The 54,254-nt window shown below is 70.0% G+C and carries 54 protein-coding genes, 2 tRNA genes, 2 pseudogenes and 1 riboswitch (1 of these 59 running past the window's edge); of the genes and pseudogenes, 23 read left to right on the forward strand and 35 right to left on the reverse strand.

Features of this window, described 5'->3' with window-relative positions; genetic code table 11:
• Positions 1-1,211 precede the first annotated feature (1,211 nt).
• From ACFV9H_RS27285 to ACFV9H_RS27310, 6 genes are all read left to right on the forward strand, one after another.
• Positions 1,212-1,538, forward strand: coding sequence for a hypothetical protein (locus ACFV9H_RS27285; protein WP_385403048.1), 327 nt, complete (start codon positions 1,212-1,214; stop codon positions 1,536-1,538).
• Positions 1,539-1,618: 80 nt separating this feature from the next.
• Positions 1,619-2,647 carry a replication-relaxation family protein gene (locus ACFV9H_RS27290; RefSeq protein WP_385403051.1) on the forward strand — a complete coding sequence of 343 codons (1,029 nt, stop codon included), beginning with the start codon at positions 1,619-1,621 and terminating at the stop codon, positions 2,645-2,647.
• Complete coding sequence (locus ACFV9H_RS27295; protein WP_385403054.1) at positions 2,644-4,053, forward strand: type IV secretory system conjugative DNA transfer family protein; 1,410 nt, start codon at positions 2,644-2,646, stop codon at positions 4,051-4,053. Before ACFV9H_RS27290 ends, ACFV9H_RS27295 begins: the two co-directional genes overlap by 4 nt.
• Before the next feature lie 60 nt (positions 4,054-4,113).
• Positions 4,114-4,323, forward strand: coding sequence for a DUF433 domain-containing protein (locus ACFV9H_RS27300; RefSeq protein WP_385403056.1), 210 nt, complete (start codon positions 4,114-4,116; stop codon positions 4,321-4,323).
• On the forward strand, positions 4,316-4,681 hold the full coding sequence (locus tag ACFV9H_RS27305) for a DUF5615 family PIN-like protein (RefSeq protein WP_385403059.1): 366 nt from the start codon (positions 4,316-4,318) through the stop codon (positions 4,679-4,681). Before ACFV9H_RS27300 ends, ACFV9H_RS27305 begins: the two co-directional genes overlap by 8 nt.
• 473 nt (positions 4,682-5,154) lie before the next feature.
• Positions 5,155-5,550: a hypothetical protein gene (locus ACFV9H_RS27310; protein WP_385403061.1), complete on the forward strand. Its 396-nt coding sequence runs from the start codon at positions 5,155-5,157 to the stop codon at positions 5,548-5,550.
• 610 nt (positions 5,551-6,160) lie between these two features.
• Here the strand turns inward: ACFV9H_RS27310 and ACFV9H_RS27315 are convergent.
• Complete coding sequence (locus tag ACFV9H_RS27315) at positions 6,161-6,400, reverse strand: hypothetical protein (RefSeq protein ID WP_385403063.1); 240 nt, start codon at positions 6,398-6,400, stop codon at positions 6,161-6,163.
• Entirely contained in the window at positions 6,397-6,603 is a 207-nt protein-coding gene (locus tag ACFV9H_RS27320) for a hypothetical protein (protein ID WP_385403066.1), read from the reverse strand. Before ACFV9H_RS27320 ends, ACFV9H_RS27315 begins: the two co-directional genes overlap by 4 nt.
• A gap of 179 nt (positions 6,604-6,782) precedes the next feature.
• Between ACFV9H_RS27320 and ACFV9H_RS27325 the strand changes: the two genes are divergently transcribed.
• The 6 genes from ACFV9H_RS27325 (at position 6,783) to ACFV9H_RS27350 (ending at position 12,520) form a co-directional block, all read left to right on the forward strand.
• Positions 6,783-6,983, forward strand: coding sequence for a hypothetical protein (locus tag ACFV9H_RS27325; RefSeq protein ID WP_385403068.1), 201 nt, complete (start codon positions 6,783-6,785; stop codon positions 6,981-6,983).
• 3 nt (positions 6,984-6,986) lie between these two features.
• Positions 6,987-7,523, forward strand: coding sequence for a DUF6879 family protein (locus ACFV9H_RS27330; RefSeq protein WP_385403071.1), 537 nt, complete (start codon positions 6,987-6,989; stop codon positions 7,521-7,523).
• Entirely contained in the window at positions 7,520-8,359 is an 840-nt protein-coding gene (locus tag ACFV9H_RS27335) for a helix-turn-helix domain-containing protein (RefSeq protein WP_385403074.1), read from the forward strand. Before ACFV9H_RS27330 ends, ACFV9H_RS27335 begins: the two co-directional genes overlap by 4 nt.
• A 72-nt stretch (positions 8,360-8,431) precedes the next feature.
• Positions 8,432-9,259, forward strand: a complete 828-nt coding sequence (locus tag ACFV9H_RS27340) for an ExeA family protein (RefSeq protein ID WP_385403077.1) — start codon at positions 8,432-8,434, stop codon at positions 9,257-9,259.
• A 1,801-nt stretch (positions 9,260-11,060) separates the two neighbouring features.
• A complete protein-coding gene (locus ACFV9H_RS27345) occupies positions 11,061-11,258 on the forward strand; it encodes a helix-turn-helix domain-containing protein (protein WP_385403079.1) in 198 nt (65 codons plus the stop codon).
• Between the two features lie 53 nt (positions 11,259-11,311).
• Positions 11,312-12,520 carry a tyrosine-type recombinase/integrase gene (locus ACFV9H_RS27350; RefSeq protein WP_385403081.1) on the forward strand — a complete coding sequence of 403 codons (1,209 nt, stop codon included), beginning with the start codon at positions 11,312-11,314 and terminating at the stop codon, positions 12,518-12,520.
• A gap of 112 nt (positions 12,521-12,632) precedes the next feature.
• On the opposite strand, the gene ACFV9H_RS27355 is transcribed toward ACFV9H_RS27350, so the two are convergent.
• A tRNA-Pro gene (locus ACFV9H_RS27355) sits at positions 12,633-12,706 on the reverse strand.
• A gap of 115 nt (positions 12,707-12,821) precedes the next feature.
• Between ACFV9H_RS27355 and ACFV9H_RS27360 the strand changes: the two genes are divergently transcribed.
• Complete coding sequence (locus tag ACFV9H_RS27360) at positions 12,822-13,304, forward strand: DUF309 domain-containing protein (protein WP_385403084.1); 483 nt, start codon at positions 12,822-12,824, stop codon at positions 13,302-13,304.
• Positions 13,305-13,402: 98 nt separating this feature from the next.
• On the opposite strand, the gene ACFV9H_RS27365 is transcribed toward ACFV9H_RS27360, so the two are convergent.
• Genes ACFV9H_RS27365 through ACFV9H_RS27380 form a run of 4 tightly spaced genes read right to left on the reverse strand, consistent with a single transcriptional unit; the run spans position 13,403 to position 16,665 of the window.
• The gene (locus ACFV9H_RS27365; protein ID WP_385403087.1) at positions 13,403-13,792 is read right to left on the reverse strand and encodes a VOC family protein; all 390 of its coding nucleotides are present in this window, start codon (positions 13,790-13,792) and stop codon (positions 13,403-13,405) included.
• A gap of 4 nt (positions 13,793-13,796) precedes the next feature.
• Complete coding sequence (locus tag ACFV9H_RS27370) at positions 13,797-14,423, reverse strand: lactate utilization protein C (RefSeq protein WP_385403090.1); 627 nt, start codon at positions 14,421-14,423, stop codon at positions 13,797-13,799.
• Entirely contained in the window at positions 14,420-15,913 is a 1,494-nt protein-coding gene (locus ACFV9H_RS27375) for a lactate utilization protein B (RefSeq protein WP_385403093.1), read from the reverse strand. The genes ACFV9H_RS27370 and ACFV9H_RS27375 overlap by 4 nt, the downstream gene beginning before the upstream one ends.
• Complete coding sequence (locus tag ACFV9H_RS27380) at positions 15,910-16,665, reverse strand: (Fe-S)-binding protein (RefSeq protein ID WP_385403095.1); 756 nt, start codon at positions 16,663-16,665, stop codon at positions 15,910-15,912. Before ACFV9H_RS27380 ends, ACFV9H_RS27375 begins: the two co-directional genes overlap by 4 nt.
• A gap of 18 nt (positions 16,666-16,683) precedes the next feature.
• On the opposite strand from ACFV9H_RS27380, the gene cobF reads away from it, so the two are divergent.
• A complete protein-coding gene (gene cobF / locus ACFV9H_RS27385) occupies positions 16,684-17,436 on the forward strand; it encodes a precorrin-6A synthase (deacetylating) (protein ID WP_385403098.1) in 753 nt (250 codons plus the stop codon).
• Positions 17,437-17,442: 6 nt separating this feature from the next.
• On the opposite strand, the gene ACFV9H_RS27390 is transcribed toward cobF, so the two are convergent.
• Together ACFV9H_RS27390 and ACFV9H_RS27395 are read right to left on the reverse strand one after the other, a co-directional pair.
• The gene (locus ACFV9H_RS27390) at positions 17,443-18,627 is read right to left on the reverse strand and encodes an aminotransferase class V-fold PLP-dependent enzyme (RefSeq protein ID WP_385403101.1); all 1,185 of its coding nucleotides are present in this window, start codon (positions 18,625-18,627) and stop codon (positions 17,443-17,445) included.
• Entirely contained in the window at positions 18,624-19,574 is a 951-nt protein-coding gene (locus ACFV9H_RS27395) for a LysR family transcriptional regulator (protein WP_385403102.1), read from the reverse strand. The genes ACFV9H_RS27390 and ACFV9H_RS27395 overlap by 4 nt, the downstream gene beginning before the upstream one ends.
• Before the next feature lie 120 nt (positions 19,575-19,694).
• Between ACFV9H_RS27395 and ACFV9H_RS27400 the strand changes: the two genes are divergently transcribed.
• The gene (locus ACFV9H_RS27400; RefSeq protein WP_385403171.1) at positions 19,695-20,033 is read left to right on the forward strand and encodes a YybH family protein; all 339 of its coding nucleotides are present in this window, start codon (positions 19,695-19,697) and stop codon (positions 20,031-20,033) included.
• Between the two features lie 39 nt (positions 20,034-20,072).
• Here the strand turns inward: ACFV9H_RS27400 and ACFV9H_RS27405 are convergent, their stop codons facing one another.
• Both ACFV9H_RS27405 and ACFV9H_RS27410 read right to left on the reverse strand, forming a co-directional pair.
• Complete coding sequence (locus ACFV9H_RS27405) at positions 20,073-21,848, reverse strand: glycoside hydrolase family 71 protein (RefSeq protein WP_385403104.1); 1,776 nt, start codon at positions 21,846-21,848, stop codon at positions 20,073-20,075.
• 32 nt (positions 21,849-21,880) lie between these two features.
• Positions 21,881-22,702 carry a helix-turn-helix transcriptional regulator gene (locus ACFV9H_RS27410; protein WP_385403173.1) on the reverse strand — a complete coding sequence of 274 codons (822 nt, stop codon included), beginning with the start codon at positions 22,700-22,702 and terminating at the stop codon, positions 21,881-21,883.
• A 762-nt stretch (positions 22,703-23,464) separates the two neighbouring features.
• On the opposite strand from ACFV9H_RS27410, the pseudogene ACFV9H_RS27415 reads away from it, so the two are divergent.
• Positions 23,465-23,986, forward strand: a pseudogene (locus ACFV9H_RS27415) (MFS transporter); the annotation flags it as partial.
• Positions 23,987-24,234: 248 nt separating this feature from the next.
• Entirely contained in the window at positions 24,235-24,651 is a 417-nt protein-coding gene (locus ACFV9H_RS27420; RefSeq protein WP_385403107.1) for a hypothetical protein, read from the forward strand.
• 161 nt (positions 24,652-24,812) lie between these two features.
• Here ACFV9H_RS27420 and ACFV9H_RS27425 read toward each other — a convergent pair whose 3' ends face one another.
• From ACFV9H_RS27425 to ACFV9H_RS27455, 7 genes are all read right to left on the reverse strand, one after another.
• On the reverse strand, positions 24,813-27,032 hold the full coding sequence (locus ACFV9H_RS27425; RefSeq protein WP_385403109.1) for an NADP-dependent isocitrate dehydrogenase: 2,220 nt from the start codon (positions 27,030-27,032) through the stop codon (positions 24,813-24,815).
• Between the two features lie 249 nt (positions 27,033-27,281).
• The gene (locus ACFV9H_RS27430) at positions 27,282-27,695 is read right to left on the reverse strand and encodes a DUF805 domain-containing protein (RefSeq protein ID WP_385403112.1); all 414 of its coding nucleotides are present in this window, start codon (positions 27,693-27,695) and stop codon (positions 27,282-27,284) included.
• Positions 27,696-27,748: 53 nt separating this feature from the next.
• On the reverse strand, positions 27,749-28,603 hold the full coding sequence (locus ACFV9H_RS27435) for a chitosanase (protein ID WP_385403114.1): 855 nt from the start codon (positions 28,601-28,603) through the stop codon (positions 27,749-27,751).
• A 73-nt stretch (positions 28,604-28,676) separates the two neighbouring features.
• Positions 28,677-29,297 carry a GNAT family N-acetyltransferase gene (locus ACFV9H_RS27440; protein ID WP_385403116.1) on the reverse strand — a complete coding sequence of 207 codons (621 nt, stop codon included), beginning with the start codon at positions 29,295-29,297 and terminating at the stop codon, positions 28,677-28,679.
• Positions 29,298-29,386: 89 nt separating this feature from the next.
• Entirely contained in the window at positions 29,387-30,469 is a 1,083-nt protein-coding gene (gene corA / locus ACFV9H_RS27445; RefSeq protein WP_385403119.1) for a magnesium/cobalt transporter CorA, read from the reverse strand.
• Between the two features lie 99 nt (positions 30,470-30,568).
• Positions 30,569-30,961 carry a molybdopterin-binding protein gene (locus tag ACFV9H_RS27450; RefSeq protein WP_385403121.1) on the reverse strand — a complete coding sequence of 131 codons (393 nt, stop codon included), beginning with the start codon at positions 30,959-30,961 and terminating at the stop codon, positions 30,569-30,571.
• 10 nt (positions 30,962-30,971) lie between these two features.
• Positions 30,972-31,889, reverse strand: coding sequence for a LysR family transcriptional regulator ArgP (locus ACFV9H_RS27455; protein ID WP_385403175.1), 918 nt, complete (start codon positions 31,887-31,889; stop codon positions 30,972-30,974).
• A gap of 69 nt (positions 31,890-31,958) precedes the next feature.
• Between ACFV9H_RS27455 and ACFV9H_RS27460 the strand changes: the two genes are divergently transcribed.
• A complete protein-coding gene (locus tag ACFV9H_RS27460; protein WP_385403123.1) occupies positions 31,959-32,585 on the forward strand; it encodes a LysE/ArgO family amino acid transporter in 627 nt (208 codons plus the stop codon).
• 84 nt (positions 32,586-32,669) lie between these two features.
• Positions 32,670-33,716 (forward strand): NUDIX domain-containing protein, encoded by a 1,047-nt coding sequence (locus ACFV9H_RS27465; protein WP_385403125.1) that lies wholly within the window; start codon positions 32,670-32,672, stop codon positions 33,714-33,716.
• Here ACFV9H_RS27465 and ACFV9H_RS27470 read toward each other — a convergent pair.
• The 4 genes from ACFV9H_RS27470 to ACFV9H_RS27485 all read right to left on the reverse strand — a co-directional run bounded on the left by ACFV9H_RS27470 (position 33,713) and on the right by ACFV9H_RS27485 (position 39,849).
• Entirely contained in the window at positions 33,713-34,912 is a 1,200-nt protein-coding gene (locus ACFV9H_RS27470; protein WP_385403127.1) for a low temperature requirement protein A, read from the reverse strand. The two genes, ACFV9H_RS27465 and ACFV9H_RS27470, sit on opposite strands and share 4 nt — an antisense overlap.
• 102 nt (positions 34,913-35,014) lie before the next feature.
• A complete protein-coding gene (locus ACFV9H_RS27475) occupies positions 35,015-35,923 on the reverse strand; it encodes an MBL fold metallo-hydrolase (protein WP_385403129.1) in 909 nt (302 codons plus the stop codon).
• Complete coding sequence (locus tag ACFV9H_RS27480) at positions 35,907-36,788, reverse strand: NAD-dependent epimerase/dehydratase family protein (protein ID WP_385403131.1); 882 nt, start codon at positions 36,786-36,788, stop codon at positions 35,907-35,909. Before ACFV9H_RS27480 ends, ACFV9H_RS27475 begins: the two co-directional genes overlap by 17 nt.
• Positions 36,789-37,044: 256 nt before the next feature.
• Positions 37,045-39,849: an AAA family ATPase gene (locus ACFV9H_RS27485; RefSeq protein WP_385403134.1), complete on the reverse strand. Its 2,805-nt coding sequence runs from the start codon at positions 39,847-39,849 to the stop codon at positions 37,045-37,047.
• 16 nt (positions 39,850-39,865) lie between these two features.
• Between ACFV9H_RS27485 and ACFV9H_RS27490 the strand changes: the two genes are divergently transcribed.
• Positions 39,866-40,045, forward strand: coding sequence for a hypothetical protein (locus tag ACFV9H_RS27490; RefSeq protein ID WP_385403137.1), 180 nt, complete (start codon positions 39,866-39,868; stop codon positions 40,043-40,045).
• A 161-nt stretch (positions 40,046-40,206) separates the two neighbouring features.
• On the opposite strand, the gene ACFV9H_RS27495 is transcribed toward ACFV9H_RS27490, so the two are convergent.
• The 7 genes and pseudogenes from ACFV9H_RS27495 to ACFV9H_RS27525 form a co-directional block, all read right to left on the reverse strand.
• Positions 40,207-40,280: transfer RNA gene (locus tag ACFV9H_RS27495), tRNA-Pro, on the reverse strand.
• Between the two features lie 94 nt (positions 40,281-40,374).
• Positions 40,375-40,740 (reverse strand): MmcQ/YjbR family DNA-binding protein, encoded by a 366-nt coding sequence (locus tag ACFV9H_RS27500; RefSeq protein ID WP_385403140.1) that lies wholly within the window; start codon positions 40,738-40,740, stop codon positions 40,375-40,377.
• Positions 40,741-40,823: 83 nt separating this feature from the next.
• A complete protein-coding gene (locus tag ACFV9H_RS27505) occupies positions 40,824-41,369 on the reverse strand; it encodes a GAF domain-containing protein (RefSeq protein ID WP_385403142.1) in 546 nt (181 codons plus the stop codon).
• A complete protein-coding gene (locus tag ACFV9H_RS27510) occupies positions 41,366-41,962 on the reverse strand; it encodes an ATP/GTP-binding protein (RefSeq protein ID WP_385403144.1) in 597 nt (198 codons plus the stop codon). Before ACFV9H_RS27510 ends, ACFV9H_RS27505 begins: the two co-directional genes overlap by 4 nt.
• 139 nt (positions 41,963-42,101) lie before the next feature.
• A pseudogene (locus ACFV9H_RS27515) lies at positions 42,102-42,446 on the reverse strand (DUF742 domain-containing protein); the annotation flags it as partial.
• Positions 42,443-42,877, reverse strand: coding sequence for a roadblock/LC7 domain-containing protein (locus tag ACFV9H_RS27520; RefSeq protein ID WP_385403177.1), 435 nt, complete (start codon positions 42,875-42,877; stop codon positions 42,443-42,445). The gene ACFV9H_RS27520 and the pseudogene ACFV9H_RS27515, both read right to left, overlap by 4 nt.
• A gap of 44 nt (positions 42,878-42,921) precedes the next feature.
• Positions 42,922-44,967, reverse strand: a complete 2,046-nt coding sequence (locus tag ACFV9H_RS27525) for an ATP-binding protein (RefSeq protein WP_385403147.1) — start codon at positions 44,965-44,967, stop codon at positions 42,922-42,924.
• Positions 44,968-45,461: 494 nt separating this feature from the next.
• On the opposite strand from ACFV9H_RS27525, the gene ACFV9H_RS27530 reads away from it, so the two are divergent.
• Together ACFV9H_RS27530 and ACFV9H_RS27535 are read left to right on the forward strand one after the other, a co-directional pair.
• Positions 45,462-46,328, forward strand: coding sequence for an MFS transporter (locus tag ACFV9H_RS27530; RefSeq protein WP_385403150.1), 867 nt, complete (start codon positions 45,462-45,464; stop codon positions 46,326-46,328).
• The gene (locus ACFV9H_RS27535; protein ID WP_385403152.1) at positions 46,301-46,714 is read left to right on the forward strand and encodes a hypothetical protein; all 414 of its coding nucleotides are present in this window, start codon (positions 46,301-46,303) and stop codon (positions 46,712-46,714) included. Before ACFV9H_RS27530 ends, ACFV9H_RS27535 begins: the two co-directional genes overlap by 28 nt.
• A 35-nt stretch (positions 46,715-46,749) precedes the next feature.
• Here the strand turns inward: ACFV9H_RS27535 and ACFV9H_RS27540 are convergent, their stop codons facing one another.
• The 3 genes from ACFV9H_RS27540 to ACFV9H_RS27550 form a co-directional block, all read right to left on the reverse strand.
• Complete coding sequence (locus tag ACFV9H_RS27540; protein WP_385403155.1) at positions 46,750-47,976, reverse strand: MBL fold metallo-hydrolase; 1,227 nt, start codon at positions 47,974-47,976, stop codon at positions 46,750-46,752.
• Positions 47,977-48,121: 145 nt separating this feature from the next.
• Positions 48,122-48,907 carry an SGNH/GDSL hydrolase family protein gene (locus tag ACFV9H_RS27545; protein ID WP_385403156.1) on the reverse strand — a complete coding sequence of 262 codons (786 nt, stop codon included), beginning with the start codon at positions 48,905-48,907 and terminating at the stop codon, positions 48,122-48,124.
• A 163-nt stretch (positions 48,908-49,070) separates the two neighbouring features.
• Positions 49,071-50,042 (reverse strand): peptidoglycan DD-metalloendopeptidase family protein, encoded by a 972-nt coding sequence (locus tag ACFV9H_RS27550; protein ID WP_385403158.1) that lies wholly within the window; start codon positions 50,040-50,042, stop codon positions 49,071-49,073.
• Positions 50,043-50,046: 4 nt separating this feature from the next.
• Positions 50,047-50,252: riboswitch (cyclic di-AMP (ydaO/yuaA leader) on the reverse strand.
• Between the two features lie 302 nt (positions 50,253-50,554).
• Here ACFV9H_RS27550 and ACFV9H_RS27555 point away from each other — a divergent pair.
• Complete coding sequence (locus ACFV9H_RS27555; RefSeq protein WP_385403160.1) at positions 50,555-51,346, forward strand: tyrosine-protein phosphatase; 792 nt, start codon at positions 50,555-50,557, stop codon at positions 51,344-51,346.
• A gap of 48 nt (positions 51,347-51,394) precedes the next feature.
• Here ACFV9H_RS27555 and ACFV9H_RS27560 read toward each other — a convergent pair whose 3' ends face one another.
• The 3 genes in view from ACFV9H_RS27560 to ACFV9H_RS27570 are tightly spaced (at most 5 nt apart) and all read right to left on the reverse strand, a layout consistent with a single transcriptional unit that may run on beyond the window.
• Positions 51,395-52,798 (reverse strand): aspartate aminotransferase family protein, encoded by a 1,404-nt coding sequence (locus tag ACFV9H_RS27560; RefSeq protein WP_385403162.1) that lies wholly within the window; start codon positions 52,796-52,798, stop codon positions 51,395-51,397.
• On the reverse strand, positions 52,795-53,826 hold the full coding sequence (hpnH, locus tag ACFV9H_RS27565; protein ID WP_385403164.1) for an adenosyl-hopene transferase HpnH: 1,032 nt from the start codon (positions 53,824-53,826) through the stop codon (positions 52,795-52,797). Before hpnH ends, ACFV9H_RS27560 begins: the two co-directional genes overlap by 4 nt.
• A gap of 5 nt (positions 53,827-53,831) precedes the next feature.
• On the reverse strand, positions 53,832-54,254 hold the 3' portion of the coding sequence (locus tag ACFV9H_RS27570) for a 1-hydroxy-2-methyl-2-butenyl 4-diphosphate reductase (RefSeq protein WP_385403167.1). 249 nt of this gene lie beyond the right edge of the window; only the last 423 of its 672 coding nucleotides appear in the window; its start codon lies off the right edge, out of view; it ends in the stop codon at positions 53,832-53,834.

A 54,254-nucleotide genomic window follows, 5' to 3' on the forward strand; every position in this document is an offset into this window, starting at 1 on the left:
TGAACGGGGCTATCCAGGACGGCTCAGACGCCGTGATCACACCAGCCACCGCAAGATCATCTCACCCGTGACCAGCAGTTACGGGACAGCCCTTAGACAAGATAGGCCTTTACTCAGCCCGGCATGGTTATGCCTTTAAGATCAAGAAGTTCCAGGAGGACGTGACGGAGTTCATGAGGGATGCCGAGGGGAAGGACATCGACGTTCTCGATGAGGTCGCCATTCAGGATGTTCGTAAGCGCAGCCGCGAGGACTACGGAACACCGGTGGACCAAATAGCACAGGCAACTACCACAAGACGCAAGAATTTCCGGCCTCACACCGAGACCCAGGAGCCACCTGCCGAGAATCCTCCATCGTCGAGAGTTGACCTCGCGCAACAAAAAGCTCGGGAAGCGAACCGAAGCAAGGAAGAAGCACGGAAGGAGCAACAGTCGGGCTTGAAGCCGCCATCTATCACTCGTAGGTCTCCAGGCACTAATAGGCGCTAGGACTACGGAGGCAGAAATGGGACGTATGGACTGGCTGTTTGGCAAAAGGCCCCCACCGCCAGAAGTCGATAGCGCACCAGCAAGCCGGAGTCCATTTGAGAATATTGCGAGAGCTGAACGGGGTGCAGGAAGATCATTCAGGGGACTCATGGGCGCTCTCCGCGGGACGGCCTCGGGTCGCGTCAAAGTATGTCCGCATTGCCATCGCTCGATGGATCCCGAAGAAACCCATTGCCCTGTTGGCCACTACGTCGGGTAGCACCCCACTTCCAGTAGTCATCTATGACCATGACTAGGAGAGCCGACATGACCAGAGGTCGGATCACCTCCGTATGCCTAGCAATGTTCCTCTCCATCTTCGCTGGCTCCGCCGCTGCCTCGCCGCTTCCACCCCCGCCCCGACCAGAGGACATGCTCCCATTTCTCCAATCGATTACAAGGCAGGCGAAAAACGGAATTTCATCCCTTTCACATTCCGTGGAAAATGGCGAAGCGTCGGCAGTTAGAGAAAGCTTGAGGCGGATGTCGAACCAGCTCGACAGTGTCGCCTCTCCGCGTACCCTGACTACCGAGGAGCAAGCCGCACTACAAGTAGCTCAAGCAGCGCAGTATAGGTACCAGGCAGCAGTTAGTTACTCTCTCGAGATACCGCAGTCTGCCGCAATTCTTGCCGAGAGTGTACGACCACCCCAAGTCTCCACCGGGGATACGTACTGGATAGTGCTGAAGAACGATCTCAAGAAGAAGGCCGATGGCTATATTAAGGAGTATGCCTGTGAGCAGACGTGGAACGCTTTGACCCCAGACAAGAAGCAACAGCTGGCCGCTCCAACGACCAATGCAGAGGAAGAAGTGAAGGAGTATGTGGCCGCTGTCGCTGAAAAATTCAAGTCGACACTTGTCGGGCAATATATCATCTGGTACAACTTCACTAACGGGATTGCCGATAAGGCTCAACAGCTTCTATCGCAGGGGCACCTGACTGCACCGCCGCAGGCGTACGCTTACTACGTCCACTATTGCCTGACTCCCCCTACTCGACCTTGATTTACAAGCACGCCGTTTCTCTTACGGGAGTCTTACTAGGGTTGGTGAAACTTCTAACGCCCATTTGGCAAAGTGGCCGAATGAACCATCTGGATACCCACAACGAGCACACGATGGCAGCACTTCCGATTGGCCAAGCCGACGACGCGATCCTGCGGGCCGTCAACCGGTTCAACTACATGACTGCAGCCCAGGTTGGACGTCTGCTGTACCCCTCGGCCTGCGACGAGAACCGCTATGTCCAGCGCCGTCTCCGCCGACTTGCTAAGGCCAACTACCTGCTCCGTCTCCGAGAGCTGCCGACACCACGCATCGGGTCAGCACCGCACGTCTTCACGCTCGCGGATCAGGGCCGGAAGTACCTCTCCTCACGAGGGGTCCTCCTCACCAGCCCGTACTACCGCCCCTCTGAGGAGCGTCAGAAGGCTGTCGACAACCCCTTCATGGAGCACACCCTCGCGGCGGTTGACGTCCTCGTGGCCGCAGAAACGCTCTGTCGCGACTACGTGGTCGCAATGCCTTGTCTTCTCACCGAGCGCCAGCTCAAACGGATGAACGTCAGAGTCCAGCCGGCGGGCCGTCCCAAGGCCAGCCTGACCGCGGTCATCCCAGACGCCTGGTTCGTCTTGACTGTCGGTGCTCAGGATCCCGTCTGTATCGCCTTGGAGCTTGATCGAGGGACGGAGGGACAGCAGCACTGGCGCCGCAAGGTGGCCGCCCTCGTGGCCTGGGCTGAGGGGCCATACCGCGAAGCGTTCCACGCGGACAACCTGACCGTCGCTGTCGTCGTTCCAACGATCGCGCGTCGTGTCCAACTTGCCGATTGGACGCACGATGAGCTTGCCGCCATCGACAGGACCGAGCTCGGGGACATCTTCCTCTTCACCGAGGCCTCCCCTGTTGCGACCGACCCTTTCGAGTTCTTCTTCGATCCCCTGTGGCGCTCGGCAGCGCAGACAGCGTTCGTGAGTCTGCTCGACGCTCCCCAGCCAGCCGTACTCGAGGACACACCGGTCGAACCCATCGAGACTCTTCCCGCATCGGTGGAGGACGCGGAGGACTTCCCGTGGGCCTTGATGGATGAGGGGGTGGAACGAGAGATCGAATGAACCCGTCTGCCCGCGAGCCCAAGATCCCTCTCGGAACGTACTGGACGTGGTTCATCCGCCGCACCCTCTACCTGCCGCTTGATGCCGCACGGGTCCACATGCACGTTCTGGGCAAGACCGGATCCGGCAAGAGCTACTTCCTCGCCTCGCTCTTTCTCTCCCTGTATCTCGCCGGCCAACCGGTCACCCTCATCGATCCCCACGGCGACCTGGCCCAGCTGGTTCTCACCCACCTCGTCGCTCAGGGCCAGCTCCAGACGCCGCAGCAGCGTGAACGCCTGATCTACCTCGACGTCCCCGCGGCTACCGCCGAGAACCGCTTCCTTCCGTTCAACTTCCTCGCCCAGCCGTATGACGACCACGCCATGGCGGAGCACGTCGCTGAGGCCGCGAGGCGAGCCTGGCCCGAGCTCGCACAGGGCGCCCCCACCTTCGAGAACATCCTCAAGCACTCGGTTGTGGCTCTACGTGAAGCCTGCCTCCCCCTCACCCGTCTCTCAGACCTCCTCACGGACACGGCGTACCGACACCATCTCCTTGAGACCCGCATCCGTGACCCTCAGGTCATCCGCTTCTTTCGTCTGCGCATGGACCAGTGGGGGCGTGACGCCCCGCTGATGAAGGAGTCCACCCTCAACAGGGCCGATCTCCTCACCCTCTCCCCCGTCCTGCGCTACGCCCTGGGCAACGAGCGCAACGTCCTGGACTTCCGCCGGCTCATCGACTCGGGGACCTCCCTCGTCGTTAACCTCTCCTTGGCCTCCCCTGATGCACGCCGGCTGTTCGGCTGTCTGCTCACTGTGGGCATGGAGACCGCAGCACTCAGCCGCGCTGATCTCCGCGCCACAACAGCCGCCAGGACGCCCCACGTTCTGATGCTGGACGAGTTTTCCCAGTTCATGTCGCAGAGCGAGGAGAGCCTGACCCGGATGCTGTCGGAGACTCGCAAGTACAAGCTGTTCTGTGTCATGGCGCACCAGAACTGGAGCCAGGCCTCAGACCGCCTCAAGGGGGCGCTGCAGAACGTTGGCATGGAAGTCATCCTCAAGGCCGGCCGACCCGATGCCGAGCACTCAGCCCGTCTCTTCGGACGTGTGGATCCAGACGCCGTGAAGCACGTCGTCTCGGACGAGGCCGCCGAGGAGCGCACGCACCCTACGTACTACCCACTCCAGGAACAGTGGGAGCGCCAGGTCCAATCGATCCAGCAGCTCGGCGTGGGCGAGGCGTACATCCGCCTGCCTGACGACCAGGTGCACCGGGTCCGTACCCCTCGACTCCCCGACCTCCGAGGACTCCCCCACGGCCTGGCCGAGGTCGAGCGTTACTACCTCGATCGGTACTTCGAGCCGCCTGCGCGGGAAGCGACGTTTGGCCCGCTACCTCGTATAGGACGCCGCACGTGAGGCAGACAGGAATTTACCCATTGATCTTGAACTCCCGATTTGCTATAAACAAGGAGCTATATGAAGTACTTAGAGTCCAAACCAGGTATCGCTAGCGGCCACCCTGTAATAAAGGGCACGCGCCTCCGCATTGCTCATATCTTGAAGATGCGTCTTGAGGGCGTCAGTCTCGAAGAAATGCACGAGTGGTATCCATGGGTTTCGTTGACCATGTTTCGTGGCGCGATAGATGAGGCCGTTCAGCACTTTGATCGTCCCGCCCATGTCTAAGCCATACCACAAACACAAACTTCTCTTCGATGAAGGCATGCCTCCCCGTCGGTGGTACCCACGCCTCAACGAGCATTTCGACGTCAAGCACATTGCCCACGACTACGACATGGCTGGAGCTGACGACAAAGACGTCTACGCTCTCGCCTATAAGCAGCAAAGGATCATCGTCACTATCAATCGCGACGACTTTGAGCATCTCGTTGGTACACGAGAGGATGCCGGCGCAATCTCCGTCCCTGACGGACACAGCGCAGCGCGAGTAGACGGCAAGCTCACCTCATTGTTGATGCACAGAGGGTCAAAATTCTTTCAGGGCAGACTCATCCCCTTGGGTGGAGAGGAAGCCAGAAGCTAAGGTGGCTCCGTCTGGCCGGTTCACAGGACACGTTTCACGTTTCACCGATTGACTGACTGATGATTTTTCCTTTCCTCCCTTAATTGACGTTCTCTTGCGGGTGTTCCTCTCGGGTCAAGGGTCGGCGTAGCCGGCTTGCGTAGCCCTTGACGCGCAGGACGGCCGCGGCAGCATCACGGCATTGGGAGGAAGGCACATCCCATAGGGCTTAGTTGTGTTGACCTGCCATGTCGCAGAAGAAATGTTCCTCGACGGCACATTGAGGCTGAAGACACTTCAACACATCAGGTTTGATCCCGTAGTTGAGTACCGCTCCCCCACTCCAGCCTTGACAGTCCATGGCGGCCCCTCGGTCTGGGCGCTTTGTCATCTACCTTACAGAACCGGCTTATAGCCCGGTGATATAAGCAAACCCACGGCGTTGCATCAAGCTTCGCCTGTTCCTTTACAACAACTCGGGATAGGGGTTTGCCATGAAACCGGCTGAAGTGCTGCGAGCAGCAGCGAACATCATCGAATGCCACGGCCATAACAAGGGATCCGCCTATGCGTACCCTCGCATACGCCGTACGGGTGGTGCGACATGGGAGCAGCTCATCGAAGATGCAGTCACCCGCGCGCCTGTCTCGGTTGAGGGCGCGATGGAGCGCGCCATCTGGGGCAAGGTGCAGCGTTTCGATTCATTCCGTTTTGAGACTGGGAAGCTGGCCGAACTAATTGAGACCAGGAACTATTTCTGTGACTGGCTCACCTGGACTCGCGGTATCACGAACATGAGTGCCTGGAACGATGATCCAGACACGACGCCTGAGATGGTGGCTCTTCTGCTCCGTAAGGCAGCAGATGATTGGACCGACCCACCATTCTGAATACGTGAAGGGACACGAGGAGACAGACATGTCTGGTGAGCGCAGGCTGCGCTCATGATTATCAACCAGATCTGCCTGGTCAAATTTTTAGGGCACCCAGGGATGTGGTCTAGCGATGCGCTAGAACGAGGCGTGAGCCTCACACATACCGCTGGGTGCCCTTTTACGTAGAGCGGCCCCGAGGCTTTACCCACCTACCTCGCGCTGGGGCCCTACGCGGGAAGACCTCATCGGACATTAAGGGCAGCTGCACCGCCGCCCGATCCGCCGGTAAGCGTAAGGCCTTCCCGCTCCCATCACGATGCAGGCCACCGGCCAAACCCTCAGGGCCAGGAGCCGGCGTTGCACGAGGGACGCGTGGTCGTTCAGCGTGCGTCTCAGTCCGTGAGCGTCATGCGCCAGAAGCGAGTCACTGTCTCGCGGTAGCCCTGGTGGGAAGGGTTCCGCCCGACGTGTTGGAAGGCCCAGCTGCGGGCAGTTTCGAAGTCCTCGTCAGGGTCTGACGTCGCGCAGCAGGTGGCGCACTGGAGTTCGTGGACCATAGACGGAGCCTCGGCCGCAGTCTCCGGGCTCATCTTCCAGTCAGCGAAGCGGGTCACGGAACGAGTGCTCACAGGACTCTCCTTCGCCGTGCTCGGGCGTTGACGACAGCCACCTTGGCATGCAGCCGCTCGCGCGCATCTGCCGGCCGCAGGTCGTCCGCCGATGCTTCCCACCCCTCACCGCCAGCGGGTGGCCGCAACTGCACGGACTGTCCCTCGTCGTTCACGACGAAGCCGGTCCGCCCCGTGCTCCTGTCTGTCAGGAGTACGCCGATGTGGATCTCGACAGTCTCCTGCTCGCTGCTCACGACGAACTCCCGCGGCGTACAACCTCGGCGAGCTTCATCGCGACATCCGCACGCACACGTCCGAGCTCCACCAGGCTCAGGTACGGGCTTGCGAAGTCGCGATCCAGCGACGGCAGTACGATCCCCGCTCCGGCCAGCGCTTCTTGCAGTTCTGCCACAGTCTCGTCAGCAGTGGGCTTTACGTTGGTCTGCTTCATCGCCATGTCCCGGGACGATAGGAGTGGGTCGACCTCGGCGGGGCGGTGCTTCTTCTTGCTTCTTGATCGGCTGCGACTGCTTCCAGCCGCTTCTCCCACGTGCCGCTGTCACCCCCTTCTGCTTCTCCTGGCCAGTGACTACGGTTCGGAGCGGATTGGCTACAACGATCACCAGGAGGCGTGTCATGCAACTCCGATTCATCGGTACGACGTCCGACGACGGGAAGTGCCCGACCCTCTATGAGACGGACGATGGGCGGATCGTCGTCCAGGGGTACAGGCTGACTGACGAGGAGGCCCTGGAGCAGCTGCGGGACGTGCTGCCCGGTGAGACGTTCGTCGTGGTACCGCGGGAGCTGCTTACCCGCTTCGCGCCCAAGGAGTAGGCCTTGCCCCACCTGATCGACAGCGACGAGATCGACCGTCTCTTCCGGGAGGGCTTTGAGCACACTGCCTGGCGGCTGGAGAGCCGGCGGGCCTACCAGGTCGACTACGAGGGAGAGACCTACCAGCGGTTCCTTCGAGGAGAAGAACCGGCTCGCGATCCGGACCGTCCCTGGCTCGTGAACATGCGCAGACAGACTGGTGCGGGCAAGCGTGTTGAGCGCGTTCGTCTCATCGATGATCCGCCTACGACCTACCAGCGCTATGGCCTGACGGGCGTGCCAGCTGCTGTGGAGGCCGGAGAGGACGTCCGGTACCTGCCGCGAGCCCAGGCCCAGCAAGTCGGCCTGCCCGCTGAGGACTTCTGGCTCTTCGACAGTCGCTACGTCGCTCTGTTCCACTACGAGGGTGACGAGCCCATCGGCCTGGAGCTGATCGACGATCCGGCCCGCGTTCTGCGTTACTGCCAAGTACGCGACGCTGCTTGGCATTACGCCATCCCCTACAAGGAGTTCGTGGCTCAAGTACCTTCCGCTGTGTGAGCACGGACTTCCAACGAGCCAGAGAGGCCCTCGGTGCGCGACTGCGCGAGCTGCGTACCGAGGCTCACCTCACCCACCGGGAGCTAGCAGCCGGCCTCGGCTGGGCCCACTCCAAGATCTCCAAGCTTGAGACCGGCAAGCAGACAGCGTCGATCGCTGATCTTGAGGCATGGGCGCAAGCAACCGGCGCTCCTGAGGCGCTGTCGGAGCTGAAGAACAGCCTCCGTCGCCTTGAGACCCACTACCGCTCGTGGAGACGACAGCTGGCTGGCGGCCATAAGGCTGTTCAAGAGGCCGCCCTTGTCGAGGAGCAGCAGGCCCAGACCATCAGGGTGTACGAGACCTCCGTCATCCCTGGCATTTTCCAGACGCCGGACTACGCCCGCCATCTCTTCACGCACTCGGCTCGGCTACGCCGTTCCCCCCGAGACGTTGAGGACGCCGTCCAGGCTCGCATGCGCCGCCAAGATGCCCTCTACCAGCGAGGCCAGAAGTACCGCGTGATCATCTGGGAGGCGGCCCTGTACGCCATGATCGGTGGCCCAGAAGTCATGGCCGGCCAGCTTGACCGCCTCGCAGGGATCATCGGGCTGAGCTCCGTCACCCTCGGCGTGCTTCCCTTCTCTGCATCCCTGGACCTCACGCCGAAGCACGGCTTCTGGATCCACGATGAGCGCAACGTCGTCGTGGAGACCCTCAGCGCTGAAATGGAACTCAAGGACTCCGAGGACATCGCGCTGTATCTGCGGCTGTGGGACTACTACGACCAGACAGCTGTTTACGGGCCTGCCGCGCACCGAGCGATTGCTCGCGCTCGCCACACCTTGGGAAACTGAAAGATACGCCACTTTTGTTGCTGTATTGACAAATTGGCGCAACTTTGTCATATTGAACAATAGTTACCCAATATGGACATTGAGGCGATTGCTAAACACTTCGGTTTGACCGAGCACCCATTCATCAGTAGTCCTGACCCGCGGTTCCTGTACTTCTCGTCTCAGGTCCGAGAGGCCCTGGCCAAATGCGAATTCATGGCGCGTGACCGCATAGGGCCTATCTACATGTACGGGCCGATTGGTTCCGGAAAGACGTCACTCGTTCGCCGGCTACACGAGAAACTGAGCCAGGACGAACGATACAACGTCAAGCTACTGATCTCTCCCAATGTTAAAAGCAGCAACGCCATGTTGCGTCTCATCATGGAGACGTTCGACGTTAAGACCGAACGGTCGTACGGGGCATCGCTCGGAAACTTCGAGCAGTTCTTAGCCGATCAACTGCAGAGCGGAAAGATCCCCGTTTTGCTCGTTGACGAGGCCCAGAACATCACTCGCGAACAGCTCAAGCTTGTTCACTACCTTCTTAATTTTGAGACCAACACGACGAAACTTCTTCAGATCGTGCTGGTTGGCCAGGAAGAGCTGGGGACAAAGATCATTGGCTATCGCGAGCTCGCGTCCCGCATGTTCCCTATCGCCATGAACGCTATGTCTCTTGAAGACCTACGCGACATGATTCAGTTCCGACTTACTGTTGCCGGCCGTCGAGACCCCCTCTTCCAAAACGAAGATGCCGAAGAGGCCTATCGATTGCTCTACACGTACACCAAAGGCCTTCCCAGAGACGCTATCAAGGTTTGCTTCGAACTCCTTATCGATCTCGCTGTTGCCGGACGTACACACGCTTCAGCACAGCAGGTAGAGGAAATCGCGAAGGCGCAAAACCTGCGCATCTAACCTATGGGAAGATTTGACTTACTTACTCAACGCCCAAAGCCGTTGGCTCCAGTCAACGAGAGCCCTGTTACCCCTGATCCGAGTTCACTCCATGCGCCAGCTGAAGAAAATCCTGCCGGCCCGGCCCATAGGCCCGGCCTTCAGGCCCGGCCCGGTGAGCATAGAGCCATTCGAAACCGGCACAAGTTTGATATTTACGAAGATCAGTACGAGGAACTCTTGAGTATTTCGAACGCGGAGCGCGGACCAAATGGGCTGCCAGGCAGCATGAGCGCCATGGTTCGAGAAGCTATTGACATTTACCTCAAGTCCCGCAAATCCGCCCGCTAGGTCGCTTCCCCTGCGAACTATCTCGTTGCAGAACCGTTCGCGCTTCTTTACCCGGCCCGGCCGGAAGGCCTGGGCCTGGCCTAGTCCCGGTCCCGGCCCGGTACGGGCCCAGACCCGGTCTGGCTATGGTGGTATTCAATCTGCTTTCATCAAATAGCAGACACAGCAGCCGCCGTCTCCCCCATTTCGGGGTTTGCGACTAAAGATGGACTAGCTGGCCGTGAGCAAGTGACCGAATGACTGAAGCAAACATGGTCGATCCACTAACTACTGGATCTATCTAGGACGCTGGGGATCACCCCAGTTGATCTGAGTTACCTCATCGACGAGTCGCTGACCGTATGCCTTTTAAAGAAGCGACGCGTCAGCGTCGATAGGCAAGCGAAGGGAAACGAGAGAACGAAGCGAGCGGGGAATAGGGAACCCCCAAGGGGGATTCAGGGGGGTTGCTTCGTCGTGCCCAAAAACGGCGCGAGGCTAGCTTTGAGTACAGACGTTGATCGGAAATGGTGAACGAGTACGCTTTGTACCCATACCGGATGTCGTACCGTCTCAGGCCGGTACAGCGACCGGTACGCCAAGGACCGGTACACCCGGGGCCCTGCGGGCGATGAGCGGCTGGAAGGAAACGCCCCGCTCAGCGGGGGTTGGAGGGGGTTCCAAGACGGGGGGAGTCAGCCGCGCCATGAGGGTGAGACATGGCCTCCCGTGCGGTCGGTGTCGCGGCTGACTCCCCCCGTCCTCTCCACCAGCACACAGGGTCTACGACCGGCCCTTCGGGTGTGTGCTGGTTCCGAGTCCACCCCCAAGGGGGCCACAGTGGCCACCCGACGGCTTTCCTTCCAGACCTTCCTTCCGTCAGGTGGCAGCAGACCGCTTACGCGGAAGAGCGGATCCCGCGGAGCGGCATAGAAGAGCGGCCGGCGTTGCCACCAGTGAGCCTTAGCGGGCCGGCTGCGGAGGAGGGGAGTTGGTGGGATTTAGCTGGGTCGGTTTCGGGTTTCCGTAGTAACTACCTGTGCGCCTCCTCGCGCTTTTGCAGCGTGCCACATGGCTTCCACAGTCGCGCGAAGAAGCGCAGAAAGGAGGTGCATGTTATGGAGTACACGATCATTCGGGTATATCGGGTTCCCGCTCGATCTCAGGTTGAGGTAACCGATCGACTCATGAAGGCGTTCGAGCAACACTCTGAGCGGGACTACCACGCGACGGACATCGTGAAGGGTCCCCGCGGTGACAGTAAGCCAGCGATGGGGTATCGCTCTACGCCTTGGTGGATCTTGTTTCGACGGCAGTTGCTGGGTCGATAGATAAGGCGGGCTTGGCGGAGGCCCGCCTCTTCGGCCGCGCGCTTTCGGCGGATTCTCCCGTTCCAAATGCCCTGTCTCCGGCGTAGATTTGTAGCATGGCGGGAGTAGTCATACCTTCAGGCAGACTCCCTCCCCGCAGCGGGCCGTTCAGGAGGGTTCGTATGCCGCACAGTCTTCACGAGATCCGCTCGTGGGCAGCCACGTGTGACGTCGCCAAGGCTGCCGAAGCACTGGGTATCTCTAAGTCGCATCTGTACGAGCTGATCAAGCGGGACCAGGTCCCGTTCCGCGTCGTCTCGTTTGGCAACCGGTACCGAGTTATCACTGCATCGCTCATCCGCTATCTGGAGGCAACCTGAGGAGCGTGGGGGGATTGTTGATCGTGTGAGTATGCGTAAGAGGTAGGTGCCCGATGAGCGAGCCGATCAGCAAGATAACGCTCAAGGACGGAACGACTCGGTACCGCTTTGTGACCGACGGTCCTTGTCGGCCTGACGGCCGTCGACGGCAGATCCGAAAAACCTTCGACACCAAGAAACAGGCGCGTGACGAACTGGCTCGCATTCGGCACCAGTCCGCTACGGGTACGTACATTATTCCGACCAAGCTCACTGTTGATGAACTTCTGGATCTGTGGCTCAAGAGCGCAACCCGAGGTGTCGAGGAGGCGACCGCCTCCAACTACGACAACGCCATCCGGCCGGCGCGACTGTTTCTCGGTGACAAGCGGGTGCAGCAGCTGACCGAGGAGAATATCGAGGAGTTTGCCGACTGGATGCTCACCCGCGGAAGGCAGCGTGGGGGAAAGCCCGGCACTGGTCTGAGCGTGCGCTCAGTACGACTTACCCTGGGTCGGCTGCGCTCCGCGCTCAATCTCGCTGTTCGGCGTGGGTGGGTTCCCCGCAATGTCGCCGAGCACGTGCGCGTTTCGCGCGACGCGCTGCGAAAGGCAGCCCAGCATGACGCCGAGCGTCGCCCGTGGGATGAGGCGGAGGTAAAGGCCTTCATCGAGGCGATCAAGGAGGATCGGCTCTTCGGGGTAATGCTCCTCACCCTCATCGCCGAGCGTCCCGCTGAGGTGTGTGGAACCCGCTGGGAGGGAGACGTTGACCTGAGCGGGGAGGGGACTATCGCGGTCGGCAATACCCGCACCATTGTCTATGACCGCAGCCTTCCCAAAGGGTCGCGGAACAAGGTCGTTGAGAAAGACCCCAAGACCCGAAACGGGAAGCGGGTGCTTCCCCTGCCCAAGCCGCTCCAGAAAGCGCTGGTTGCGTTCCGCGCTCGGCAGGTGCAGGAGCGGCTCGCTGCAGGCGAGGCCTACGAGTCCAGTGGCTACGTCGTTGTCGACGAGCTCGGGCACCCCTTCAAGACGGACAAGCTTCGCCGCGAGGCGCACCGACTGATGGTCCAGGCCGGCGTGCGCAAGGTACGCCTCTACGACGCTCGCCATGCGTGCCTGTCCTGGATGGCGAACAACGGGGTACCCGACACCGTCGTCTCCGCCTGGGCCGGTCACAGCGACCTGTCCTTCACCAAGCGGGTCTACGTCCACCCCGACCCGCGGAGCCTCAAGGCCGGCTCGGACAAGCTGGGTGAACTGCTGGCCGGTGCGGGATGATCAACAGCGTCTGTGACGAACTGTGACACGACAGCCCAGAGAAACGATCAAGGGCCTTGCCTCACCGAAGTGAAACAAGGCCCTCATCTGCGACTACGAGGCGAACCTCTAGTCGGGACGACAGGATTTGAACCTGCGACCCCTTGACCCCCAGTCAAGTGCGCTACCAAGCTGCGCCACGTCCCGTTGTGCTTTGTCCGGTTCTTTCTGGGTTTCCCCTGCCCCGGCGGCACATGCAGAACATTACCCCACGCAGAGGGGTGTGCATGCACCGGTAATCGGCCCGGGGGAGGATGAGGTGGTGAACGCACGGGATCGGGATGTCGACGGGCGGGCGCGGAGCGCTCGGCCCAGGGATGGGCTGGGGCGGCCGCTGCCCTACGGGGCGCCGGGGGTGGAGCGGCAGCCCGAGGGGGTGGTGCGCTCGCCCGGCGAGACCGTGCGCGAGGCGCAGCGGCTGCTGGACGCGGGGATGCCGTTCCACGCGCACGAGGTGTTCGAGGACGCGTGGAAGTCGGGGCCCGAGGCCGAGGCCCCGCTGTGGCGCGGCCTCGCGCAGCTCGCCGTCGGGCTGACGCACGCGGCGCGCGGGAACGCGGTCGGCGGGGCGCGGCTGCTGCGGCGCGGGGCGGTGTCCCTCACGGGGCGGGAGGCGTACGGGATCGACGTGCCGGGGTTGATCCGATGGGCCCGGGAGCTGGCGGCCCGGGTAGAGGCGGGCGAGCGCATCGACCCCGCGGCCGAGTCCCCCCGCCTGATCGGCGCCGGCACGCCCGATCCGTAAGCCGCACCCGCGCACTCAGGCCGGCGATTCCAGCCTCGCCGGCGATTGAGGCGTGGGGTCCGGGGCGGAGCCCCGGTCCGTAAGCCGCACCCGTGCACTCAGGCGGGCTGGAGCAGGTCCCAGCGGTTTCCGTACAGGTCTTCGAAGACGGCGACGGAGCCGTACGGCTCGTGGCGCGGCTCCTCCAGGAAGCGGACGCCCTCGGTGGTCATCCTGGCGTGGTCGCGCGCGAAGTCGTCGGTGTAGAGGAAGAAGCCGACGCGCCCGCCCGTCTGGTCGCCGACGCGGGAGCGCTGGGCGTCGTCCTTGGCGCGGGCCAGCAGGAGCGCCGATTCGGTGGCGCCGGGCGGGCGGACCACGACCCATCGGGAGCCGTCCGGGCGGGGCGTGTCCTCGGCGAGGTCGAAGCCGAGGGCGCGGGTGTAGAAGTCGATGGCCTCGTCGTAGTCGTGGACGACGAGGGCGGTGAGGGCGATGTGGGAGGGCATGCCCTCATTGTGCGCCGAGGAGGATCACTTCCAGGGTGCGGGGGCCGTGCACGCCCTCCACCCGGTCCAGTTCGATGTCGCTGGTGGCGGAGGGGCCGGAGATCCAGGTCAGCGGGCGGGTGGGGTCGAGGCGTTCGAGGGCCTGCGGTACGGAGTCCACCAGCTGGTCGGGGACGCGGACCACGCAGATGTGGTGGTCGGGGATGAGCGTGATGCGGCGCCGGCCCTGGTCCGGGCCGCCGTCGAGGACGATCGTGCCGGTCTCGGCGATGGCCAGGGCGCAGCCGGTGACCACGCTGTCGATCCCGTCCAGTTCGGCCGGGGTGGACACGGCCCGGTCGTGGACGCGGGTCGGGTCGGCAGCCGCGAGCCAGTGCGGGGGCAGCGCGGGCGGCACGAGGACCGTCCGGGAGCCGTGCTCGGCCAGAAGCAGCATCAGCAGCGTCGAAAGGCCGTCCTCGTCGGTGCGGTGGACCTTCGCCCGGTACTCGGTGAGGTTCGCGGCGAGCAGGTCGGCGCTCTCGGCCGGGGTGCGGTCGCCGTGGACCCGCAGGTAGTCCCGGGGGATCTCGGCGTCCGGGCCGGAGGCGGCCCGGCGGATGCGGGCCAGGATGCGGTCCTTGGTGGTCACTGTGGGGTCCCCCGTTCTCGGGTCCACCAGTCGCGGAAGGATTCCGCGGGGAAGGCCGGCAGGTCGCGGGTGTCGGTCCAGGCCCGCCCGGGACCGGGAAGCCGGCGGGGTGCCAGCCTGCGGGCCCGGGCCAGCAGGCGCTCGCCCGCGCGCAGGGCGCCCGGGCGGTCCAGGAGCAGCCGGGCGGCGCGCATGGCGGCCCGTTCGGCGGTGTGGCCGTGCGCGGGGCGGACGGTGACGCGGATGCCCTCCCGGGTCACCGGCCCGCCCTGGGCCACCCGCTCGCGCAGGTGGACGAGCACCTCGGGGATGTCGATGGCGACCGGGCAGACCTCGTAGCAGGCCCCGCACAGCGTGGAGGCGTAGGGCAGCGTGGCGTCGATCTCGCTGCCCGTGCCACGGAGTTGGGGGCTGAGGATGGCTCCGATGGGGCCGGGGTAGACGGAGCCGTAGGCGTGGCCGCCGGCGCGTTCGTAGACGGGGCAGACGTTGAGGCAGGCGGAGCAGCGGATGCAGCGCAGGGCCTGGCGGCCGGTCTCGTCGGCGAGGGTGTCGGTGCGGCCGTTGTCGAGGAGGACGAGGTGGAAGGCGGAGGGGCCGTCGCCGTCCGCCCCTTTCGATGGTCCCAGCCCGGTCCACATGGTCGTGTACGGGTTCATCCGCTCGGCCGTGGACGAGCGCGGCAGGGTCTGGAGGAAGACCTCCAGGTCTCGGAAGGTCGGGACGACCTTTTCGATGCCGACGACCGAGATCAGGGTCTCGGGGAGGGTCAGGCACATGCGGCCGTTGCCCTCGGACTCGAAGACGACCAGCGTGCCGGTCTCGGCGACCATGAAGTTGGCTCCGGAGACGGCGACTTTGGCGCGCAGGAACTTCTCGCGCAGGTGCAGGCGGGCCGCCTCGGCCAATTCGCGGGGGTCGTCGCCGAGCCCGTCGGGGGCGGGCCGTCCCCAACCGCCCATCTCGGTGCGGAAGATGTCGCGGATCTCGCCCCGGTTGCGGTGGATGGCCGGGACCAGGATGTGCGAGGGCCGGTCGTGGCCGAGTTGGACGATGAGCTCGGCGAGGTCGGTCTCGTAGGCGGCGATGCCGGCCGCCTCCAGGGCCTCGTTGAGGCCGATCTCCTGAGTGGCCATGGACTTGACCTTGACCACTTCGCGATGCCCCGTGGCCAGCACGAGGTCCGTGACGATGCGGTTGGCCTCGTCCGCGTCGGCCGCCCAGTGGACGGTGCCGCCGGCGGCCGTCACCGCCGACTCCAACTGGAGGAGGTAGCGGTCGAGGTGACGGAGCGTATGGTCCTTGATCGCCTTGCCCGCGGCCCGCAGCCGGTCCCAGTCGGCCAGTTCGGCCACGGCCCGGGCGCGCTTGTCGCGGATGGTGTGCGTGGCGTGCCGGAGGTTGGCGCGCAGCACCTCGTCCCGTACGGCGTCGCGAGCGGCCTCGGGGAAGGCGGGGAAGGCGGGCATGCCGAGGTACGTACCGGTCATGACAGTGGCTCCTCCTCGGTCGCGGCCAGGATCTCCGCGAGGTGCACGGCCCGCAACGGGGCGTCGGCGCGGCGCAGCAGGCCGTCGAGGTGGGCGAGGCAGGAGTTGTCGGCGCCGCACAGCACCTCGGCTCCGCTCGCGGCGGCGTTGTCGATCTTGTCGGCGCCCATCGCGGCGGAGACGTCCGGGTTCTTGACGGCGAAGGTGCCGCCGAAGCCGCAGCACTCCTCGGCGCCGGACAGTTCGACCAGGTCCAGCCCCTTGACGGCGGCCAGCAGCCGGCGCGGCCGGTCCCCGAGCCCGAGGCTCCGCAGTCCGTGGCAGGAGGGGTGGTAGGTGACGGTGTGCGGGAAGTACGCGCCGACGTCGGTCACCCCGAGCACGTCGACGAGGAACTCGGTGAGCTCGTACACGCGCGGTGCGAGCGAGTCGGCCGCCTCGGCGAGCTCGGTGCCGCGCCCCTCCCCCGCCGCCTTGCGGCCGATCCGCGGGTAGTGCTCGCGGATCATGGCGGCGCAGGACCCGGAGGGCGTGACCACGTACTCGTATCCGGCGAAGGCCTTCGCGGTGCGCCGCAGCAGCGGTTCGGTTTCGCGCCGATAGCCCGTGTTGTACTGCGGCTGGCCGCAGCAGCTCTGGGCCGCCGGGAAGTCGACCTCGACGCCGAGGCGCTCCAGGAGGCGTACGACGGCGATGCCGGTCCGGGGGTACAGCGCGTCGTTGACGCAGGTGACGAACAGGGCGACGCGCATGACGGGCAGAATAGCCGGGTGAAGAAGTTCTCAGTGATCGGCATAGGCGCGGGCGACCCGGACCACCTGACCCTCCAGGCGGTCAAGGCGATCGGCGCGGCGGACGCATTCCTCATTCTGGAGAAGGGCGAGGAGAAGGCGGATCTGACCGGGCTGCGGCGCGCGATGCTCGAAGAGCACGCCCGCCCCGGCCACCGACTGGTGGAGGGCCGCGACCCGGACCGGGACCGGACCCCCGCCGACTACACCCCGACCGTGGACGGCTGGCGCAGTGCGCGCGCCGAGCTCTTCGAGCGGTTCATCGCGGAGGACCTGGCGGAGGGCGAGACCGGCGCGTTCCTGGTGTGGGGCGACCCTTCGCTGTACGACTCCACGCTCGCGATCCTCGACGAGGTCCTGGAACGGGGCCGGGTGGCCTTCGAGCACGAGGTCGTACCCGGCATCAGCAGTGTCTCCGCCCTGCTGGCCCGGCACCGGACCAACCTGAACCGGGTCGGGCGGCCCGTCCAGATCACCACCGGGCGGCGGCTCGCGGAAGGCTGGCCGGACGACGTGGACGACGTGGTGGTGATGCTGGACGCCCGGCACGCCTTCACGGCCCACCTGGACCAGGACCTCTTCATCTACTGGGGGGCCTACGTGGGCACCCCGGACGAGATCCTGGTCTCGGGGAAGCTGGCCGAGGTCGCCGGGCGGATCGAGGAGCTGCGTACCGAGGCCCGGGCCCGCAAGGGCTGGATCATGGACACGTACCTGCTCAGGCGCGGCTGAGCCCGCTCACCCCAGGAAGGCGGGCAGGGCGGCGGCGAGGCGTTCGTACTCCTGCGGCCGGTTGTAGAGCTGGCCGCAGACGCGGATGCCGCCGCCGCCCGGCCACGGCCAGATCAGCACCCGGATGCGCAGCCGCGCCGCGAGCTCCTCGCGCAGCGCGCGGGCGGCCTCCTGGGTCTCGGCGACTCCGGGCGGCAGTCGTAGCGTCCGCATGGCGAGGCCTTCGCCGCCCGGCAACGGGGTGAGCCCGGGGATCTCGGCGAGGATGGCCGCGCCGTGGGCGGCGAGGGCGCTGTCGTGCGCCCGTACCTTGGTCGCGTCGAGGCGGTGGATGAGGTCCAGCCCCTCGGGGGCGGCGAGCCAGCCGGTGTAGTCGGCGGTGGCGCGGTACTCGACGGCGCGCGGGAAGCCGTGCTGGTCCTCCCAGGACGGTACGAGGGCCCTGATCCGGCGGCGGTGCCGGGGGGCGACGGCGAGGACGGCGCTCCCGGACGGGGCGTACCCCCATTTGTGGAGGTTCCCGAACCAGAAGTCGGCGCCGCCGGCCAGCGGGTCGGCGAGCATGCCGGGGGCGTGGGCGCCGTCGACGACGCTGGTGACCCCGCGTTCCCGCAGGTCGGCGAGGAGTCGGGGCGAGGCGATGATCCGGGCGGTGGGCGAGCTGACGTGGTCGAGCACGGCCACCTTGGTACGGGGGGTCAGCGCGGCCAGCACGGCCTCCCGTACGGCGTCCTCGTCGGGCAGGTGGGGGTCGAGCGCGACGGTGGTGACCGGGGCCCGGCGGGCGGCGGCCGCGACGACGGTTCCGTAGCCGTGGTCGCTGACCAGGATCTCGTCGCCCTCGGCGAAGGGGATCGCGTCGAGCGCGAGGTTGGCGCCTTCGGTGGCGTTGGAGACGAAGGCGATCCCCTCGGGTTCGGCGCCGAGGTGTACGGCGATCCGGGCGCGGGCCGCGGCCAGCCGGTCCGGGACGGCGAGGAAGAAGGCGTCGGGATCGGCGTGGGCCTGCGCGAGGAGCGCGGCCTGGGCCTCCTGCACGGGAATCGGCACCGCCCCGAAGGAGCCGTGATTGAGGTGCGCGACGCCGGGATCCAGGCGGAACAGGGCCCGCCCGCCGGGGAACTCGGCCGGGAACCCGGCGGGAAACTCGCCGGGGAACTCGCCCTCGGCGGGGCGTATCGACTCGGTCACGGGTCCTCCGTGGATGCGGAGCGGCTGTCCCCCGGATCATCCCCCGCCGCGGCGGCGGCCGGTAGTCCGCCCGCGAAGGCCCGGCGGCCGTGGGCCACGAGCTCGCGCACGGCGGGATCGGGCGTGCCGCGCCAGACCAGGGAGAGCAGGGCCGGGATGTCGACGTCGTCGATGAGGAGGGCGGTGAGCCGGTCGCGGTGGCTCGCGGCCATGGACTCGCTGAGCACGCCGACACCGAGCCCGCGGGCGGCGAGGTCGGCGATGGCGTCCGCGGCTCCGGCCTGCAGGGCGATCACCGGTTTGATTCCCTGTGCGGCGCAGGCCTGGTCGAACACCGTACGCAGCCCCGTGCCCGGCGGCATGCACACGATCGGGTGGGAGCCCAGGTCGCGCAGGGCCACCCCGCGCCGCCGGACCGCCAGCGGGTGGCCGGGCGGAACCAGGACGACGAGCCGCTCGCTGACGATGGTCAGCGCCTCCAGCCCGGCGGGGTTCGCGGTCGCGGTCCCGATGAGGGCCAGGTCGACGGTGCCCGCGCGCACGCCTTCGACGAGCCGGTCGGAATTCTCCTCCAGCAGGGTGATCTCCACGCCGGGGTGGGCCCGGTGGAACGCGGCGAGGGCCTCGAACAGGGGCGTGACGGTGCAGCCGACGACCATGCCGACCGTGATCCGGCCCCGGATCAGGCCGGACACCTCCCCCACCGCCTGGCCGACCGCCTCGGCGGCGGCGAGCGCGGCCCGGGCGGGAGCGAGGGCGGCCGCTCCGGCGGCGGTGAGCGTGGCGGAGCGGCCCGAACGGTCGAACAGCTCGGCGCCGAGCTCCCGTTCCAGTTGGCGGATCTGGGCGCTGACACCGGACTGGCTGATGTGCACGCGCTCGGCCGCCCGGGTGAAGTTCTGCTCCTCGGCGACGGCCACGAAGTATTCGAGCTGCCTCAGTTCCATGACTGGAGATTCTAGCTCTCAGAAGATCCATCTGTTGGACTTCTGATTCATGGTCGACCACCCTGGAGACATCAGCCCGGCGATGACGGAGGAACCGTGTACGAGACGTACGAGAAGGCCATGCGCCCCGAGGACATCACCCGCCTGTTCGTCGAGCGCTCCAATGCCGGAGACGCCGCGGGGGTGGCCGCCCTCTACGAGGAGGACGCGGTGATGGCCTACCCGGCCGGCGAGCGGACCGTGGGCCGCGAGGCGATCCGCGTCCTGTGGGAGCGGGTCCTCGCGCACCGCCCGGTCTTCGAGCAGGAGGCTCCGCTGCCGACCCTGCTCGCCGACGGCATCGCGCTCACGTCGACCCCGCCGAAGGACGGCTCCGGCGCCCGCGCCCAGGTGGTGCGCCGCCAGTCCGACGGAAGCTGGCTGCGCCTGCTCGACCAGCCCGAATTCGTCAGCCCCTGACGAGGCCCTTGGCGGGGCGCTTGGCGGGGCACTGAGGCGCTACGGCTTCCGCCCGCTGGTCGCTCCGTAGTACTGGAGGTCCTGCACCTCGACCGTGCGGTCGACCGGGTACGGCAGCTCCACCCCCGCCCCGGGCTTCCCGTCCCGCTCCACCTGCGCCGTGCTGGTGCCCGGCTTCAGCGGCAGCAGTTCGGAGTGGAGCCCGGCCGGGGCCCGATGGGTGTCCTTCGACGTGCCGACGGCCGTACGGACGACCGCGGGCTCGGTGAGGAAGCTGAGCACCTCCACGGTGTCCCGGGCCGCGGCGCTGCCCTTGCGCAGTGACATCAGCAGGGATTGCGCGCCCGTCGGATCGGCGGACGCGAACTGGGTGCGGGCGGTCAGGTACAGCGTGTCCCGGACGATCTTCGGCCGGCTGCCGGTCTTGAACACGGTCAGGTAGTACGAACTCAGGTCCAGGTAGGTGTGCCCGTTGTGCAGGGAGGGCGCGAACTGGGTGCCCTCGGAGTAGTCGTTCCAGGTGGTGAGCTGCACCCAGTCGGCGCCGTCCTCGATGGCCCGCTCCCAAGTGGCCCGCAGGGTCGCGGTGTTGCCGGCCTCGTCGTAGATGCCCTGGTTGGGGCGGGCGTCCTGCACGGACACCGGCTGCATCCAGATCTTGCCCGCGTCGTGGGCCCGTCGCACGTCGCGCGTGGAGCCCTCCTGGCCGACGTAGCTCCGGCTGCCCCATTCGGAGAACCCGTGGCTGATGGGGGCGAACTCCCCGCTGTGCGCGCCGAAGTCGAGGAAGAGCGGGACGAAGGCGGTGCGGATGCCGTGGCGCGTCCGGAGCAGCTCCAGGGCCTCGGTCCACCAGGCGACGCTCTTGGTCTCCGCCTTGAAGGGGGAGACGACGAGCCGGCCGTCCGGGAGCCGGTGCGCGGCCGGGGCCCGGCCCAGCTCGGCGACCGCCTCGGCGAGCACGGCCGGGTCGTCGGTCCGCAGCGAGGTCATGTCGGGCATCAGCATGACCTTGAACCCCGGGTCCACCGAATGGGCGGCGGCCATCAGCCGGTTGCAGCGTTCCCAGTTCTTGCCGGAGAGCGAGAGCAGGTCGAGGGTGAACCCGTCGATACCGGCCGCGCCGGCCGTGCGCACCTCCTGCTGGAGGTTGGCGTACTCCCAGTCGCCGGTCCGGGGCGCCACGGGCAGCGGCCGGTCGCGGAGCAGTCCGCCGTACGTCCCGTGCTTTCCGTTCTCGCCCCGCGGGTTCAGGTAGTTGCGGGTGTAGTAGTCGTTGTCGGCGCTCTCGTTGTCGAGGGAGAGCGGGTACGGGGTGAAGTAGTGCGCGAAGACCAGCTTCCTGCCCGCTTCGCCGGAACGCAGCGTGGCCGGCCGGGGCAGGTCGAAGGGCAGGGCCCGCGTCTCCGGGGCGGCGCCGGGTCCGGCCCCGGCGGACGCGTTCTGGGTGGGCGGCGCGCTCTCGGCCGGCTGCGGGGTCGCCGGCCCGGCCCCGGCGGGTGGGGTGGTGATGGCGGGCGGGGTCGACCAGGGCGTGCCGATGGCGGCGGTGGCTCCCCTCCCCGCGGAGTCGGTGGTGAAGGGGTCCCAGGCGATCCCGGTGGCCGCGCAGACGCCGACGAGGAGGAATCCGCAGACCAGGAGCAGCAGCGGCCGGCGGCCCCGGGAGCCGCCGCGACGCCGGTGCGACCGGGGCCGCGCGGGAGCCTCGTACCCCTGCCCCGAGGTTCGGGCGGCCCGGCCCTCCCGTTCGACCCGTTCTGCCCGTTCGGCCCGTGGCCCTGCCCGCCGGGCTGCTCGCCGGTGCGCCGTCATCCTGGTCCCTCCCGCACGCTTCGCGCGCCGGCTCAGCCCGCTATGGGGTACATCGAGCCCCGCCGGCCCTCCGGCGAGGTCAGCCATTCCAGCTTCTCGGCGGTGTCGGTGCCCGGCAGCGGGGTGTGCAGCACGATCGACAGGTCGGGGCGGGCCGGCACGCGCAGTTGGGTCGACTCCACGTGGAGCGCGCCGACGACCGGATGCTCCATCTGCTTCTTGGTCTGGCCGCTGGGGCGCACGTCCTGCCGGTCCCACAACTCGGCGAACTCCGGGCTGAGTTCCCGGGCCTCCTCGACCACGGCCCGGAACCCCTCGTCGTGCGGGTGCTCCGAGCAGGCGGCCCGGAACTGGGCCACCACGTTGCCGGCGTTCTCCTCCCAGTGCGCGGAGCGCGACCGGTAGAGGGGGTCGGTGAAGAAGGCGATCAGGCAGTTCTGCACGATCTCCGGGCGCATCCCGAGCACCAGCGCGGCCGCGTCGTTGTACATCACCGTGTTCCAGTACGCGTCCATGATGTGCGCGGGGAACGGCATCCACGCGTCGATCAGCCGCTTCAGGCCCTCGCACATGTCCCGGTCCGCCGGGGCGACCTCCAGGGCGGGCGGGTTGAGCCCGGCCAGTACGTACAGGTGCCGGCGTTCGGCGCTGGTCAGCTTCAGCACCCGCCCCACCGAGTCCAGGACCTGCGCGGACACCGTGATGTCACGGCCCTGTTCGAGCCACTGGTACCAGGAGACCCCGACGCCGGCGAGCACGGCGACCTCCTCCCGGCGTAGGCCCGGCGTACGACGGCGGGCCCCGCCGTCCGGCAGACCGGCCTCGGTCGGGGTGATCCGGGCCCGTCTGCTCATCAGGAAACCGCGCAGCTCGGTGCGTCGGTGCTCGTCGATCGGTGTGGCCACGGAGTCCCCCTGTCCGGCTGCCTGGTGGTGCCGCCAACAGGATAAGTTCCCACTCTCCACGGGCATTCCCGTGCCACGAAGGTGGTGGACATGGCGATCGACACACGCGACAACCAACCCGACCCGCGCGGCGGCTCCCGAGAGCAGCCGGCTCTCCGGCCGGGCCAGGGTCGTGTGCGACACCTCGATTGGGCTGAGAATCCTGGGCATCGCTGGGTTGCACAGCTGCGCGATGAGTGGGTGGCGTTTGTCGTTCCGTGACACTTTCGGGTGAGAGTTGCGGTGGTGGGGTGTGGTCGCTTCCGTCGTGCCCGTAGCGTGGCGGTGTTGGCGAGGCCGGAGTGAGTCCGGTCTTGATGAGAATCCGCCCCGCGCCCAGGAAAGCGACGCGGGGTCCCCGCCCCACCCGGGCCCAAACCGGGTGGAAAGCGTCCGGCGGGGCGGCTGCCCCAGCTTCCGAATCGCCGCGGCCAGCGGCGCCACAGGCGGCAGGTACCGCACACGATGAGCACCGCGCAGCGGCCAGCGGCACGGACCGCGACCCACCGGTGAGGGTCCACACCTCGCCCGATACCACGGGTCCGCCTTCCGACGATCCAGGGAAACCCAGGATCGCCCAGGAAACCTCGGCTCATCTGCGACGCTGGTCCTCTTCGTCCTCTGCGCCCTCAGTTCATGGTGGCGCTCGCACGACCGAGCGGCCCCGCGCGGGCGGGGGCCGTCACGGTTACCGGCGCTCTGTTGGCGCTGATCTATGCCCTGACGACGGCGGCCCAGCGCGGCTTCGGCGGCGTGGACGTCTGGGGCACGCTGGTCGTCGGGCCGGCCCTGCTGGTCGCGTTCGTCGTGGCGGAGTCGCGGTCCTCGGCCCCGCTGGTCTCACCGGCGATGCTGAAGCGGCGCACGGTCGCCTGGGGCAATCTCGGCGGTCTGGTCACGTTCTCGATGATGTCGACGGTCGTCTTCGTGCTGACCCTCTACCTCCAGGAGACGCTGGGGCTGTCGGCGTTCCGTACGGGTCTGGTCTTCGGCGTCCAGGGCATCGCCTCCGTCCTCGCCGGTTCGTACGCGCCGAGGGTCATCGGCCGCTTCGGCGCCCGCCGCACCCTGGCCGGCTCCCTGGTCGGCCAGGGCGCGTTCACCGCCGGGCTGCTCGCCATGGGAGCGGAGTCGGGCGCGCTGTTGGCGACCGTGACGGTGTCGCTGGCCAGCATGTGCCACCTGGGCGCGATCAGCAGGGGGATGCCGATGGTGAGGCCGACCTGCTGGGTGGTCGTGACCAGGCCCGTCGCCACCGGCGTCGGTAACTCGCGCAGGAATACGACATTCCGCTGGTCTTCCGACGCTGGTGGCGCATAATCGTCGTCACGCGGCCTGATTGAACCCCGTTGCCGCGCTTGGTCACGCATGCAATGGGGGGCATCGTGCCGATGAGGGATTCAGGGTCGTCGTCCGGAACACTGCCCGCGACATCCGTCGAGATGTCCCGCCTGCTGACCGCCGTCCGACGCGGGCGGGTGCTGACCGTGGCCGGCGGGTTCCGCGAACCGCGGAGCCTGCTGGTGCGGGAGATCGCGCGGCGGCTCGTGTCGAACTTCTACGACGGGGTCGCCGTCGTCGCCATGGAGCCCGCCCGCGGCCGGCTCGGAGTGCGCGAGTTGACGGCCGAGCTGGGCTGCGTACCCGGGATGCCGTTCCAGCCCTGCGGGCGGACGGCGAACGTCGGCTCCTGGCTGGCGGAGCGGGACATGCTGCTCGTCCTCGACGGCGCGGATCAGCTCGGCACGGACGCCCTGGCCTGGCTGCGGGACCTGCTCGCCGCCGCCCCGGGCCTGCGGATCCTCGCCGCCGGGCGGTCGCCGCTGGGCTTGGACGCGGAACGGGTCCACCGGCTCTGACGGTCTCCCCCGGCCGGGGGAACACGGGTCCGGGGAACGGGTCCGGGGAACGGGTCCGGGGAACGGGTCCGGGGAACGGGTCCGGGGAACGGGTCCGGGGAACGGGTCCGCCCCGGCCGGCACGAGGCCGACCGGGGCGGATCACGCGAGCGTCAGCCGCCTCAGCCGAGGAGGGCCAGCGCGCTGTTGAGGGTCGCGGACGGGCGCATGATCGCAGCCGCCTTGACGGCGTCGGGCTGGTAGTAGCCGCCGATCTCCGCCGGGGAGCCCTGCACCGCGATGAGCTCGGAGACGATGGTCTGCTCCTGCTCGGCCAGGGTCTTGGCGAGCGGCTCGAAGGCCGTCGCCAGCTCGGCGTCGTCGGTCTGCTTGGCCAGCTCCTGCGCCCAGTACAGGGCGAGGTAGAAGTGGCTGCCGCGGTTGTCGATGCCGCCCAGCTTGCGGCTCGGCGACTTGTCCTCGTTGAGGAAGGTGCCGGTCGCGCGGTCCAGGGTGTCGGCCAGCACCTGGGCGCGGGCGTTGCCGGTGGTGGTGGCGAGGTGCTCGAAGCTGGCCGCGAGCGCGAAGAACTCGCCGAGCGAGTCCCAGCGCAGGTAGTTCTCCTTGACCAGCTGCTGGACGTGCTTCGGGGCGGAGCCGCCGGCGCCCGTCTCGAAGAGGCCGCCGCCGTTCATCAGCGGGACGACCGACAGCATCTTGGCGCTGGTGCCCAGCTCCAGGATCGGGAAGAGGTCGGTCAGGTAGTCGCGCAGCACGTTGCCGGTCACCGAGATGGTGTCCTCGCCGCGGCGGATGCGCTCCAGGGAGAAGGCGGTGGCCTCGACCGGGGACAGGATCTTGATGTCCAGGCCCTCGGTGTCGTGGTCGGCCAGGTACGTCTTGACCTTGGCGATCAGCTGCGCGTCGTGCGCGCGGCCCTCGTCCAGCCAGAAGACGGCCGGGTTGCCGGTGGCGCGGGCGCGGGTGACGGCGAGCTTGACCCAGTCCTGGATCGGCAGGTCCTTGGTCTGGCAGGCGCGGAAGATGTCACCGGCGGCGACCTCCTGCTCCAGGACCACGTTGCCCGCGGCGTCGACGACGCGGACGGTGCCCGCGGCGGCGATCTCGAAGGTCTTGTCGTGGCTGCCGTACTCCTCGGCCTTCTGGGCCATCAGGCCGACGTTCGGCACCGAGCCCATGGTGGACGGGTCGAACGCGCCGTGCGCGCGGCAGTCGTCGATGACGGCCTGGTAGACGCCCGCGTAGCTGCTGTCCGGGAGGACGGCGAGGGTGTCGGCCTCGGCGCCGTCCGGGCCCCACATGTGGCCGGAGGTGCGGATCATGGCCGGCATGGAGGCGTCGACGATGACGTCGGACGGCACGTGCAGGTTGGTGATGCCCTTGTCGGAGTCGACCATGGCGAGGGCCGGGCCCTCGGCGATCTCGGCGTCGATGGAGGCCTTGATCGCGTCGCCGTCGGGCAGGGCGCCCAGGCCGTTCAGGATGGCGCCGAGGCCGTCGTTGGGCGACAGGCCGGCGGCGGCGAGGGTCTCGCCGTAGCGGGCGAAGGTCTTCGGGAGGAAGGCGCGGACCACGTGGCCGAAGACGATCGGGTCGGAGACCTTCATCATCGTGGCCTTGAGGTGCACGGAGAACAGGACGCCCTCGGCCTTGGCCCGCTCGATCTGGTCGTTCAGGAAGGTGCGCAGCGCGTCGACGTGCAGGACGGACGCGTCCACGACCTCACCGGCGAGCACCGGTACGGACTCGCGCAGCACGGTGGTGGCGCCGTCGGCGGCCACGTGCTCGATGCGCAGGGTGCCGGCCTCGGCGATCACGGTGGACTTCTCGGTGGAGCGGAAGTCGTTCTCGCCCATGGTGGCGACGTTCGTCTTCGACTCGGGGGTCCAGGCGCCCATGCGGTGCGGGTGCGTCTTCGCGTAGTTCTTCACCGAGGCGGGGGCGCGGCGGTCGGAGTTGCCCTCGCGCAGGACCGGGTTGACGGCGCTGCCCTTGACCTTGTCGTAGCGGGCGCGGATCTCGCGCTCCTCGTCGGTCTTCGGGTCGTCCGGGTAGTCCGGGAGGGCGTAGCCCTGGCCCTGGAGCTCGGCGACCGCGGCCTTCAGCTGCGGGATCGAGGCCGAGACGTTGGGCAGCTTGATGATGTTCGCTTCCGGCGTCTTCGCCAGCTCGCCGAGCTCGGCGAGGGCGTCGGCGATCCGCTGGCTCTCCTGGAGGTACTCCGGGAAGCTGGCGATGATCCGACCGGCCAGGGAGATGTCACGGGTCTCGACATTCACACCGGCCGTCGACGCGTAGGCCTGGATCACAGGCAGGAACGAATACGTCGCGAGGGCCGGGGCCTCGTCAGTGTGCGTGTAGATGATGGTCGAGTCAGTCACCGGATGCTCCGCTCCACAGTCTGCGTCTCTCGTCTGCAACATTGCTCGACATCAAGATATCTCGTGATCGGGCCGGTCTGGACAGCCCCTGCCCGAAGGTCGGGGTGAGGCGTATCGCACACGTCACGCGAGAGCGCCGCCGCCGACGTGTTCCGTCGGGGCGGCGCTCGGGGACGCGCGCGGGCGCGACTCGTCTGACGTGGCCCGTCAGAGGTGGCTCGTCAGACGTGGTTCGCCGAACGAGGTTCGTCAGACGAGGCTCGGCACCCGGTGGATCGACTTGGGGCTGGGACCGTACTTGTTCTCGTGCGGCTGCCCCTCGGTGGCCATCAGGACCAGCATCCAGATCCAGCCGATGATCGGGATGCAGTTGATGAAGTACCACCAGCCGGCCTTGCCGAGGTCGTGCAGCCGGCGCACGGTGAGGGCGATGGCCGGCAGCAGGATCGCCAGGGTGTAGACCGCGTACAGGATGAACTTGGCGCCGAGCACGATGTCGAGCGTCAGGACGACCGCCTCGACGACCATGTTGCACAGGACGAACATCCAGACTTCCTGGCGTCGCGCACGGCCGGCGAAGACGACGTACTTCTTCAGGACGTCGGTGTAGTAGTGCACGAGTCCCCCCAGAGGACGGGTGGTGGGCCAGTCCTTCTGGAGCAAGCCGGGGCAGAATTTATGCGGATGTTACTGCCCGGTCAAGGTCCTTTGCCTCGTCAGCCGATGTGGAAGGAGTCTCCGTAGACCTTCCAGTCGAGGGGGGTGTCGAGGTTCAGATTGCCCTTCCTGAGGAAGACCCGCTGGGCCGTGTCGACGCGGCTGGTGTCGCTGTGGGCCTCCTCCTGCTTCATCGCCCAGACCCGGGCGTCGAGGAAGGCGTTCAGGTACGCGGTCTGATCGCCGCCCTGCGACGGGGGCTTGGCCTTGGACAGGGCGCGCTTGCGAGTGTTGCGGAAGCTCGTGGAATCCGTGCCGTCGCCGTGCATGACGATGGCGTCGTAGTAGATGAACTGGCCGAGTACGTCCAGCCCGTCGGCCTTGCCCTGCTTCACGGCCGGGTTGAAGTAGACCCGGTCGCGCTCGTGGTCCTGGGCCTTCCTGAAGGCGCTGTCCTGGGCCGCCTTCGCCCAGTCCTTCGTGAAGTTCGGGTCGAGGCCCTGGTGCGAGTCGGTGCCGTCGACCTCGCGCAGCGCCGGCAGGTACTTGGCGAGGACGTTGCCCGGCTTGATCTCGGTGTAGTAGTCGACGAGGTCGAGCATGTCGCCGGTGCCGGAGCAGAACCCGATGATCCCGGCCGTGTAGCCGCGGCCGTCGTCTATGTCCTCGATGTACTTGTACTGCGCCTTCCAGTCCAGCGAGGAGTTCTCCGCGCTGGAGACGATCTTCATGGCGAGCTCCTTCTTCGCCGGATCGTCGAGCCCCACGGCCGCCGCCACCACCGCGGAGGCCGCGGTGGGGCTCTCGGCGGCATGCGCGGTGGGGGCGGTGGCGTGGGCGGTGACCGGTGCGGCGAGGAGTGCGCAGCCGAGTACGACCGCGATGGCCGGCGTCTTGCGGTGGGGGGTGAACACAAGGCCTCCGTGGGGTGGTTGAGGCTTCCCTGTTTCGTTAGGAAACTTTACTACCAGCCCGTGCGGCCTTTCCTCAAGACCCCTGCGGCCGCCGGGTTCCGAGCAGACGGTCCGTCAGCCCCCGCTTGGCGTCCGGCCATTCGGGGCGCGTGATGCTGTAGACGGCGGTGTCACGGATCCAGCCGTCCGGCATGACCATGTGGTGGCGCAGCACCCCCTCGTGCGTCGCGCCGAGCCGCTCGATCGCGGCCCGCGACCTGCCGTTGCGCACGTCGGTGAGGAGCTCGACCCGGTTCATGCCCATCGCCTCGAAGGCGTGCGTGAGCATGAGCAGTTTGGCCTCGGTGTTCAGACCGGTGCCCTGCCAGGACGCGCCGAGGAAGGTGAAGCCGATCTCCAGCCGCCGGTACGTCCGGTTGATCACCATCAGCCGGGTGGAGCCGGCGATCCGGCCGCTCGCGAGGTCCACCGTCGCGTAGGCGATCTGCGTACCGGCCTCACGTGCCGCCAGCGCCTCGTCGATGAAGGCGGGCACGTCCTCGGGGTGCGGCACGATGGTCACCGGGAGTTCCCACAGCTTCCCGTCCCGGATCGCTTCGCACAGCCCGTCGTGGTGCCGGTGCGCGAGCGGCTCCAGCCGTACCCGCTCGCCGACCAGTGCGCCGCCGTCCGGCTCCTCCGGTATCCGCTCCATGTTCGAACCGCCCGTCCCGAGTGATCGTCAGATACAGGCGGACCCTATAGACGGCCCCCGTCCGCGCTCACCGGCTTTTCGGCAGCTGCTCAGAGCCAGCCGTTGCGCCGGAAGCCTCGGTGGATGACGAAGCAGGCGATCACCATGACACCCAGGACGAGCGGGTATCCGTAGGTCCAGTGCAGTTCGGGCATGTGGTCGAAGTTCATGCCGTAGACCCCGCAGACCATGGTCGGGACGGCGACGATCGCCGCCCATGCCGTGATCTTGCGCATGTCCTCGTTCTGGGCGACGGTCACCTGCGCGAGGTGCGCCTGGAGGATGGAGTCGAGGAGGTTGTCGTAGGCGCCGATCTGCTCGGTGGCCCGGGCGAGGTGGTCGGCGACGTCCCGGAAGTAGGCGCGGACCTCCGGCGGGATGACCGGTATCGGCTGCGTGGCCAGCTGCTGGAGCGGTCGGCTCAGCGGCGCCACCGCCCGCCGCAGCTCCAGGAGTTCACGCTTGAGCTGGTAGATCCGACCGGCGTCGCCGCGGCCCCCGTGCTCGCTGAACACCGCGGTCTCCACGGCGTCGATGTCGCTCTGCACGGCGTCCGTGACGGCCACGTAGTCGTCGACCACGTGGTCGGCCATGGCGTGCAGTACCGCCGCCGGACCCTTGGCCAGCTGCTCCGGAGCGGCCTCCAGGGCCTCGCGGACCGGGCCGAGGGTGCCGCGGCCGCCGTGCCGGATGGTGATGACGAAGTCCTCGCCGGTGAAGGCCATCAGCTCGCCGGTCTCCACGACCTCGCTGTTCGCGGTGAGCTCCTCGTGCTCGACGTACCGCACGGTCTTGAAGACGGCGAACAGCGTGTCGTCGTAGCGCTCCACCTTGGGGCGCTGGTGCGCGTTGACCGCGTCGTCGACGGCGAGCGGGTGCAGGCCGAACAGCCGCGCGAGCCCGGCGAGTTCCTCCTGCGAGGGCTCGTGCAGGCCGATCCAGACGAAGCCCTCGCCCGTCTTGCGGACCCGGCGCAGCGCCTCCTCCGCCTCCGCGCAGCCGTCCTGCCGTACGCCGTCCTGGTAGACCACGCAGTTGACCACCGCGCTGCCGAGCGGGGAGCGGGCGGGGTGGCTGAGGTCGACCGCCCGCCGGTAGCCACGGCGGACGGCCCGGCGCAGGTTGCTGAACATGGACAACGACGTACTCCCCTTCGGCGGATCAGCGGCCAGTCTGCCACCGCCGTCCGGACCCCCTCGCAACGAGGTCGGGCCGGGTCGGCTCGGGTCACCTCAGACGCGGTCGACGAACACGCTCGTCGATTTCACCCGCGCCGTGGCCCGCGCGCCGACTTCCAGCCCGAGCTCCTCCACCGCTTCCCGGGTCAGCAGTGACACGATGCGGTGCGGGCCGGCCTGGATCTCCACCTGCGCGGTGACCGTCCCCAGCTTCACCCCCGTGACGATCCCGGGGAAGGCGTTGCGCGCCGAGGTGTACGGGGCCTCCTCGCCATCGGCGCCCTCCTGCGCGGCCTCGACGCAGAAGGCGGCCAGGTCCGGCCCGTCCACCATGCGTCGCGTGCCCTCCCTGCGGGTGGGGAACCGTTCGGCATCCGCCCAGCGCCGCGCCGTGTCGACGCTGACGCCGAGCAGCCGTGCCGCCTGACCGATCGTGTAGGACTCCATGCCCCGCAGCCTACGACCCGTTCCCAGGGGGACGACGCAGGGCCTCGCGGGCCGCCGCCCCGATCACCTCGGCCACCGTCGACAGCGCCGGGGAGTCCAGCTTCCACTGCTGCCAGTACAGCGGTACGTCCATCGGCCGGCCCGGCGCCAGCAGCACCAGCTTCCCCTCCCGCACCAGCGGCCCCGACTGCTGCTCCGGCACCAGTCCCCAGCCCAGGCCGGCGACCACCGCGTCGCGGAACCCCTCCGAGGTCGGGATGTAGTGCCGCACCGCCCCGGCGCCGGCCGCCGGGTCCCCCGTCAACGCGCGCACGAACGCGTCCTGGAGGTCGTCCTTCCGGTCGAACACGATGGTCGGCGCCACGCACAGGTCCCGCTCCGGGGCCCCCGTCAGGTGTCGGTCCGCGAAGGCGGGGCTCGCCACCGGCAGGTACCGCGCCAGCCCCAGCAGCCGGGAGGCGCATCCCGCCACCGGGTCGGGCGAGGAGGTCACCGCCGCCATCACCTGCCCCTCGCGCAGCAGCTCCGTCGTGTGCGCCTCGTCCTCGCGGTGCAGCTCGACGCAGACCGGCGGGTCCTGCGGCACCCGCGCCAGCGCCGGCAGGAACCAGGTGGCCAACGAGTCCGCGTTCACCGCGATCGGCAGCCGCACCGGGCCCGTCCCGTCGGCCATCCCCAGCTCGGCCCGCGCGTCACGCTCCAGGCGGGCCAGCTGGCGGGCGAAGCGGATCACCACCTCCCCGGACGCGGTGGCCCGCACCGGCTTCGTACGCATCAGCAGGACCCGCCCGGTCCGCTGCTCCAGGGCCTTGACCCGCTGGCTGACCGCCGACGGCGTCACGTGCAGGGCCGCCGCCGCGGCGTCGAAGGTGCCCTCGTCCACCACGGCGAGGAGGGTACGCACCTGGTCCAGGGGAAGTTCTTCCATCACGAGCGCTAATGGTACGTAAAAATCTTTAGCTGTACTGAACAGATTCGGCTGCCTACGGTCGGATGCATGACACACGGCATCATCACGGCGGCCCTCGCCGGTTTCGGCACCGGTCTTTCGCTCATCGTCGCCATCGGCGCGCAGAACGCCTTCGTCCTCCGCCAGGGCGCGCGCCGGCACGCGGTCCTCGCCGTGGTCGCCATCTGCGCCGTCTCCGACGCGCTCCTCATCGCCCTCGGCGTCGCGGGAGTCGGCGCCTTCGTGACCGCCTGGCCGGCCGCCCTCACGGCCGTCGGCATCGCGGGCGGCGGGTTCCTGATCTGCTACGGAGTCCTCGCGGCCCGCCGTGTCCTGCGACCCACGCCGGGCGCCGCGCTCACCGCGGACGGCGCCTCCCCCGCATCCGGCCGCCGGGCCGCCGTACTGACCTGCCTGGCCATGACCTGGCTCAACCCGCACGTCTACCTGGACACCGTCCTGCTGCTCGGCTCCCTCGCCGCCGACCGCGGCGACCTGCGCTGGGCCTTCGGGATCGGGGCCGGCCTGGCCAGCCTGACCTGGTTCTCCACCCTGGGCTACGGGGCCCGGCTGCTGAGCGGCCTGCTCTCCCGCCCTTCGGCCTGGCGGGTGTTGGACGGCCTCGTCGCCGCGACGATGGTGACGATGGGCGGCCTGCTCCTGGCCCGAGCCTGACACCCGCGGGCCGGTGCGGGCCGTAACACGGGGCCCCGCCCGGCCCGTGGCATAGTGCGGATCACCGACCCCATGGAGCCCGCCGTGCCCGACGACCGCCCCTCCGCCGACGAGGTGCGCGCGTACTACGCCGCCCAGCCGGCCCCGCTCGTGGCCGCCACCGGGATCGTCCTGGACACCCGCGGGCGGGTGCTCGTACTGACCACCTCGTACAAGGCCGACCTCGAACTGCCCGGCGGCACCGTCGAGGACACCGAGACCCCGGAACAGGGCCTGGCCCGCGAGTTGAAGGAGGAGCTGGACCTCCTCACCCCCGTCGGGCGGCTGCTGGCCGTGGACTCCCGACCGCCCGGCACGCTCGGTCGCGCACTGATCGTGCACGTCCACCTCGTCGGCCCGCTGACACCGCGGGAGGCCTCGGCGATCTCCTTCCCGGACGGCGAGATCACCGAGGCCCGCTGGCTACCGCCCGAGGAGGCGTACGAGGCCCTCCCGGCCCGGATCGCGCCCCGGCTGCGCGCCGGCCTGGCCGCCCTGCACGCCGGCTCCTTCGCCCACCTCGTGGACGGCGTGCCCCAGCCCGGCTCCCCGGCCGGCCTGGACCCGGCCCGCCGGGCCGCCCTGGGCCACGCGGGCGCCCTCGACGCCGCCAGCCACCGCGCCAACCGCCCCAAGGCCCTGACGGCGGCGAGCGTCCTCTTCACCGACGCCGAGGGCCGGATCCTGCTGGTCCGCCCCGCGTACGGCAGCACCCGCCGCTGGCACCTCCCCGGCGGCGGCATCGACAGCGACCTGGGCGAGAGCCCGCGCGCGGCCGCCCGCCGGGAGGTCCGGGAGGAACTCGGCCTCGACCTCGCCCCGGGCCGCCTCCTCGCCGTGAACTGGTCCCACAAACCGGGCCGCCCCGCCCGCATCCGCTTCCTCTACGACGGCGGCACCCTCGACACCCCGACCCTCGCCCGGATCCGCCTGGACCCCGTCGAACTCCTCGCGTGGCGCGCCGTACCCCGCACGGAACTCCGCGACTTCGTCAAAGCCGCCCTGCGCCGCCAGATCGAAGCCTCCCTGACGGCCCGCACCACGAACACGGGCCCCCTGGAACTCCAGACGGGCCGCCCGGTCATGCCCTAGCGATGGGAGCCGTCCGCGGCCTTCGCGATGCGGCGGCGTTGTACCCGCCGGGCGTACAAGAGGTGCGCGATGGCCTCGGCGGCCAGGAGCAGGACGACCTGCCAGGGTGCGAGCGCTCCGGCGGCCCACGCCACCAGGAGGGGGATGCCGATGCCCGGCGCGGCCCAGATCGCGACGGAGGCGAGGGGGCGGTGGAAGCGGAGCGCGATCGCGGCGTGGGCGGCGTGGTAGAGGGCCAGGCCGCCGGCCAGGGCCCAGACGGCGCCGGGCGGCAGGTGGGCGTGATCGGCCTCCTCGACGGCGGTGGCCAGGCCGCCGGCAATGCACAGGACGCCCCCGGTGACGAAGAAGTGCAGGAAGCCCCCGATGTCGCGGGCCAGGAGGTACGCCTCGCGGCCCTGAGCGGAGCCGAGGATCAGTTCGGCGGTGGTGGACGCGAAGTCGAAGTACGACCACCACAGCGTCGCGAGGAGTACGAAGCCGATCGCGCCGACCAGTCCCGCCCGCAGCGTCCACGCGTGGTCCGCGGACGTCACGAGCCCGATCACCGATTCGCCGAGCACGATGATGACGAACAGGCCGACCCGTTCGACGATGTGCCCGGTGTCCAGGCGGCCGGGCACCCCCCTGCCCCTCGAGGTGAGCAGCAGCGCCATCTCGCCGGCGATCAGCACGGCCCACACCACGTACTGCCAGGGCGCGGGCACCACGGCGGACCCCGCCCACAGCAGACCGGAGGCCAGGCAGTAGCTCAGGGGCCGCCAGCGCGGGATGCGATCGGGCTCGGGGAAGCGGGTGGCGGGCCACCAGAGGCCGAGGAGGACCAGCCGGGTTCCGGCATAGCCGAGGGCGTAGACGGAGCCGCGGTCGGCGTCGGCCTCGGGGACGGCGGCCGCCATCACGGCGATGCAGAGCATCGCGAACAGCATCAGCAACCGGCGGCGCGGGCTGTTGTCGGCGAAGAGGTTCGAGGACACCGTGAGGTTGGCCCACAACCACCAGGGCGGGAAGTACAGCGCCAGGAACACCGCGAAGTCGCGCAGCCCGGGGTCGCCGTGGAGCCCGTGAGCCACCTGGGCGGCGACGGCGACGAACACGAGGTCGAAGAAGAGTTCGAGCCAGTCGGCGTGCCGTCCGGGGTGCGCCGCCGCCCCGGACGGCACCTGCGCGCCCGGCTCCGACCGAGGTGTACTCATGGGTCCACCCACATCCGTACGGCCGCACCGGCGGCCTGCCTGCCTCCCTCGTAGCAGACCACGCCCGAGGACGGCACGCCTCCGGGAGCCGGAACGGCCGGGCTAGGAGACGTCCGCCGGTCGCTGCGTGGCCCGCTCGAAGCTCAGGTACCGGGCCGCCGACCGCCGGAGCACCTCGTTCCCGTCCGCCGTGACGACCCGGCCCCACCAGGCCCCGTAGATCCGGTCGAAGCTGTACCGGTCCAGGAAGGCCGCTGCCCGCTCCACCCGGTCCGGGCGCTCCGGGATGTGCTGGGCGTAGCTGTACATCAGACTCACCCAGCGGTGGTCCGGTCCCACGTTGAGGACGTCGCCGCTGAACAGCGCCCCGCGCCCGGCCGACCAGTGCAGCACCGCGCTGCCGGGGAAGTGGACGCCCGGGTTGAGCAGGGTGAGTTCATCGGTCAGCCGGTGGCTCTCGCCGCTCCAGAACCGCAGCCGGGGATCCGGCCGGCCCACCCACTGCCGGTCGGCGGCGTGCAGGTACACCGGCGCGTCGAACGCCCGGGCCCACTCGGCCATCGTCGAGTAGAAGTGCGGGTGGCTGATGGCGATGCAGGCGATCCCACCGAGCTCCTCGATCCCGCGCACCATCGCCCCGTCGAGGTACGGGGCGCAGTCCCACAGCACGTTGCCGGCCGCGGTGCGCACCAGCAGCGCGCGCTGCCCGATCGCGAAGCGGGGGCTGCTGCCGACGCCCAGGACCCCGGGGCCCTCCTCCTCGAAGCGGCCGGTCATCCCGGAGGCCCGCAGCTCCCGCAGGCTGGTCCACCGCTGGCCGGCCGGGTCCACGTACTGGCGCTCGTCCTGGCACACGGGGCAGTCGGTGCGCGCTGCGGCGTACTGCGTGCCGCAGGTCCCGCAGATCGGCAGGTCCGCGCCGTCCACCGCGGACGGGTCGGTGCCGAGGTCCGCGGGCGTGCCGTCCGCCGCGGGCCCGAGCGGCCCGCCGTCCTCAGTCCTGCCGGACATACGACCCCTCCGCGAGGTCCACGGTCGGGTACGCGGCCGTGGGTCGCCACCCCAGCTCCGCCCGGGCCCGCTGCCCGGAGACGGTCTGGTCGAGGGCCAGTGCCTGCGCGAAGGGCAGCCCCAGCACGCCCGCGGCCTCCGCCGTCGGCCAGGGCGCCGCGTGGCCCGTCCCGCCCGCCGCCACGTCCGCGGCCACGGCCAGCGCGGCGGCCGGCACCGCTTCCAGCGCGACGCCGTGGACCAGGGTGCCCGCCGTGCCCTTGGCGACCACCAGCGCGTACAGCGTGGCAAGGTCGTCCACGTGCACCATGGGCCAGCGGGTGGTGGCGTGGCCCACGTAGCGGCCGTGGCCGTGCTCCCGCGCCCACGCCGTCATCAGGGCCGGGATGCCGCCGCCGGCGCCGTAGGCGATGCCGGGCCGGACGACCACCGCGCGGACGTCGTCGGCGGCCGCGGCGAGCACCCGCTCCTCTATCCGCGGCCGGTAGCCCACGATGTCGATGGCGTCGGTCGGCGCGTCCTCCTCGGCGGCCCGGTCCCCGGTGGCGCCGAGCACCCAGATGCCGCTGGTGTACACGTACGCCCGGCCGGTGCCGCGCAGCCGCTCCAGCAGCGCGTCCACGGCGGCGGCGTCCACCGCCTCGTCGCCCGAGGGCGTCGCCACGTCGACCACGGCGTCGATGTCGTCCGTCACGGCGGCCCGCAGTGAGTCCGGGTCCGCCAGGTCGCCGGTCCGGATCTCGGTACCGTGCGGCGCGGGCGTTCCGGTGCGGAGGAACGGGACGACGTCGTGGCCCTCCTGCCTGAGCCGGCGGACGACGGCGGAGCCGATGTAGCCGCGCGCTCCCGGTACAAGAATCCTCATGGTGACCTCCTCGTCGCGACCGCCGGCCCGGTTGCTCCGGCAGCTGAAGTGTCGCGCTGCGAACGGAAGCCACGCTACGGACCGCGGAGGGGGAGCGGATCTGTCGAACGACCTGGTTCCTGCCGGGTCCTGACGGGATGTCGACCGGGACGGCCCCGCACCCCTCACCAGGTCACGGCCGGGCGGGCCGGGGGACGGGCCTCCCGGTCTGCCGGGCGGCCGACCGGCCGGAGGGGCAGGCCCGCACCGCCCGCCGCTACGCGAGATCGAGGCCCGCGAGCGTGGCCCGGGAGGCCACCCCGAGCTTGGGGTAGGCGTTGGACAGGTGGTAGCCGACGGTGCGCGGGCTGATGAACAGCCGGGCACCTATGTCCCGGTTGCTCATGCCGGTCGCCGCGAGCCGCACCACCTGCAGCTCCTGTGCCGTCAGCCGCCCCGCCAGGCCCGGTCCCGCCCGGCCTGGGCGCGCCGGGGCGCTCTCCGTTCCGGCCCCGGCGGCCCGCAGTTCGCCCCGCGTCCGGTCTGCCCAAGGGGTGGCGCTCATCCGCTGGAACGACTCCAGCGCCTCGGCGAGGACGTTCCGAGCGGCCCCCCGCCGCCGGCCGCGCCGTAGCCACTCGCCGTACAGCAGCAGGGTCCGGGCGCGCTCGAACGGACGCCCGTCACCGGCGTGTTCGGCCAGGGCCCGTTCGTACAGCACGCCCGCCGGCGACTCGGCGCCGACCGGGCCGCCCCCCTCCCCGGCGGCCGCGAGCAGCGCACGGCAGCGCAGGTCCACCGCCCGCGTCCACGGCATGCCGATGCCCGCCGCCCACCGCGCGAACCGGTCGGCGGGTTCCCTGGCGTCCTCGGGCCTGCCCAGCCGGACCGCGGCCTCGACCTCGTCCGCCAGGGCGTGCAGGGCGATGGCCACGTGCCGCCGGGGGCCGGTGGTGACCGCAGCGAACCGGTGCAGCGCCGACTCGTACCGGCCCTGCCCCAGGTCGAGCAGCCCCCGCGCGTACCCGTGCCACAGCGGGTTGGGCGGGACGCCCGGGCCGGACTCCCCGCCCGGCGGGTCGAGGCAGGCCCGCTCGTCCCCGTCCAGCGCCGCCAGTACGCTCAGCACGCCGCGGAGCTGCGCGACGTAGTGGTCGTGCCCGGTGTCGCGGGCGATCTCCAGCCCCTCCACGGCGGTCGCGTACGCGTCCCCGTGCCGCCCCAGGAACAGCCGGCAGCGGGCCAGCCGCAGCAGGACCCGCGGCAGCACCCCGACCGCACCCTGTTCCCGGCACTCCCGGTCCAGGGCGGCCGCCTGCTCGTGCACGGCGAGGTAGTCGCCGAGCAGCATGTCCCAGCCCTGGAGCACGGCGCGGTCCGGCAACCGGCGTTCCCGGCCGGCGGCCGCCACGTACGCGGCGAACTCCCGCAGCGCCGCGCTGCCGCCCTCCGGGTCCCCGGTGGTCAGGCCGTGCAGGCCGGCCGCCCCGCGCACCAGCGGGCCGCCGCCCAGGTCGAGTCCGGACAGCCGCGCCATGGTGTCGGCGGTGGCCACGGCCGGTTCGGGGGTGTCCCAGGCCGCCGCCATCGCCTCGAAGCCCAGCAGTGCGCCCTCGGCGGGATCCCGGTGCGCCACCGCCCCCGCCGCCTCGACCAGCACGAGGCGGGCCGCGTCCGGCCGGCCCGAGGAGTGCGCGAGGCCGGCCCGCAGGGAGGCGAGCCGGGACGCTTCGCGGGGGCGGTCGAGGTGCGGCGCCGCCTCGTCGGCCAGGGCCGCGGCGTGCTCGGACTGTCCGGCCTCGGCGGCCGCCTGGGCCGCGGCGGCCAGCCGCAGGGCGCGGGGCTCCTGATGTTCCGTCAGGCGCGCGGCCCGCTCGTACGCGGCCGCGACCGCGGCCCGGCCGCCGCGCGACCGGAACAGCTCAGCGCTCTTCTCCAGTGCGGCCGCCACCTCCTCGTCGTACCCGGCGGTGGCCGCGGCCAGGTGCCAGGCCCGGCGGCCGGTGTCGTCGTCCGCCAGTGCCTCGGCCAGCGCCCGGTGCGCCGCCATCCGCCGGGACAGCCCCGCGCCCTGGTAGACGGCCGCCCGGACCAGCGGATGGCGGAACACCACCCGTCCCGCGCCCGGCCCGATCAGCCCGGCCTCCTCCGCCGGCCCGAGGTCCGCCGTCGTGGCGCCCAGCCGGGCGGCCGCCCTCACGACCAGGGCGAGTTCGCCGGTGTGTTCGGCGGCCGCCACGGTCAGCAGGGTGCGGGTGGCCGCGGGCAGGGCGGCGATCCGCTCGTCGAAGATCCGCAGCACCCGCCACGAGGCCGGCAGCACCGCGATCTCCTGGTCGCTGACCGGCTCGGTGCCGGCCAACTGGCCTGGAGTGAGCGCCGCGGCCAGTTCCACCAGCGCGAGCGGGTTGCCCTGGGCCTGCGCGAGCACCCGGTGCCGCACCGACGGGTGCAGCCCGGGCGCGTGGTCGGCGAGCAGCGCGGTCCCCGCCTCGTCGGACAGCCCGCCGAGCTGCAGCACGGGGAGCCCGGGGCCGCCGAACACCCCGGCGCCCTCCCGCGCGGCGAACACCACGGCCACCCGCTCGACGCCCAGCCTCCGCGCCGCGAACACCAGCGCCTCCGCCGACTCGTGGTCGAGCCAGTGCGCGTCGTCCACCAGCACCACCACGGGCCGTACCGCGGCCAGTTCGCCCAGCAGCGTCAGCACGGCCACCCCGACCAGGAAACGGTCGCCCGGCCCGTCGCCGTCGCCGTCGTCGTCGTCGGCCGGGCCGCCCACCAGGCCGGCGGCCGCGCGCAGTGCCCTGGCTTGCCGCTGTGGCAGCCGGCCGACGCGGTCGAGCACCTCCCGTAACACCACCTGTAGGCCGGCGTACGGCAGTTCGGCCTCCGACTCGACCCCGGCACCGCGCAGTACGCGAACCCCGCCCGCCGCAGCCGCCGCGACGGCCGCCTCCAGCAGCACGGTCTTGCCGGCGCCCGCCTCGCCGCGCACCACCAGCGCCCCGCCGCAGCCGCCCCACGCCGCCGCCAGCAGCCTCTCCATTTCGGCCAGTTCGGCCGCTCTCCCCCTCAGCACACGCCCCAACCTACCCATGCGAACTGCGCTGGTCACGGACCTGTCGTTCGCCGGGGTGGACGGCGTACCGGACACGCTCCCGGCGCCCGGTGCGGTGAACGAGCACCCGGACGCGCCGGCCGTCCGGATCGACCAGGACGTGGTGGCGTGGCGGAAGACATTCGCGCCGCCGGCCCGTCGGGGGGCTTCGCTGTGACTGGGCGCACACCTACCGGCGGGGCCGCCCGCCGGCGGGACGACCACCACCCACCGGCCGATGCGGCGTGCGACCACACCGCGACGACCAGTAGTCCGGGCACGGGAAAGGCCGTCCTCTCATGGATGAGAGAACGGCCTCCGACCTGCGTTTCCGCACAGTCGGGACGACAGGATTTGAACCTGCGACCCCTTGACCCCCAGTCAAGTGCGCTACCAAGCTGCGCCACGTCCCGATGCCCGCTGACCTGGGGTTTCCCCCGGTTGCAGGCGCAGGAGAACAATACCGCACTTCGGAGGGTGGTCGCGCGCGCCTTTCCGTCCGCCCGCTCAGCCGCTGTCGCCGGGGATCAGTTCCGGGTGGGCGGCGGCCAGGCGCTTCGGGGCGGCCTGGAGCCAGGAGTCGGTCAGGATGGCGCGCAGCTCGTCCGTGTCCCGCACCGCCGCCAGGCGGACTCGGAGCCAGGCGTAATTGTCGTCGTGGCCCTCGCGCACGAAGAACTTCTCGGGCTCCGCCGCGATCAGCTCCGCCCGGTCCTCCTTCGGGCACTTCACCCCGATCGAGGTGTCGTCGTCGGCCAGCGAGACGAAGATCTTTCCGCTCACCCGGAAGGTCGGCATGCCCCAGGCGAGCTTTTCGCTGCTGTCCGGGAGCGACAGCGCGATCGTGCGGACGTCCTGTGCGGTCGTGGCCATCCCCACGGCTCCTCTCCGAACCACCGGCCAACCTCGTCCCACGACCGTAGACCCCGCCACCGACAGTCGCGCTCGGACCGGGCTCACCGCGCCCGGTCCTCCCTCTCGTGCAGCAGCCCCACCAGCTCCGCGGCCAGGGCCTTCACCGTGGCCAGGCCCTCCGTGCCCCATCGCCGCGGGACCACGTCCACCGCGCAGACCGTGCCGAGGACGATCCCGCGCCGGTCCGTCAGCGGAGCGCCCACATACGAGCGCACCCCGCTCTCGTCCACGACCGCGTTGCCCGCGAAGCGCGCGAAGTCCCGTACGTCCTCCAGCACCAGTGCCCGGCGGCGTACGACCACGTGCGGGCAGTAGCCGTGGTCGCGGGGCAGGACCCGCGCCGGGTATCCGCTCGCCGGGGCGTCGGCGGCGTGGTGCAGGCCGGCGAAGAACTGTCGTTCCTCGCCCACGAAGTTGACCCCCGCGTACGGGGCGGCGAGGGCGTCGGCCACGCGTCGCGCGAAGGCGTCCAGTTCCGGGTCCGTCCGCTCCCCCAGGCCCAGCTCGCGCAGCCGGACGACGCGCGCGGGCGCCTCCCGGTCCACGGGCGTGAGGAGCAGGTGTCCGGTCGATTCGTAGTAGGTCATGGCGGTTCCCCCGACTCGTTGGACAGGCACAGCAGATGGCGGACGAGGGCGGCCAGCGCGCCCGTCCCGGAACTGGTCAGGCGCGCGTCGCACCGCAGGACGGGCACGTCGGGCCCGAGCCCCACCGCCTCGCGGACCTCGTCGGGCGCGTAGCGGTGGCCCTCGTCGAACTCGTTCACGGCGAGGACGAAGGCGATCCCGCGCCGCTCGAAGAAGTCCACGGCGGGGAAGCAGTCGGCGAGCCGGCGGGTGTCGGCGAGCACCACCGCCCCGAGCGCGCCGGCGCACATCTCCTCCCACAGGAACCAGAAGCGGTGCTGGCCGGGCGTGCCGAAGAGGTAGAGGACGTGCCGCTCGTCCAGGGTGATGCGGCCGAAGTCGAGCGCGACGGTGGTCGTGGACTTCGCCTCGACGCCGTACAGCGGATCGTCGGCCGCGCCGAGGTCGCTGAGCAGCTCCTCCGTGCTCAGTGGCTCGATCTCGCTCACCGCGCTCACGAAGGTGGTCTTGCCCGCGCCGAACCCTCCCGCGACCAGGATCTTCAGGGTCGCGGGAACGGCCGCCGGGGAATCACAGTCGTTTGCGTAGGCCATCGAGCACCGCCCGGAGCAGGTTCTGGTCGGCGGCGGCGAACGCGTCGCCGCCGATGCCGGGGAAGGGGAGTGGGCCGGATCCGGGGCCGGATCCGGGGCCGGATCCGGGCCCGGGGCCGGAGACGGGGACCGGGACGGGGAACCGGGGTGCTTGGGCCACGACGGCGCCGTGTTCCATCAAGTCGGCCAGCAGCACCTTCACCACCACCGCCGGCAGCCGCAGCTGCCCGGCCACCTCGGCGACCGTGACCGCGGCGGCGCCGGCGCAGATCCGCAGCGCGAGGGTGTGCTCGGCCCCGAGGGGGACGCGCGGCCGCACCCCGGTCGCGGTCACCAGGGACAGCAGGTCGAGCGCGACGCCCGGCCGGGTGCGGCCGCCGCTGGCGGTGTACGGGCGCATCACCCGGCCCGCCGAGTCGTCGAGCCAGGGTGTGTCCCGGTACGTCGATCCCTTCGCGTAGGCCCCCCTCGCGCGGGCCCTCATCGCTCCGGGTCGGCGGCGGGCCGCCGCGGCGGGGCCGCGAGGTACGGTCGCACGCTCTTGACCAGCATCGCCATCTCGTAGCCGAGTACGCCCGCGTCGGCCTCACGGTCGGCGAGCACGGCCAGGCAGGTGCCGGAACCGGCCGCGGAGACGAAGACGAGCGCGGTGTCGAGCTCGACCACGACCTGCCGTACCTCCGCGCCGTCCCCGAAGCGGGAACCGGCGCTGCGGCCGAGCGAGTACAGCCCGGACGCGAGGGCCGCCATGTGGTCGGCGCTGTCCGGGTCCAGGCCGTGTACGCAGGTCACGAGCCCGTCGGCGGTGAGCAGTACGGCGCTGCGCGTGTACGGCACGCGCTGCACCAGGCCACTGAGCAGCCAGTCGAGGTCCGACAGCCGGCTGCCGGTCTTGGTCGCCACTTCGCCGCCCATGGGGGTGCGCTCCTTGCTGGGGTTCGGGGTCGGAATCGTCGGGGTCATGCCTGGTTCTCCGACTGCGCGAGGCCGAAGCCCCGCTGGAAGGCGGCCATCAGGCCGGGGTCGTGCACGGGCTGCTCGGCGTCGTCGGCCGCCCGTCGGGGCGCGGGTGCTTCGCGCAGCTGGGGCGCGAGGTGCTGCTGCGCCCGCCGCCGCGGCAACTCGGGCCGCCGCCGCTCGCCTGCGGCGGGCTCGGCCGAGAGCCCGGGCCGGCCTCCGCCGGGGGCCGTGCCCGTGGATGCGACCGGAGCGGCCGAGGTCGCGGCTCCGGCGCGGCGCACCGGCAACGGTGGGGGCGCGGTCCCGACGGGGGGCGTTACCGGAGCGGCTGCTCCGGCGGCCCCCGCCCGGGGCACGAGCGGCGGCGGCTCCGGGTCGAGCGATGCCTCGGTACGGGGCGAGGGCAGGGCTGCGCCCGCGGGGCGGAGGCGGGAGCCGGACCCGGCCTCGGCTACGGAATCGGCCCCGGACACCGGGCGAACCGCAGCACCGGGTGTCGGCCCGGGCCCCGGTGCGGAGCCCGGCGCCGGCGCGGCTCCGGCCCTATACGCGGGCCGAACCGCAGCGCCGGGTGTCCGCCCGGGCTCTGGTGCGGAGCCCGGCGCCGGTGCGGCTCCGGCCCCGTACGCGGGGCGGGGCGCGAGGTCGGGTGTCGGCCCGGGCTCTGGTGCGGGTCGTGCGTCGGGACCGTACTCGGGACAGGACGCGTCGTCGGGTTCGGACGCCGGAGTGGGGCGAGGCGCCGGGTAGGGGGTCGGGTTCGTGGGGGCCCAGGCAGGGGTCGGCGCGGGCACGCGTACCGGCTCCAGGCGGGGCGGCGGCGCCGTTTCCGGGCCGGTTGCGGCGGCGGCGCCCAGCAGCTCCTGCGGCAGCACGAGCACCGCGAGCACTCCGCCGTAGATGTTCGACTTCAGCTCGACGGCGATCCCGTGCCGGCGGGCCAGCGCCGAGACCACGTACAGGCCGATGCGACCGTCGGCGAGCAGGTGCCGGACGCTGATCTGATCGGGGTCGCCGAGCAGGGCGTTCATCCGGTGCTGTTCCTCGGCCGGCATGCCCAGCCCCCGGTCCTCCACCTCGACCGCGATCCCGGCGGTGACCCGTTCGGCGCGCACCACCACATCGGTGTCGGGGGCTGAGAACACCGTGGCGTTCTCGACCAGTTCGGCCAGCAGGTGCACCACGTCCGCGACGGCGTGCCCGCGCACGCTGCCGCCCGCCGGGGGCACCACCTTGACCCGGGTGTACTGCTCGACCTCCGCGACGGAGGAGCGCAACACCTCGCTCAGGTCGATCGGCCGCGTCCACTGGCGGCGGCTCGCGGCGCCCCCGAGCACGGCGAGGTTCTCGGCGTGGCGGCGGATGCGGGTGGCGAGGTGGTCGACATGGAAGAGATCCCTGAGCAGGTCCGGGTCCTCGACCGTGTCCTCCAGGTCGTCCAGCAGCGAGATCTCGCGGTGCACGAGGGACTGCAGCCGGCGCGCGAGGTTGACGAAGACCTCCACCTTCCGTTCGCTGTCCGACGGCGCCACCGGTCCGGCCAGCCGTACGAGCGCCGTGTGCGCCTGCTCGCGAGCGCCGCGCAACTCCTGCGAGAGCAGCCAGAACTCGTCGATCCCCGCAGGGTCCGCGCCGAGCCCCGGCCCCGTCGGGCCGCCGCCGCGGACCGGACGCGGCGGGGTCTCGCCCCGCTCCAGCCGGTCGGCGACGGCGCGCAGCTCCTGGCGGCCGCGCACGCTGGAGCGGCGCAGCGCCTCGCACCGGTCCCGGACGGCCTTGCCCGCGCGCTGGGCCCCGAGCAGGGCCGCGGCGAGCGCGCCGACCACCAGCAGTGCGCAGCCGGTGAGCACCGGCCACAGCCGGGCGTCCCTGTCCCCCGCTCCCCCGCCGAGCTGCAGGGTGAAGATCACCGCGGCGGCCCCGCTGAACCCGGCGGCGAGCGTGGGCAGCACGGCGGCGCGGATCAGCTGGGGCCGTATCTGCCGGCCTGGACCGGTGGCGGCGTGTCTCGACGGGGAGTGGCGGGCTGCGCGGAGTCCGGACATCTGCGTCCTCGGTACGTGGGGCCCGGCCCCCAGCGTTCCCGGGGCCCGGTGTTGATCACCGGATACCCACGCTAGACCGCACCGTCCCGCCCCGGACGGCCAGTTGGGGAACTTCGCGGGGGTGCTTCCCGCTCCTGGTGGAGCGCTCGCACGACAGCCCGAATGCGCCGGGAGCGCGTACGCCCGCGGCTCGGGAGGAGTGCGCCCGCAGGTCCGGCGGGGCGTGCCACCTGCGGAGCGGGGGACCCGGAGCCGGAGAGCACACGCCACACGTCACGCCGAACACCCCATGCGCCGCTGTCCACTTCCGGCCGCTCCCCCACAGGACGCCTTCGGCCACTCCGGTTCGACCCTCGCGACTGGCAGATTTCCCGTGCGGTCTCGAAGTGGTCCCGACCCGTCGGGCCGAACCATCGCCATGCACCCGCTATTGCAAGTAATGTGCAACAAGCCTCATCGACCGTTACGGACTGCCCAGAACGCGGAGCCCCCTCATGCCCCAGCTGATTCCGGACACCCGACCCCAACGCATCCTCGCCGCCTCGAACTTCGTCTACACCGTCGGCAGCGGCCTCTTCCTGACCGCCGGGGTGCTGTACTTCACGCAGTCGGTCCACCTGCCGGTGGGCCAGGTCGGGCTCGGGCTCGCCATCGCCGGATTCGTCTCACTGGCCGTGGGCATCGGCGTCGGCCATCTCGCGGACCGGTACGGGGCGCGCGGCGTGTACGTCACCACGCTCGTCGTCCAGGCACTGGCGACGGCGGGCTTCCTCCTGGCGGACAGCTTCTGGCCGTTCGCCCTCGCCGTGTCCACGGCCACCGGGGCGAAGGCGGCCGGACTGGCCGCACGCAGTCCGCTCATCAGGCACTACGGAGGTGACCGGCCCCAGGAGTTCCGGGGCTACCTCCGGGCGGTCTCCAACATCGGCATCTCCCTCGGGGCCCTGCTGGCGGGCTGGACCGTCCAGGTGGGCAGCCAGTCCGCCTACCAGGTCATGGTCGTCGGCAACGCGGTCTTCTTCGCCGCCTCCGCCGCCGTCATCGTCTTCCTTCCCCCGGTCAGCCCCGCCCCCGCCGTCCACGGCCCCCGCTGGATCGCGCTCCGGGACCGCCCGTACCTGGTGATCACCGCCCTCGACGGCATCATGGCCATCCAGTTCAAGGTGCTCACGGTGGCGATCCCGCTCTGGATCGTCGCGGCCACCACCGCCCCGCCCTGGCTCATCTCGGGCACCATGCTCGCGAACACCCTCATCGTGATCGCGCTTCAGGTACGAGCCGGCAGGGACATCGATTCCCCGGTGGCGGGGCCCGCGCCTACCGCAGGTCGGGCGTGGCCTTCCTCGTCTCCTGCTCACTGATCTCGCTGTCCGCGGGGGTTCCGGCGTGGGCCGCCGCGACGCTGCTGGTCACGGCGGTGGTCATCCACACGGTGGGCGAGCTGTGGCACTCCGCCGGGGGCTTCGAGGTGTCCTTCGCCCTCGCCCCGGAGCACGCCACCGGCCAGTACCTCGGCGTCTTCGGCCTGGGTGCCGGGCTGGCCGAGGCCGTCGGGCCGGCCCTTCTCATCTCGCTGTGCATCACCTGGGGCCGCCCCGGGTGGTACGTCGTGGGTGCCCTCTTCGCCCTGGCCGGCCTGGCCACGCCCGCGGCCGTCGGCTGGGCGCAACGCCTCCAGAGCGCCCCGCGGACACCTTCGCAAGCCGGGGCCGGGGCCGGGGCCGGGCAGAAGACTCCGGTCTCCTGACCCGTCACCCGTCACCCGTCACCGGTCATCGGCCCCTACGAACCCACGGCCTCCGGCTCCCCCCGCCCGGCCGGGGCGGGCGCCGGGGCGGCGGCTGCGGCCGGGGCCTTCGCGGCGGCCGGGGTGGCTCCCACGGACAGCACGGGTGCCGGCCCGCCCGTCACGAAGGGACGCCACCACGCCTGGTCGGGGGCCCCGGCCGCACCCGGTTCGAAGGGCTCGCCCGGGATGGGCAGGGCCACGGCGGCCCCCGCCGCCGCGGCGGCGGCGACGGTGCCCTCACCGGGCTCGTCCCAGGGGTGCAGGGCCAGGTTGAAGGTGCCCCAGTGGATCGGCAGCATCACGCCGTGCGGGACGCCGCCCTGAAGGTCGAGGTGGGCGCGCATGCCCTCCTCCGGCGTCATGTGGATGTCCGGCCAGTACTCCGAGTAGGCGCCGATCTGGATCATCGTGGCGTCGAAGGGGCCGTGCTCGGCGCCGATCTCCTTGAAGCCGGGGAAGTAGCCGGTGTCCCCGCTGTGGTAGATCCGGTGCTCGTCGCCCGTGACGACCCAGGAGGCCCACAAGGTGTGCTGCTGGTTGCGCAGGCCGCGGCCGCAGAAGTGGCGGGCGGGGGTGGCCGTCAGCGAAAGGCCGGCGATCTTGGTGGTCTCGTTCCAGTCCAGTTCGCGCAGCCGGTCGGCCGGGACGCCCCAGCGCTCCAGGTGCGCGCCGACGCCCAGCGGCACGGCGAAGACCGTGTCCGTACCGGCCAGCGCCTTGATCGTCGGCAGGTCGAGGTGGTCGTAGTGGTCGTGCGAGATGACCACCACGTCGACCGTGCCGAGCGAAGCCAGCGGGACCGGCACGGGGTGCAGCCGCTTGGGCCCGGCGAACGGAAAGGGCGAGCACCGCTCGCCCCACACCGGATCGAACAGCACCCGGCGCCCGTCGATCTCCGCGAGCACGCTGGAGTGACCCATCCAGGTCAGGCGCAGACCGCTCGCCGGCGGCTTCGCCAGCTCCGCGAGCGTGGTCGGGTAGACCGGGATGGGCGCGGCGGGAGCCCGCCGGATGCGCTGCTCCCGGTGGAAGTAGATCTTGGCGAATTCCGCCATCGAGCCGGAGGGCCGGTTCCGGGCCCCGACCGGGTTCTGGAAGACGCCGTCGGCGAAGTTCGGCGAGCGGCGGATCCGCTCCAGCCGGGCGCCTGAGGGGTCCGCGCCGAAGGCTTCGGGCCGCAGGGCACGCAGCCGCGGACGCAAGGGACGGGAGCCGGTCAAGGCGCCTCCAGGGACGGTGCGGTCAGGACGTTCGTCGGTCTACGACCATCCCAACGCACACCGGCCCCGAAGGATTCCGCTTCCCCCACGCGTGTCGTCCCGCCCCGCGCCCCCGCCGCACCCCGCCGCGTTTCCTCCGCTTCCCCTACAGCGGCAGCAGGTCCGGCCGCTTCGCCTCGACGTGGTCCCCGGAGGACTCCCCGCGCAGCCGGCGGCCGATCCAGGGCGCCAGGTGCTCGCGCGCCCACTGGATGTTGTCCCGGGTCACGTCGACCGAGCCGCGCGGCCGCTCCGGCGGCCACGGCTGGTCGGGATCGGCCGGCACGTCCAGTCCGAGCACCTGCGCGGCGCGCAGCGCGACCCGGGTGTGTCCCTCGGGCGACAGGTGCAGCCGGTCGGTGTCCCACGCCCTGCGGTCCTGTACGGACTTGAGCGACCAGAGGTCGAGCACCGGGCAGTCGAAGCGGTCGGCGATGGCGCGGACGTGCACGCTGTACGTCGCCACCTTGCCCCGCAGGTGCTTGAGGACGGGTACGCCCCGGGTGTCGAAGCCGGTGGTGATCACCACCCGGCCGACGGCTCCGGTGAGGTCGGCGACGGCCGCCTCGAACCGCTCCGCCACGTCGTCCGGGTCGGTGCCGGGGCGGATGATGTCGTTGCCGCCCGCGCAGAAGGTCACGAGGTCCGGCGCGAGCGCCTTGGCCCTCGGGACCTGCTCGGCCACGATCTGGTCGAGGAGTTTGCCGCGCACGGCCAGGTTCGCGTATCGGAATTCGCCTGCCGTGTACTCGTCGGCCAGGAGCACGGCGAGCCGGTCCGCCCAGCCGAGGAAGGTGTCCCCGGGTCCCGGGTCCCCCACACCCTCGGTGAAGCTGTCCCCGATCGCCGCGTACGAGCCGATGGTCTTGAGTTTGGTCGTCGTCGCTGCCACGGGACAACATCCTTCACTCCCGTAACCAACCTACGCCAACGTAATGAGGGGTTGACGGGCCGTGATCTTTACCACCCGAGGGATAAGGAATACGTACACGCGAGGCCGGGACCCCCCTCGGGCCCCGGCCTCACGTGTGTCTGCGCTCCGACGGCGGCTGCCGTCAGATGCTCACGCCCTTCGAGCGGAGGTAGCTCAGCGGGTCGATGTCGGAGCCGTAGGACGGGCCCGTGCGGATCTCGAAGTGCAGGTGCGGGCCGGTCGAGTTGCCGGTGGAGCCGGAGAGGCCGATGGTCTGGCCGCCGGTGACGCTCTGGCCGGACGAGACGGACAGCGAGGAGAGGTGGGCGTACTGCGAGTAGGTGCCGTCCGCGTGCTGGATGACGACCTCGTTGCCGTACGCGCCGCTCCAGCCGGCGGAGACGACGGTGCCGGCGCCGACGGCCCTGACCGTGGTGCCGGAGCTCGCGATGAAGTCGACACCGGTGTGGTAGCCGGAGGACCACATGCTGCCCGCGACCTTGTACTGGGTGGAGACGCCGGTGCTGGCGAGGGGGGCCACGAAGCCGGAGGCCGACTGCTTGGCCGCGGCGGCGGGGGCCTCGGCCGCGGACTCCTGCTGCGCCGGAGCGGCCTTCTTGGCCGGCTTCGGAGCCGTCTTCGGAGCCGCCTTGGGAGCCGCCTTGGGAGCGGCCTTCTGGGCGACCTTCGGGGCGGGGGCGGCTTCGGCGGGAGCCGCCTCGCCCGCGCCGGCGAGGTTCAGCTTCAGGCCCGGGTGGATCAGCGACGGGTTGCTGCCGACGGCCTCGCGGTTGTCGGCGTAGAGCTGCTGCCAGCCACCGGGCAGATCGCGCTCGGCGGCGATCTTCGAGAGGTAGTCGCCCGGCACGACCGTGTAGACGGTCGGCGCGGCGGCCGCACCCTGGAGCGAGACCGGGACCTGCGGAGCCACCACGGGGGCCACGGCGGGGGCGGCGGTCACGGCGGTCGTCGCGGCGGCCGGGGCACCGGCCGCGTGGGCACCGGCGGCGCCCATCAGCGGCAGCGCGAGGGCCGCACCACCGGTGCCGGCGACGGCGAAACCGCGCGATATCGAGAGGGACTTGGGGCGGCGGTGCTTACCCTTTGCAGGCATGGCGAATTCCTCTCCGGCGCCTGCGAGGTGAGCTGTCGGGTTCGGACTGGAGATGTCCGGCCGCACATGAACGGAACATGTATGGCTTCACCCCGAGCCGTCCCGGACTCAAGTTCCGGGACAGCGGCTTACCTGGTTCCCCCGCTCCTGCCGCGCGTGAATGGTCGGGTGCGGTTTCCGGGCGGCGGCAGGATTCGGCGATCCACCCGGATCGGTCGCGAACGTAATCCCAAACAGCCACGGGTAACAAGCCACGAATTTCCTGACGGATTCACAGGGACGGGAAACGGACTGAATTCCGGTCACCCTCCGTCCATTCCCGGCCGCCAACAACCGCTGCGACGCGGGCATTCGGCTTTCGTGATCAGGCACTCACGGTCACCGTATGATCTGGCTCACGGGGACGTGCCCGATCTCGCCTCCGCTTATGGCAAGTTGTAGCCAAGTAGTGTAATTCGGACAAGCGCCCCATCCGGCGGGCGCGACGACCACGACGAAGCGGAGGAGTTCCTTTGACCCAGCAGATACAGGAGCCGGAGTTGTCCGGAGTGCGCAATTTCCGCGATGTGGGCGGATTGCCGACTTCTGACGGACGAAGGGTCAGTACGGGACGACTGTTCCGAAGCGGACATCTCGCACATGCCACTGAAACCGATACAGAATTCCTCGGTTCGCTGGGCCTCCACACCGTCTTCGACTTCCGCAACGGCGCCGACCACGCGCTGGAGGGCCCGGACGTGGAACTGCCCGGCGTGCGGAACGTCAACATCCCGCTCTCGGATCCGGCCGACGGCCGCGAGTTCTGGAAGATGGTCCGCGACGGCGACCTCGACCAGCTCCGCTCGATCCTGGGCGACGGGAAGGCCGCGGCCCGGATGGCGAACTCGTACCGCGGGATCATCAAGAACCGCACCGCCGAGCACAGCCGGGTCCTGCACGCCCTCGCCGAGGACAGCGTCCCGGCCCTCATGCACTGCGCGGCCGGCAAGGACCGGGCGGGCCTGTCGGTCGCCGTCACCCTGCTCGCGCTGCGCGTCGAGCGCGAGGCGATCGTCGCGGACTATCTGGAGTCGAACGCTCCGCACCGCCGCTACCGGGTCCGCCGCAGTGACGATTCCGCAGAGGCCCGCTCCCCCGAGGTGATGGAACTGCTCGCCCCGCTCTTCGACGCCCGCGCCGAGTACATCGTCGCGGCCTTCGAGACCATCGACGAGACCTGGGGCGATGTGGACCGCTACCTGTCGCGGGGGCTCGGGCTCACCACGGAAACCCTGGACCGGCTCCGCGAGCGGCTGCTCGACTGACGGCCCGGCCGCAGGGGAGCGCGGCGGGCGCGCTCCCCTCCCCACCGGTCAGCGGTTGCCGACCGCCTGCTTCACCAGCGTCCTGCCGAAGTCCCACATCAGCCCGGACCCGCCGTGCGCCTCGTCCATGACCTCGCGGAAGGCGCCGACGAACCGGTCGACGTCCCGCTCGTCCACGATCAGCGGCGGGATCAGCTTGATCACCTCCAGATGGTCCCCGGAGACCTGAGTGAGGATCCGGTGCTTCTGCAGCAGCGGCACCACGACCATCTGCGCGAAGAGCCCCTTGCGGGCCGCTTGGAGCATCGTCCAGCGGCTGCGCAGCCCCAGGGAGGACGGTCGGCCGAACTCGATGCCGATCATCAGCCCGCGCCCCCGGACCTCGTGGAGCAGTTCGTACTCGTCCACGAGCGCGGCCAGCCGCCCGCGCAGCAGGTCGCCCATCGCGCGGGCGTTGGCCACGACCTCCTCGTCCTCCATGACCGAGAGCACGGCCAGCCCGGCGGCCATCGCCTGCGCGTTGGAGCCGAAGCTCGCGGAGTGCACGAGCACCCGGTCCATCGAGGAGTAGACCTTCTTGAAGATCCAGTCCTTGCCCAGGGTCGCCCCGACCGGCACGTAGCCGCCCGACAGCGCCTTGGCCACGCACACCAGGTCCGGCTCCACGCCCGCCTCGTGCTGGTACGCGTAGAAGTCGCCGGTACGCCCCAGCCCGGTCTGTACCTCGTCCGCGATCAGCAGGGCCTTGTGCCGGTGCAGCAGTTCCTGGGCGGCGAGCAGGAAGCCGGGCGGGGCGGCGAGGACCCCCTTGCCCTGGATCGGTTCGACGACGAAGGCGGCCACGTCACCCTTGCGGAGTTCCCGTTCCAGGGCGGCCAGGTCCCCCAGCGCGATCCCGGTGTCGGGGAGCAGCGGCGCGAAGCCGTCGCGGAAGCCGCTCTCCCCGTTGACCGAGAGCGAGCCCGTGGTCAGCCCGTGGAAGGCGTGGTCGCAATACAGGACCCTCGTCCGCCCGGTGGCGTACCGGGCGAACTTCAGGGCCGTCTCCACCGCCTCGGTGCCGCTGTTGCCGAAGAAGACCCGGTCCAGGTGCGGGCTGTAGGAGAGCAGCTTCTCGGCCAGCAGTCCCGGCAGCGGCTGGCAGTCGAAGCGGGTCAGGTCGGCGAGCTGGGCGTCGAGGACGTCGTGCAGGGCCCGTCGGACGACGGGGTGGTGCCGGCCCAGGCCCATCACCCCGAAGCCGGCCAGCATGTCGAGGTAGTCGTTGCCCTCGGCGTCCCAGAAGTGGGCACCCTCGGCCCGCTCGTAGACCTTGTCGAAGCCGATGGTGTGCAGCATGCGGGGAAGTTGGTGGTTGAGGTGCCTGGCGTGCAGCTCGTAGCGCTCCGCCCCGCGCGCCGCCAGCAGGGCGCCGAGGTCGAAGCCCTTCCCCCCTCGTGCCTGTGCCGTCATGCCGACTTGTCCCGGTTGCCGGTCACCGTCTCACGGGCCGCCCGGATGGATTCCTTGAGGGACCCCATGGTGGCGAGGACGGCGGTGGGCTCGTAGCCGCAGTGCGCCATGCAGTTGGCGCAGCGCGGGTCCTTGCCGCGTCCGTACTTGCTCCAGTCCGTGTCGTTGATCAGTTCGCGGTACGTGGGCACGTAGCCGTCGCTCATCAGATAGCAGGGGCGCTGCCAGCCGAAGAGGGAGTAATTCGGAATGGCCCAGGCCGTGCAGGGGAAATCAGCCTTTCCTTCCAGGAAGTCCAGGAAGAGCGGGGAGTGGTTGAGCCGCCAGCGGCTGCGGTTGCCGCCCGCAAAGGCCTTCCTGAAGAGTTCGCGGGTCTGTTCCACTCCCAGGAAGTGTTCCTGATCGGGGGCCTTTTCGTAGGCGTAGGCGGGCGAGATCATCATCTCGTCCACCTTCAGGTCGTCATTGAGGTAGTTGAGTACCTCGATGACCGTCTGCGGGGTGTCGGTGTTGAAGAAGGTGGAGTTGGTGGTGACCCGGAAACCGCGCCTCTTCGCTTCCTTGATGGCGGCGACGGCCTCGTCGAAGACCCCTTCCTTGGCCACTGATTCGTCGTGGCGTTCGCGCAGGCCGTCGATGTGCACGGCGAAGGCGAAATACGGGGACGGGGTGAACTTCTCGATCTTCTTGCGCAGCAGCATCGCGTTCGTGCAGAGGAAGACGTACTTCCGCTTCGCCACCAACTGTCGGACGATCTCGTGGATCTGCGGGTGCATCAAGGGCTCGCCGCCCGCGATGGACACCATGGGCGCCCCGGACTCCAGCACGGCGCCGACCGCCTGGGCGACCGGCATGCGCTGCTTGAGCACCCCTGCCGGGTGCTGGATCTTCCCACAGCCCTCACAGGCCAGGTTGCAGGCGTAGAGCGGTTCCAGCTCGACGATCAGCGGGAACTTCTCACGCTTGCGGAGCTTCTGTTCGAGAAGATAGGTCCCGACCCTGATGGACTGTCGCAGTGGCATTGCCATCTGGCTCACCTCCTGGGGAGCAGCAAAGAACGGTGCCAGTCATAGAACGCGGGCAGCACGGCACGGAGAACACGGAAGGCCGATATTCCACCGCGAACCGTGCCGATACGGACGAGCTCATGCTCCGGAGCGTCCACGATCACCCGGACGGCCGCAACCGGACGCCCTCCTCCTGATGGAGAGCGGTCGCCGCGGGTCGCGGTCCACAGGGTGGACGCCGACTCCATGTCGACCGCGATGGCGCCGGTGGCGCGCAGCTGCGCGCGCTCCTGGCCGCGGACGACGTGGTCTGATCCGGTCAGTGCGCCGGTGTGCACGGTCCGGCCGGGTGCGGCCCGGGCCAGTGCCTCGGCGAGCAGGGCGGTACCGGTGCAGGTGACGGCCCCCTGCGGGTCCCGGGTCTCCTCGGCGACGACCAGGTCGCCCGG

This window comes from Streptomyces sp. NPDC059874, from assembly GCF_042731135.1.
Taxonomy (GTDB): domain Bacteria; phylum Actinomycetota; class Actinomycetes; order Streptomycetales; family Streptomycetaceae; genus Streptomyces.

Excerpts from the sequence above, each read along its gene's own strand:
- ACFV9H_RS27290 (WP_385403051.1), top strand. The coding sequence starts at position 1,619 with ATGAACCATCTGGATACCCACAACGAGCACACGATGGCAGCACTTCCG.
- ACFV9H_RS27295 (WP_385403054.1), top strand. The coding sequence starts at position 2,644 with ATGAACCCGTCTGCCCGCGAGCCCAAGATCCCTCTCGGAACGTACTGG.
- ACFV9H_RS27300 (WP_385403056.1), top strand. The coding sequence starts at position 4,114 with ATGAAGTACTTAGAGTCCAAACCAGGTATCGCTAGCGGCCACCCTGTA.
- ACFV9H_RS27305 (WP_385403059.1), top strand. The coding sequence starts at position 4,316 with ATGTCTAAGCCATACCACAAACACAAACTTCTCTTCGATGAAGGCATG.
- ACFV9H_RS27310 (WP_385403061.1), top strand. The coding sequence starts at position 5,155 with ATGAAACCGGCTGAAGTGCTGCGAGCAGCAGCGAACATCATCGAATGC.
- ACFV9H_RS27320 (WP_385403066.1), bottom strand. The coding sequence starts at position 6,603 with ATGGCGATGAAGCAGACCAACGTAAAGCCCACTGCTGACGAGACTGTG.
- ACFV9H_RS27325 (WP_385403068.1), top strand. The coding sequence starts at position 6,783 with ATGCAACTCCGATTCATCGGTACGACGTCCGACGACGGGAAGTGCCCG.
- ACFV9H_RS27340 (WP_385403077.1), top strand. The coding sequence starts at position 8,432 with ATGGACATTGAGGCGATTGCTAAACACTTCGGTTTGACCGAGCACCCA.
- ACFV9H_RS27345 (WP_385403079.1), top strand. The coding sequence starts at position 11,061 with ATGCCGCACAGTCTTCACGAGATCCGCTCGTGGGCAGCCACGTGTGAC.
- ACFV9H_RS27350 (WP_385403081.1), top strand. The coding sequence starts at position 11,312 with ATGAGCGAGCCGATCAGCAAGATAACGCTCAAGGACGGAACGACTCGG.
- ACFV9H_RS27365 (WP_385403087.1), bottom strand. The coding sequence starts at position 13,792 with ATGCCCTCCCACATCGCCCTCACCGCCCTCGTCGTCCACGACTACGAC.
- ACFV9H_RS27375 (WP_385403093.1), bottom strand. The coding sequence starts at position 15,913 with ATGACCGGTACGTACCTCGGCATGCCCGCCTTCCCCGCCTTCCCCGAG.
- ACFV9H_RS27380 (WP_385403095.1), bottom strand. The coding sequence starts at position 16,665 with ATGCGCGTCGCCCTGTTCGTCACCTGCGTCAACGACGCGCTGTACCCC.
- ACFV9H_RS27395 (WP_385403102.1), bottom strand. The coding sequence starts at position 19,574 with ATGGAACTGAGGCAGCTCGAATACTTCGTGGCCGTCGCCGAGGAGCAG.
- ACFV9H_RS27400 (WP_385403171.1), top strand. The coding sequence starts at position 19,695 with ATGCGCCCCGAGGACATCACCCGCCTGTTCGTCGAGCGCTCCAATGCC.
- ACFV9H_RS27405 (WP_385403104.1), bottom strand. The coding sequence starts at position 21,848 with ATGACGGCGCACCGGCGAGCAGCCCGGCGGGCAGGGCCACGGGCCGAA.
- ACFV9H_RS27410 (WP_385403173.1), bottom strand. The coding sequence starts at position 22,702 with ATGAGCAGACGGGCCCGGATCACCCCGACCGAGGCCGGTCTGCCGGAC.
- ACFV9H_RS27420 (WP_385403107.1), top strand. The coding sequence starts at position 24,235 with ATGTCCCGCCTGCTGACCGCCGTCCGACGCGGGCGGGTGCTGACCGTG.
- ACFV9H_RS27440 (WP_385403116.1), bottom strand. The coding sequence starts at position 29,297 with ATGGAGCGGATACCGGAGGAGCCGGACGGCGGCGCACTGGTCGGCGAG.
- corA (WP_385403119.1), bottom strand. The coding sequence starts at position 30,469 with ATGTTCAGCAACCTGCGCCGGGCCGTCCGCCGTGGCTACCGGCGGGCG.
- ACFV9H_RS27450 (WP_385403121.1), bottom strand. The coding sequence starts at position 30,961 with ATGGAGTCCTACACGATCGGTCAGGCGGCACGGCTGCTCGGCGTCAGC.
- ACFV9H_RS27455 (WP_385403175.1), bottom strand. The coding sequence starts at position 31,889 with ATGGAAGAACTTCCCCTGGACCAGGTGCGTACCCTCCTCGCCGTGGTG.
- ACFV9H_RS27460 (WP_385403123.1), top strand. The coding sequence starts at position 31,959 with ATGACACACGGCATCATCACGGCGGCCCTCGCCGGTTTCGGCACCGGT.
- ACFV9H_RS27470 (WP_385403127.1), bottom strand. The coding sequence starts at position 34,912 with ATGAGTACACCTCGGTCGGAGCCGGGCGCGCAGGTGCCGTCCGGGGCG.
- ACFV9H_RS27475 (WP_385403129.1), bottom strand. The coding sequence starts at position 35,923 with ATGTCCGGCAGGACTGAGGACGGCGGGCCGCTCGGGCCCGCGGCGGAC.
- ACFV9H_RS27480 (WP_385403131.1), bottom strand. The coding sequence starts at position 36,788 with ATGAGGATTCTTGTACCGGGAGCGCGCGGCTACATCGGCTCCGCCGTC.
- ACFV9H_RS27490 (WP_385403137.1), top strand. The coding sequence starts at position 39,866 with ATGCGAACTGCGCTGGTCACGGACCTGTCGTTCGCCGGGGTGGACGGC.
- ACFV9H_RS27500 (WP_385403140.1), bottom strand. The coding sequence starts at position 40,740 with ATGGCCACGACCGCACAGGACGTCCGCACGATCGCGCTGTCGCTCCCG.
- ACFV9H_RS27505 (WP_385403142.1), bottom strand. The coding sequence starts at position 41,369 with ATGACCTACTACGAATCGACCGGACACCTGCTCCTCACGCCCGTGGAC.
- ACFV9H_RS27510 (WP_385403144.1), bottom strand. The coding sequence starts at position 41,962 with ATGGCCTACGCAAACGACTGTGATTCCCCGGCGGCCGTTCCCGCGACC.
- ACFV9H_RS27520 (WP_385403177.1), bottom strand. The coding sequence starts at position 42,877 with ATGGGCGGCGAAGTGGCGACCAAGACCGGCAGCCGGCTGTCGGACCTC.
- ACFV9H_RS27525 (WP_385403147.1), bottom strand. The coding sequence starts at position 44,967 with ATGTCCGGACTCCGCGCAGCCCGCCACTCCCCGTCGAGACACGCCGCC.
- ACFV9H_RS27530 (WP_385403150.1), top strand. The coding sequence starts at position 45,462 with ATGCCCCAGCTGATTCCGGACACCCGACCCCAACGCATCCTCGCCGCC.
- ACFV9H_RS27550 (WP_385403158.1), bottom strand. The coding sequence starts at position 50,042 with ATGCCTGCAAAGGGTAAGCACCGCCGCCCCAAGTCCCTCTCGATATCG.
- ACFV9H_RS27560 (WP_385403162.1), bottom strand. The coding sequence starts at position 52,798 with ATGACGGCACAGGCACGAGGGGGGAAGGGCTTCGACCTCGGCGCCCTG.
- hpnH (WP_385403164.1), bottom strand. The coding sequence starts at position 53,826 with ATGGCAATGCCACTGCGACAGTCCATCAGGGTCGGGACCTATCTTCTC.